Genomic DNA, 50,869 nt, shown 5'->3' on the forward strand with positions numbered 1-50,869 from the left:
GCTGAACTCGCCGCCCCCTTCGAGCGGTACGTGTTCCAGCTGGGTGCGGGCGAGGCCGGCCTGGATCTCGGCGTACCCGGGCATGCCCGGCTCGGTCAGCCACTCCTGCCAGCGCCGTCCGCCGGGCCCTGTGCCCCAGGCGAACAGCTTGCGGCCGGGCAGGCCGTCCGTGGACGTCTGGACGAGGCCGCGCCCGTCGACGTCGAGCGCGGCGATCCACTTGCGCTCGCCGTCCGGCACGTCGTAGAACCAGTCGGCCGCGTACGCGCCGCCGAGCGGCTCGGGCGGCGCGGGGACGCGGCGCAGGCTCCGCTCGTAGCCGTAGTGCCAGGCCTCCTCGGCCGGCACGAGCACCCGGGTCCCCCGCGCCTGCTCGACGGCGGTGTTCGACCACCAGTAGACGGGCACGGGAGCGTCGTGCGGGTTGCGGATCCGCACGCCCGCGTAGAGGAAGTCCGCGTCGGCCGGCAGCCACAGATCGACCTGGAACGGCACGTCACGCAGCCGCTCCCACTCCCACAACCGCAGCATCGGGCCGCCGTCGGGCGCGGTCACCACGGCCGCGTGCACGGGCAGGCAGGACAGCGCCGAGTGGCCCGTGGCGCCGATGTTCCACTCGATGCCGCCGGAGAACCAGGCACCGTTCAGGGCGAAGCTCGCGGGCTGGAACACCGGGTTCCTGTAGACCAGTTGGCGTCCCGTCTCCTTGTGCGTCAGCGAGTGGACCCGGCCGCCGAGCGACGGAAGGACCGTCGCGCGCAGCCGCTCGTTCTCGATCACGAGGGCGTCGAGGCGGGCCGGTGTGCGCCGCCTGCCGTAGCCGTCGAGTATCCGCGCCGGCAGCGGGGAGCGCAGCGGCGCGTGGCCCGCCTGGCGCGCCATGCGGGGCGGCAGCGTGCGCAGGGTGTCCTGGTCGACGGTGTGCGCCTCGTCGAGCGGGAGGAGCGGCGGCAGTGGGTTCTCCGGTCCCACGGGGGCGGCGGGCAGGGTCAGCACGGCGCGTCGGACGGCAGTGGCCACGGCAACCTCACTTCGTATCCGTAAGCGGTCGAGCGATCGGGACGAGCCCCCATCGAACCGCGCGCACGCGCCGCTGACCAGGGTGCCTGCCCACGGCACCGGCGCCCGGAAAACCCCGCGCGCGCCCCGCCGCCCCGGCCGTAGGGTGCACGGGACCTGTGACGATCGGCGAAGGGACGCACCACCCATGAGCACCCAGCACACCTACCGGGTCATCGTGCGGGGCGCCTGGCGCGGCCTGACGGACACCGACCGGGCGCGGCTGCTCGCCGACGTGGAAGGACACGGGCTCGCGGGGCTGCGGTTCACGCCGGAGGGCTCGCTCGCCTACGACCGGACGCTGAACCACTTCAGCTACCGCTACGAGATCGTCGCGGACGCGGACGACGGCGAGGAGATGGCCGCTCTGCTCGCCGAGGAGCGCGCCGCGCGCGCCCTGGCCGCGCTGGGGTACGACCACGGGGAACTGCGCTCCACCGCCACGGACATGGACACGATGAAGATCAACCGGCCGTCGCGGCGCTGACGGCCGCTAGGACGTGCCGGCCGGCACCATGTCGGAGGTGATCGCCCAGCGCTCGTGGTCGCGCCACGCGCCGTCGATGAAGAGGAAGTCGGGCGAGAACCCTTCGAGGCGGAACCCGGCGCGCCGCACGAGCGCGATGGACGCCGTGTTGGTCGGCTGGATGCACGCTTCGAGTCGGTGCAGCCCCAGCGGGCCGAACACCTGCCCCATCACCAGCCCGAGACCCTCGCTCATCAGGCCGCGCCCCGCCGCGTGCGCGAAGACCCCGTAGCCGAGCGCGCCGCCGCGCATCGCTCCCATGACGATGTTGTTGACGTTGATGAACCCGGCGATCCTGCCGTCGAACGTTGCGCAGACGAGGAAGCCGTGGCGGTCCCGGTCGTCGGCGAGCCGGGCCGCGTATGCGGCGTAGGCGTCGGGCTGGTCCGGCGGGAAGAGCCAGGGCCTGTGCAGGTGCCGGCTCTCGCGGGCGGACGCGGTGAACTCGTCGGCGTCCTCGCCGCGGAAGGGCCTGATGAAGGTGCGCTCGCCGGTGGCGAGTGCGGTGGCGGCGGCACGCGTGTCGGGCATCGCGCCATCGTAGACCCGAGCTGACGTGCGGGAACAGGGAGTTTCCTCAGTCGAGGCGGATGTGCCTGACGCCCGTCCACGCCCTGCGTGCGCCGCCGAGCAGCGGCCCGTCGGTGTTGGGCCGCAGGCGCAGCCCCGCGGCGTCGGCGATGCGGTCGGCGACCGACTGCACGGGCACGTGGTCGGTCCACACGTGCTCGCGGAACTCCTCGCCGCCCAGCGCTTCGAGGCAGCGGTCGAGCTGCCCCACCGCCCAGCTCTCCCGCGTCAGCGAGCCCTCCTTGCCGGTGATGTACTGCATCACCTGGCCGAGGCCGCGCTCCCGCAGCCGGCGCAGCACCGTCTCGCGCCTGGCCAGCAGCGCGAAGTGGCGTACGTCGTGGCCCGCGTCGCGCAGCCCGCCGACGATCTGTCTGAAATAGGCGGGCTCCACCAGCGTCATCGGCGCGATCACCGTGCCGGGGTACTTCGCCAGCGTCACGTCGAGCACCTCGTGCACGCCCGCACGCCAGGCCTCCAGGTCCTGGAAGTCTCCCCGCAGTTCGGCGGGCATCATCCGCTGCAGCCCGAACCCGACGTGCTCCGGATCACAGACGACGCTCCCGGGCAGCCGGCGCTGGATTTCGTAGGCCGTCTGCGTCTTGCCGCCGCCGAAGGGACCGTTGATCCAGAGAAGCATGGGAACGACCCTACGGCAGTGGACGCGGGGCGCGCCCCGCGTCCACCGCGCGCGAACGGGGCGCGCGCCGCGGCTCAGGTCAGCGCGGGCACCTCCAGGGTCAGGGTGGCGGTGTCCGCGTCCAGCACGGCCGGCACCCCGAACGGCACGGTCAGGGCGGTGTCGCCGTGCCCGAACCCCATCTCCTCGACGATCGGCACGCCGAGTCCGCCGAGCCGGTCGAGGAAGACGTCACGCACCTCCTCGTAGGGTCCGCACTCCTGCCAGGAGCCGAGGCCGATCCCCGCGACGCCGTCCAGCCACCCGGCGCGCAGCAGCTGGGTGAGGATGCGGTCGAGGCGGTACGGCTCCTCGCCGGTGTCCTCGATCATCAGCAGCCCGCCCGCGGCCGAGGGGCGCGCGTGCGGCGTCGAGAGGTCGGCCGCGAGGAGGCTGACGCAGCCGCCGAGGGTGATGCCCCTGGCCCGGCCGGGCACCAGGGCACGCGCCGTGGGCAGGCCGAGCGTCAGCACGGACTCGGGCTCGAACAGCGTCGCCCGCAGGTGCTCCTGGCTCTCCGCGTCCTTGAGGAAGACGGCGGCGGAGGTCATCTGCCCGTGCAGGGTGGCGACGCCGAGCCGGGTGGCGAACGCCTCGTGCAGCACGGTGATGTCGCTGAACCCCACGAGCGCCTTGGGTGTGGCGGCACGCATGGCGTCCCAGTCGAGCAGGTCGACCATGCGCTGGGCGCCGTAGCCGCCGCGTGCGCACAGCACAGCGGCCACATCGGGGTCGCACCAGGCGGCCGTCAGGTCACGTGCCCGGTCCGCGTCCTGGCCGGCGAGGTAGCCGAAGCGCGGGTGCCGGTCCAGCACGTGGGGCGCGACGACGGGGTCGAGGTCCCAGCCGCGCAGGATGTCGAGGCCTGCCTGGAGGCGGTCCTCGGGTACGGGGCCGCTGGGTGCGACGACGGCGACCCGGTCGCCCGGCACGAGGCGCCTCGGCCGTATCAAGGGGGCGAGTGCGCTCACGTGGTCAGCTCCAGCCGGGGCACGTCGTCGCGCTCGAAGCCGAACGTCTGCGCGTAGAGCGACAGTTCCGCTTCGAGGCAGCGGACCATCGTGTCCTTCCTGCGGAAGCCGTGTCCCTCGCCCTCGAAGGAGAGGTACGCGTGCGGGATGCTGCGTCCCGCGACGGCGGCGAGGAACCTGTCGCACTGCGCGGGCGGGCAGATCACGTCGTCGAGCCCCTGGAGCAGCAGGAACGGTGCCTTGATGGCGTCGACGAGGTTGATCGGGGAGCGCTCGGCGTAGCGTCCGGGGACCTCGGCGAGCGGCCCGATCAGCGATTCCAGGTACTGGGACTCGAAGTCGTGGGTCTCGTCCTTCGCCCACCCCGCGAGGTCCAGGATCGGGTAGCTGATGGCGCCGCAGGCCCACACGTCGCGCGCGAGGGGCGATGTCAGGGACGCGGCGGTCGTCCAGCCGCCCGCGCTGCCGCCGCGCACGGCAAGCCTCGCCCGGTCCGCCGAGCCCTCCGCGGCCAGCGCGAGGGCGACCGCCGCGCAGTCCTCGACGTCCACGACGCCCCACTGCTCGCGCAGCCGGTTGCGGTAGGCGCGCCCATAGCCGGTGGATCCGCCGTAGTTGACCTCGGCGACGCCGATGCCGCGCGAGGTGAAGTAGGCGATCTCCAGGTCGAGCACGAGGGGTGTGCGGCTGGTGGGGCCGCCGTGCACCCAGACGACGTACGGCGGCAGCTCGCCCTCGGGCCCTGTGTAGTCCGGGTGGTGCGGCGCGTGGACGTGCGCGTGGATCTCCCGCCCTCCGGGGCCTGTGAAGACGCGCTCCTCGCCGGGCGAGAGGTACGCCGGGTCGACGGCGTCGCTGTGGGCGGAGCCGATCACGCGTGCGTCCAGGGATGAGGTGTCGACCTCGACGATCTCGGCCGAGGTGCGGGCGCTCGCCGCGAGCCCGACGACGGTGTCGCCGTGCACCGCCAGCGTGGACGACCACTCGGTCCAGGGGCCCGGCACGTCGGTCAGGGTGCCGGCCTCGGGGTCGAGCACGCCGAGCGCGTTGGTGCCCGTGCCGTGGACGACGGCGATCCTGCCGCCGGTGAGCGGCGCGAACCACTGCATGCCGATGCGCCACAGGGCGCCGCCGAACTCCTCGTGCCGCGCGGGCAGCAGCGCGGTGGAGCGGGCGCGCGCGTCGGCGAGTCCGTCCGCGGGTACGCGGCGCAGCTCCCACCAGCCGCCGGGGTCGGACGCGTACAGCAGCGAGCCGTCCTCGGCCCAGGCGACCTGGCAGACGGCCTCGTCGGGGCCGCCGAGCACGGTGGCGGCGCCGGTGAAGGGGCCGGTGAACGGGCCGCCCTCGGCGGGTACGTCGGCGAGGACGACCTCGGTGCCGTCCCACGGCATGCGCGGGTGGTCCCAGGCGATCCACGCGGCGCGCCGCCCGTCGGGCGAGAGCTGGGGTCCCGTGACGAAGCGATGGCGCCCGTCGGACAGTTCGCGCACCGCGCCCCGGTCCTCGGCGGCCGAGCCGTCGAGCGGCACGGCGACGACGGCGCGGCGCACGTCGGTCGGTGCGGGACCGGTGAACTCCTCCATCACGCACCAGACCTCGCCGCGCTCCGGCAGGACCCTCAGGTCCGCGAAGCGCAGCCCGCCGCCGACGGACGAGAGCGGGGTGAGCGGGCGCGGCTGCCCGTCGCCGTCCGGCTCGTAGGCGTAGAGGCGCTGGTCGGCGAAGTGGGCGAAGACGACGAGCGGGCCGCCGGAGGCGCGCGGCGTGCCCGCCCAGGGCAGGCCGCCGTACTCGATGACGCGGCTGCGCACGTTCCACGGGGCGGGCAGTACCGATTCCTCGGTGCCGTCGGCGTGCCTGCGCACGAGGGCGCGCCTGCCGCCCTCGGCCGGGCGCGGCGCGGTCCACCAGACCTCGTCGCCGACGGTGCCGAGGTACTCGGGCCTGCCGTCGTGGGAGGCGGCGAGCGCCGCGTCGATCGGGGACGGCCAGGTGCCGTACTGCGATGCGGTGGCCATGTGCGGCTCCTTCACGCGGTCTTGAGGTAGTGGTCGAGGACGCGGACGCCGAAGTGCAGCGCGGAGACCGGCACGCGTTCGTCCACGCCGTGGAAGAGCGCGTCGTGGTCGAAGCCCTTGGGGAGCTTGAGCGGGGCGAAGCCGTAGCCGGTGATGCCGAGGCGGGAGAACTGCTTGGCGTCGGTGCCGCCCGACATGCAGTACGGCACGGTGTGGCCCTCGGGGGCGAACCGCTCGACGGCGGCGCGCAGCTTGGCGAACGTCGGCGAGTCGACGGGCGCCTGCAGGGCGACCTCGCGGTGGGCGAACTCCCAGTCCACGTCGGGACCGGTGAGCCGGTCCATGGTGGCGATGAACTCCTCGTCGCCGCCCGGCACGGTGCGGCCGTCGACCATGGCGGTCGCGTGCCCGGGGATCACGTTGACCTTGTAACCGGCGTCCAGCATGGTCGGGTTGGCGCTGTTGCGCACGGTCGCCTCGACGAGTTCCCTGGCCGGGCCGATCCGGTCGAGCAGCGCGTCGATGTCGAAGCCGTCGGTGCCGAATCCGGCCTCGACGCCCTGGAGCGCGGCGAGTTCCTCGATGGCCGCGCGTACGGTGGGGGTGATGCGCAACGGCCACCGGTGATCGCCGATCCTGGCGACGGCCGCCGCAAGGCGGCTGACCGCGTTGGCGTCGTTGGCCTTGGAGCCGTGGCCCGCCCTGCCGTGCGCGGTCAGGCGCAGCCAGGCGGTGCCGCGCTCGCCCGCCGCGATCGGGTACAGCTCGAGGCCGCCCGCGTGGTGGGTGTACGCGCCCGATTCACTGATGCCCTCGGTGCAGCCCTCGAAGAGCTCGGGGTGGTGGTCGGCGAGGAAGCCGGAGCCGTCCTCGGCGCTGGCCTCCTCGTCGGCGGTGAACGCGACGACGATGTCGCGGCGCGGCCTGATCCCGTGGCGGGCCCAGGCGCGGACCACCGTGAGGATCATCGCGTCCATGTTCTTCATGTCGACGGCGCCGCGGCCCCACACCACGCCGTCGCGCACCTCGCCGGAGAACGGGTGCACGCTCCAGTCGGCGGGCTCGGCGGGCACGACGTCGAGGTGGCCGTGGACGAGCAGCGCGTCCGCCGACGGGTCGGTGCCGGCGATCCGCGCGACCACGTTGCCGCGGCCCTTGGTGCGCTCCAGCACGACCGGTTCGAGTCCGGCCTCGGCGAGGTGGGCCGCGGCGTACTCGGCCGCGGGGCGCTCCTGGCAGTCGCCGCCGCCGCGGTTGGTGGTGTCGATGCGGATGAGCTCGGAGGTGAACGCGGTCACCTCGTCGAGCGCCTTGCTGTCGATGGGGTCGACTTCGGGGGTGTCGGTCTCAGCCATACTGCTCCTCCACGGCGGACGAGGCGATCGTGGTGACGGCCTTGAAGGTGCGGATCGCCTCGTACATCGTCGGTGACGTGTACGAGACGCGCCGCTCGCCGCTCGGGGCGACGCCCGGCACGACGGTCGAGGCGTCGGCCAGGTGGGCGGCGTCGAACTCCAGCTCCACCGTGAACGGGCCGCCGTCGACGGGCTCGTGGCGGTGGGCGAGCGCGGTGGCCTCCTTGGCCGCGGACCTGATGTCCGCCGCGGTGCGCTCGGGCGTGCGGCAGACGGCGGCGTAGCGCGACACGTGGTCCTTGACGGCGACCTTGCGGGCTCCGGGCGCGTAGCCGTCGGCGTCGACGCACGTCAGGTCGTCGCCGGTGACGAGCACGACGGGGACGCCGTACTCGGCGACGACGTGCGCGTTGAGCAGGCCCTCGCTGGCCCTCGTGCCGTTCAGCCACACTCCGGTGATGGAGTTGGCGAGGTAGGTGTGGGCGAGGACGCCCTCCGTGCCGGCGGCCGTGTGGTAGCCGACGAAGGCGATGGCGTCGACGTCGCCGTGCTGGACGCCCTCCACCATGGACAGGGACTTGTGGCGGCCCGTCAGCATCTGGGCGCGGCTGTCGAGCCGTTCCAGCAGGAGGTTGCGCATGGACCAGTGGGCCTCGTTGATGAGGACCTCGTCGGCGCCGCCGTCGTAGAAGCCGAGCACCGCGGCGTTCACGTCGGAGGTGAACAGCGCCCGGCAGCGCTCCCACTGCGGTGTCCCGGGCAGGACGTCCGCCGGCCAGGTCACACCGGTGGCGCCCTCCATGTCGGCACTGATGAGGATCTTCAAGAACCGCCCCATTCTCCCAGGCCAGTGGGGCCGTCACCCACCGACGTCGTTGTCGAACGCGTCAAGTAGAACACTCGCGCGCCCGCACGGCGCACACCGGCCCCGCACGGCGGTGTGCGCCGTGCGGGGCCGGTGCGTGGCTCGTGGGATCGGAGGTCTATGCCTCGGTCCAGCCGTGGTCGGCGGCGAGCTTCCCGAGGTGGCGCCTGATCGCCACGATCTGCTCCGCGGTGATCCCGGGGGCGGCGGCGAGCAGGGCCTCCGTGACCTCCTCGGTGAACTCGCGGGGCGACAGGACGTCGCAGAGTCCTTCGTCCATCGCCGAGCGCGGCGCCTGGCGGGCGGGGACGCCGGTGGACATGCCGTCCTCCAGCACGCTGACGCGGGCGGCCTTGAGGCCCTTGTCGCCGTTCTCGATGTCGAACTCGACGCTCACGCCGGGGCCGACCAGGGACTTGTCCACGACGAGGTCGTTCACGTGCAGGAAGACGTCGTCACCGCCGCCGCTGGGCGCCACGAAGCCGTAGCCGCGGACCGTGTCGAAACGGATGACCTTGCCCGTTGCCACCATGCACCCCATCACGTAACCCCTGCCATGCGGCCCGCGCGCGGATCACCGCACGCCCGCCACCCGGCGTCACGCTACCGCACCCTGTGTCAGGGAAGAAGGCACCCGGTGTGCCGGTCCCGCCGGGGGCGGGGGCGCCGCTCCCCGGCGGTTCGTGTCACCTGTGGCTGCCGGCGCGACGGCGCAGGCCCACCGCTGTCGCCGCTGCCACCACCAGGGCGGCGCCGATGCCGGCCGCGGTCCACGGCAGCGCGCCCGCGCCGTCGCCCGTGGACATCCGCATCGCCGCGTCCTGCGCCCGCAGGCCGGTGATGTGCGTCTTGACGGGCCGCACCTCCTGCAGCGGGCCGACGGAGCGCACCGAGCCGTCGCTGTTCAGCAGCGTCTGCCGGTTGTTGGGGTGGCGGAAGTCGAACATGGACAGCAGGCTGCCCGCGCGCCGGTCGAACGAGTGGTCACCGATGTCGCGCGTGCCCCAGTTCCGCTCGATGAAGCGGATGATCGACGCCTGTTCGGTCCTCGTGTGGTCGATGTGGTCGACCTTGCTGTACGGCGAGATCACGAGCAGCGGCTGGCGGGCGCCGGGCCCGCAGCGGTCCTGGTACCCGCCGGCGGCGGCCGGGCCCGACTGGCACATCGGGCTGTCCGTCGCCTTGCCGGTGGACGAGACCGTGGAGTCCTTGGAGCCGTTCGTCACGGGCGCGGTGACGTGGTCGTACCAGCCGTCGGAGTCGTCGTAGGCGATCACGACCGCGGTGTCCTTCCACTGCGGCGAGCGCTGGATCCTGTTGATCTGGTCGACGAGGAAGTGCTGCTCGTCGATCGGGTCGGAGTAGCCGGCGTGGCCGTCCTGGTAGGCGGGCGCCTTGAGGAAGCTCACGGCGGGCAGCCGTCCCGCTCCGAGTGCCGCGTCGAAGTCCGTCAGGTCGTAGTTGTGGTTCGCGCGGCCCGCGTGGCCGATCTCAGCTACGCTGCGCGGCGCGAGGTGGTGCGGGTTGGCCGTGGAGCCGTAGTACTGGAACGGGTCGTGGTGCGGGCTGTAGTCGACGACGGACGCGCCGCCCACGTTGGCGTGGGTGTCGCCTGCGCACTTGGCGTAGTGGCCGTCCTGGCCGTCCCACGGGGTGCTCGGCCTGAAGCCGCCCTGGAACCAGCCCCAGCTGATGCCCTTCTCGTTCAGCCGGTCGCCGATGTTCTTGCCCGTCAGCATCGCCAGCGAGCTCTTGCTGGTGTGGTCGCTGTCGGAGCAGTCGTCGAAGGCGGGGTCCGGGTCGTTGATGAGGGTGCCGACGCCGTGCGCGTCGGGCGAGGCGACCGCGGCGGGGTCCGGCTTCGCGGTGCGCTCGGGATGCTCGGTCGACGAGGTGGGGTCGGTGGAGACCACGCCGTGCGTCTGCCCCGAGACGAGCTCGATCGCGCCGGGCGTGGAGGGGCCGTACGCGGAGCCGAACGAGTTGTCGCTCAGCGAGTAGTGCTGCGCGTAGTTCCACAGGGCGGTGACGGTGTTGCCGTCGTAGTAGTCCATCACGACGCCGGGCTCGTAGAACAGGTTGCCGGAGCAGCGGCCGGATTCGGTGTTCTGCACGAACTTGTCGGCCTTGCCGCCGTCGTAGGCGTACTGCTCGCGGTCGTAGTCGTGGCGCTGGTCGCAGGTGACGGCCTGGTCGGGGCCGAGCCGCTTGGGCGCGTACTGGTTGGGGTTGTGGCGGAGCAGGTGCGCCGTGCGCAGGTTGTCGACGGACTTCGGGGTGTGGCGGGAGGCCTTGAAGGGCGTGCCGTCCTCGCCCGTCGCGTACGGGTACGTCGCGAAGTAGTGGTCGAAGGAGATGTTCTCGTCGAAGAGGACGACCAGGTGCTTCACCGGCGTGGCGGTGCGTGCGCCGTGCCCGTGCCCGTGCCCGTTCGTGTCCGCGTGCGCGGGGCCCGCCGCCCCCAGCACGGCGAGCGCGGCCACCCCCGCCCACGCGCACCATCGACGGGGGCGCGCTGTCCTGCCTGTACGGCCCATTCCGATGACCCTCCGATCGTTGCGGGTGACGCGCGGACACCATGCTGGTGAACGCGGGCAGTCTGGCGGATGTACGGCGTCTTATCCAGACGCCGTACCGGGTTCGGCGTTCCTTCCCTCCCGGCGCGCACGGCCGCTGCCCGGCGGAAACCGCCGCCTGCCTGCGGTTGACATGTCCAGTTACGGTTGAGGGGTTGGGGCAGCATCACGCATCCCGTCCGCCTCTGGAGTGTCGACATGCCGATCTCGCGCCGCGCTCTGCTCTCGTCGCTCCCCGCGGGTGCCCTGCTCGCGGCGGCGAGCCCCGGCGAGGCCCGGGCGCTGACCACGGCCGCGGGTGGCGGGGCCGCGGGCGACGCGGCGGCGGGCGATCCGGCCGCCGTGCTCGCCAGTACCGTCGCGCTGCTCGCGGGGACCGCCGAGAGCAACGCGCGCCCCGAGGCCGCGAAGAAGCTGGCCGCAGTCGAGGCCACGGCGCGCGGCCGGATCGCCGCGCTGGACGCGGCCGGGACGGGCGAGCTGTTCCACGGGCTGCCGCTCGGCACCAGCGACACCGCCCTGACCAAGTCCTTCCAGTACCTCTGCGAGATCGCCCTCGCCACCCGGCTGCCCGGCCCCGCGGGCACGGGGCTGCGCGGGGACACCGCGGTGCAGCACCGGGTGATCGACGGGCTGGCGCGCCTGTACGACGACTACTACGGCGACCAGTCGAAGGGCTACTACGGCAACTGGTACAACTGGGAGATCGGCATCTCGGCCCAGGTCAGCCGCACCCTGGTGCTGCTTGAGCGCCAGCTCGCCGGCTACCGGCCCGGCCTCACCGCGTCCTGTGTCGCCGCCATGGACGGCTACCTGCGCCACGGCAAGGACGGCGACGTCGACCTCGACTCGCGCTTCCACACCGGCGCGAACCTCGCGGACATCACCACCGACCGCATCCTCCAGGGCGCCGTGCTCGGCGACTCCGCGCGCATCTCCAAGGCCGTCGGCGACCAGTTGACGGTGCTCGCCACCATCGACCCGTACCATCTGAGCCACCAGGTGACGGACGGCTTCTACGCGGACGGCTCCTACCTCCAGCACGCCTCCGTCGCCTACACCGGCTCGTACGGCAGGGACCTGCTCTCCAGGATCGCCGACACCGTCGCGATCCTGGACGGCTCCGGGTACACCGACACCGGCGCCGTCACGGGCGTCGCACGGGGATGGCTGGCGCACTCGTTCGCCCCGGTGATCTTCGAGGGCTGGATGATGGAGATCGTCAAGGGCCGAGGCGTCTCCCGCACCACGTCCGGCTACGCGGACACGGCCGCCGTCGTGGAGGCCGCCGTGGGGCTGAGCGCCTCCGCCACGGGCGCCGACGCGACGGCGCTCAAGGGGTACGTGCGCTTCCTGCACGAGGCCTCGCCGGTGGCCGTCGACCCGGCCTCGTTCGCGTCGCCGCTCACCGTCGTGCGCCACGCGGACATCCTCGCCGACTCCTCCGTTCCCGCGGCGGACCTGGCGGCCGGCTCCGTCAACGCCGCGTTCTGCGCGATGGACAGGACGGTGCACCGGCGCCCCGGGTTCGCGTTCGCCCTCGCGCGCTCCTCGTCGCGGGTGAGCGCGTACGAGTACATGAGCGGCGAGAACCTGATGCCCTGGTTCCAGGGCGACGGGGCCCACTACCTCTACCTCACGGGGCAGGACCAGTCGCGCTTCTTCGGCGCGGACCACTTCACGGCCGTCTCGCCCTACCGGCTGGCCGGCGTCACCGCGCCCGTCGAGACGCGGCGTACGGTACCCGAGCTGTACGGCACGCAGTGGTACGACAACCCGGCGGCCGGGTTCACGTCGTCGTCCGAGGCGCAGAACACGTACGTGTACTTCCCGCGCACCACGGCGCTCTGGTCGGGCGGCGCGAGCCTCGACGGCTACGGCGCGGCCGGGCTCGTCCAGGGGCAGCACGCGGACTACGCGGCGAAGCGGGCGGGGGAACTGCCGGGCGACTTCGTCGCCTACCGGGGCGCGGAGGCCACCAAGTCCTGGTTCATGCTGGACGAGGAGATCGTGGTGCTCGTCGCGGGGGCGGGCGACCGGGCGGGACGCGCGGTGTCCACCACGCTGGACACCAGGATCGCGGACCCGGACTCCGACGTCACCCTCACCGCGCGCCGCCGCGACCACAGGCCCTTCTCGCCGGGCGGCCGGCCCGCGCCCCTGGAGTGGCTGCGGTACGCGGACGACTCGGCGAACGCGGCCGTCGGCTACGTCTTCCTCGACGGCCCCTCCCCCACCGCGGGCCTCGAGACGGTCACGCACAGCAGGCGCCTCGTGCGGGCGGCCAACCCCGACACGCCCGTCACCAAGCAGGTGTTCTCGCTCGTCTACGAGCAGCCGGCGGGCGCGCCCTTCCTGACGGCCGCGCACGTGCTCGTGCCGCACGCCACCGAGCGCGCCCTGGCCGCGTACCGCGCGCGCCGCGAGGTGACCGTCCTGGCCAACACCGCGCGCGTGCAGGCGATCGAGCACCGCGGCCTCGGTCTCACGGCGGTGAACGTATTCGCCTCGGGCACCCACCGCGCCGCGGGCGTCAGCGTCGAAGGGCCCGCCTCCGTGCTCGTGCGCAGGACGCGCCGGGGCGGCGGCGTCACCGTCGCGCTGGCCGACCCCACGACGCGGCGCGACCGGGTGGAGGTCGTCCTGCGGGGCCGCACGCTCGGCGCGGTCACGGCGGACGACGGGGTTCGGGTGTCGCGCGTTCCCGGCGGCACGCGCGTGGTGGCCGACACGCGGCAGGCCTACGGCAGGAGCCTCACAGCGACGCTGCGTTAGCGGCGCACGCGCGCCCCACATGGCCCGCCTGGCGCGGCACCTGGCGCACCGGCGTAAGCGGAACCTGGTGGTGGGTGAACTCAAGGACCGGGTAGCCGAGTTCCAGCACGCGTGCGGTGATGCGCGCGGCATCGGACCGGCTCATCGCCGGCATGATGCCCGGGAGCCTCTCGGCGAGCCCGCGCCCGTCGGGGAAGCGGGTGTGGCGGGCGAAGCCCGGCATGACGCGCGGTCCCGACGGCGTCACGGGCGATCCGCCGCGTGTCAGCCCGCGGCCGTCGGCGGCGAGTACGAGGTGGCCGCGGGCGGCGCCCAGCGGGTACGTCCACCACAGGATGTCCGTCCTGGCGCCGTCGGGCGCGTGGACGGTCGCGCGCCCCGCCGCCGGGTGGGCGGCGGCCGGCCGGTGGCCGGGGGCGAGGCCGCCGGAGACCGGCATCAGGTCGCCGCCGTACCGGCCCACGGCCTCTCGCGCGGAGTGGCCGAAAAGCTGCCGTGCCCCCGTCGACCAGTGCGACACGAGGCCGTGCCGGTCCACGACGGCCACGCCGAGCGGTATCCGCCCGGCCGCGGCGATCCGGTGCGGCAGAGCCGGCGGAAAACCACTGTCCATGGGGAGAGGACTCCTTCCGTGCCGCCGTCGTCCGCGGCCCTGCCCACCACGGTACGGCCCTGACCGGGCCCGCCGTGGGGCAATCGGGGAAGAGGTGTTCGGCCTCTGACCAGCCACCGGCTTGACTGAATTTCAGTCAAGTCCTCGCCGGGCCGCCTCAGTCCTCGTGCCCCAACTGGAGGTCGCGCTCCGTGCGTCCGCCGCCCGCGACCTGGAGCACGGTGGCGACCGGCGGGTAGCCCGCGGCGATCACCGTGTACTCGCCCGAGGACAGGTCGACGAAGCGGAACGTCCCGTCGGGCCCCGTGGTCAGCGTGTCGACGACATTGCCCGCCGCGTCGAGCAGGGTGACGCGCGCGTCCTCGACGGCGCGTCCGCCCGAGGCCCGCACCGTTCCGCGCAGCACCGCGCCGCCCGCGAGTTCGACGTCCTGCCGGGTCTCGCGGGACGACTGCACGCTCACCGGCAGGGCGGCGGGCCTGAAGGCGGGCGCGCTCGCGGCGAGGGTGTACTCGCCGGCGACGAGCTCGCCGATCACGTACATCCCCTCGCGGCCGCTGCGGGTGGACGCCACGACCTCGCCGCGCACGTCGGTGAGGGTGACGGCCGCGTCCCGTACGGGGGTGCCGTCCGCCGTGACCACGGCGCCCGCGAGCCGCCCGGCCCCGCCGAGCACCACGTCCAGGTCGACAGGCCGGTCCCCGACGGTCACGGTGACCGCCTGCGGCTGGTGCCCGCCGGCCGCCGCGATCATCACGTACGAGCCGGCGCCCGGCACGGTCAGCGCGTAGCGGCCCTCCTCGTTGCTCGCGCCCCGGCCGATCTGCTGACCTTGCACGTCGATGAGGGTGAGCGCGGCGCGCGGCACCACCGTCCCGTCGTAGTGCTGGACGGTGCCGCAGACCGCGACCCCGCCGCCGTGGGCGGGCGCGGACACGGTGGGCGCGGGAGCGGCGTACATCGGGGCCTGCTGCCCGGACGCGGCGTTGCGCGCGGCGGGGATGTCGGTGGGCTCGACGGTGGGGGCGTTGTGGGACACCAGCGGTTTCTCCTTGAGGAAGAAGGCGATCAACAGGCCGAGGACGAGCACCGGCACGAGGTAGAGGAAGATCCGCGGCATGGCGTCCGCGTACGCCTCGACGTACGCGTCGCGCAGCGCGCGCGGCAGCGCGTGGACCGCCTGCGGCGTGATCGACTCGGCGTTCGGCAGGCCGCCTCCGGCGGGAAGCCGGTGGGCGAGCGCGCCCGTGAGGCGGTTCGCGAACAGGGTGCCGAAGACGGCCGCGCCGACGCTGCCGCCGATCTGGCGGAAGTAGTTGTTGGCGCTGGTGGCGGTGCCCAGGTCGGCGGGGCGCACGGAGTTCTGCACGGCGAGCACCAGCACCGGCATCACGAGACCGATGCCGACGCCGAGCACCGCCTGCGCGGCGCCGGTGGCGAGGTGCGAGGTGTGGGCGTCCAGGCGGGAGAGCAGCCACATGCCGACGGCGGAGACCGCGCTGCCGAGCACCGGGTAGACGCGGTAGCGCCCGGTGCGGCTGATCAGCTGCCCCGAGACGACGGAGGCGATGACGACGCCGCCCATCATCGGCAGCATCAGCAGGCCGGAGCCTGTGGCGCTGACGCCGTCGACCATCTGCAGGAAGGTGGGCAGGTAGCTGGCCGCGCCGAACAGCGCGACGCCGATGACCGCGCCGACCAGCCCCGAGACGTTGAAGACGGCGTCCCGGAACAGCCTGAGCGGGATGATGGGTTCGGCGGCGAACCGCTCGACGACGAGGAAGAGCACGGCCGCTCCGAGCGCGCCCGCCGCCAGGCCGAGGATGACGCGCGAGCCCCAGGCGTACTCGGTGCCGCCCCAGCTGGTGAGCAGCACGACGCAGGTGGACGCGGCGGTCAGCAGCAGCGCGCCGAGCACGTCGAGCCTGGCCTTGGTGGTGCGCCTGGGCAGCTTCAGTACGAGCATGACGACGGCGAAGGTGACGAGCCCGAAGGGGACGTTGAACCAGAAGCACCAGCGCCAGGTGGCGTGGTCGGTGAAGAACCCGCCGAGCAGCGGCCCCGCGACGGACGCGAGACCGAACGCGCCGCCGATCAGGCCCATGTACCGGCCGCGTTCGCGGGGCGGCACGATGTCGCCGATGATCGCCTGCACGCCGATCATCAGGCCGCCCGCGCCGACGCCCTGCAGGGCGCGGAACGCGATCAGCTCGTTCATCGAACGCGACCAGCCGCAGAGGGCGGAGCCGATCACGAAGACGATGATCGCGAACAGGAAGACGCCCTTGCGGCCGAACAGGTCGCCGAGCTTGCCGTAGACGGGGAGCCCGACCGTGGACGTCAGGAGGTAGGCGGTGATCGCCCAGGACATCCGGTCGAGGCCGTGCAGGTCGCCGACGATCTTCGGCAGCGCGGTCGCCACGATCATCTGGTCGAGCGCGGCGAGCAGCAGCGCGAGCATCAGGCCGACGAAGACGAGCCGTACCCGGCGCGGGTCGAGCGCGGTGCCGTCCCGGGCCTGTTCGCCGGCCTGTGCCGGCGCCGGTTCGGGCGGCGCGGCCGCGGCGGCGGCCTGCGCTCCAGCGGTCTCGGCCGCGGGCCCGTGACCGTGCCCGGCGTCGTCCGCCGCTTCCTTCACCAGAGTGGTCGTGCCGCCCACGTACTGCTCCCCTCGTCACACCTGCGCGGCGTCATTCTTCGCATTGCGCGCCAAGTGGGAGCAAGCGAATGAAGTGACCCCGAAACGGGAGACGAGGGGGGCGCGTTGGACGTTCAGGCGTGCGCCGGGGCGCCCATCAGGGGCTTTCCGCGCGGCGCGCGCCGAGGGGGTGTCACGAGATTCCGACGGTAAATCCACCCGTATCGGTGACTCGGGCGACTACCGCGCTGACCGGGGCGTGCTCAGGCGGAGGCGCCGCCCGAGGTCTTGCTCTCGGTGACCTGGGCCAGCTTGGCCAGGACCTGGTCGTGGATCGCGGCGAGGCCCTTGGGCGCGAAGGTGCGCTCGAAGAAGCCGCCGACGCCGCTCGCGCCGTCCCAGACCGTGGTGACGACGGCCTTCGAGCGGCCCTCGCCCGCGGGGGTGACCACCCAGGTGGTGACCATGGAGGAGTTGCGGTCCTTCTCGACGAGCTGCCCGTCGGACGGCTCGGTCACCTCGAGCAGGCAGTCGCGCACCCGCTTCTTGGTGGCCTGGAGCTTCCAGTGCACCAGCGTTCCGTCGCCGTCGCCGCCCTCGCGCACCTGGTACTCGCTGAAGTTCTCGGGCAGCAGCGTGGGCCGCGTGTCCTTGTAGTCGGCCAGCGCGTCGAACACGTCGTCCGCCTTCGCCGCGATGACCCGCTCCGTCGTGGCTTCGACCTGCGCCATGGCTGTTCCTCCAGCAATCGGTTCCTGGGTGGGACGCCGCCAAGCCAACCACCCCCGCATCCGCGACCCAAATCGGGGTCCCGTCCGCCGCGCGCACGATCAAGGGAACATTTGTTCTATTCTCGTTCCAGCACTACCGAGGAGGGACCTCATGCGCTGGGACCATCTGGCCGACGGGCACACGGCGGACGCCTCCGGCTCCACCACGGGCGGGCCGGGCGCGCCTGCCCCGCTCTTCGCCACGAGCGCGGTCACGACGAGGACGTTCGACACCCCCGAGTTCAGGGGGATCACGTTCCACGAGGTCAGAGCCAGGTCGATCCTGAACCGGGTGCCGGGGGCGTCCCGGATGCCGTTCGACTGGACGGTGAACCCGTACCGCGGCTGCTCGCACGCGTGCGTCTACTGCTTCGCCCGCAAGACCCACAGCTATCTGGACCTCGACACGGGCGAGGGCTTCGACTCCCAGATCGTGGTGAAGGTCAACGCGCCGGAGCTGCTGCGCAGGGACCTCGCGTCGCCGCGCTGGCAGGGCGAGCATGTCGCGATGGGCACGAACGTCGACTGCTACCAGCGCGCCGAGGGCCGCTACGGCCTGATGCCCGGCATCATCTCGGCGCTGCGTGAGAGAGCCAACCCGTTCTCCATCCTGACCAAGGGCACGCTGATCCTCCGCGACCTCGACCTGCTGAGGGACGCCGCGCGCGTGTGCGACGTCGGCGTGTCCGTCTCGGTCGGCTTCACCGACGCTGAGCTGTGGCGGGCCGTGGAGCCCGGCGCGCCCGCGCCCGAGCGCAGGCTCGACGTGGTGCGGTCGATGGCCGGGATCGGCGTGGACTGCGGGGTGCTGATGGCGCCCGTACTGCCGTTCCTCAGCGACAGCGAGGACCAACTGCGGGCGACGGTACGGGCGATCGCGGCGGCCGGCGCTTCCTCGGTCACCCCACTGACGCTGCACCTGCGGCCTGGCGGGTCACGCGAGTGGTTCATGGCGTGGCTGCGCGGCCGCCACCCCGAGCTGGTGGACCGCTACGAGCGGCTGTACGCGGGCGGCGCGTACGCGCCGAAGTGGTACCAGCGCCGCATCACGAGGGCCGTGCACGAGCTGGCCGACGCCTACGGGATAGGGCCGCGCGGCCGCTCCACGCGCGGCGCGCCCGCGGCCGCCGGGCGCGCCGATGGCGCGGTGCCCGCACCGGAGCAGGAGCCCGAGCCGGAGCAGCTGACCCTGCTGTGAGGCGCGCCCGCCCGCGCGACGGCGCGGAAATCCCGTGGAGGGCCGACGGCCTCGTCGGTGAGGATGGCCCGATGAGCCGTCTCACACATCTCACCGCACCGGAGGGCGTCGCGCCCGGCAGCGGTTACAGCCACGTCGTCATGGGTTCAGGCACCTTCGTCGCCGTGTCGGGCCAGTGCGCCTTCGACGAGCGGGGCCGCGTCGTCGGGGAGGGCGATCCGGCCGCTCAGGCGCGGCAGGTGTTCGAGAACCTGCGCCGCTGCCTGGCCGCCGCGGGCGCCGGTTTCTCCGATGTCGTCAAGCTGACCTTCTTCGTGACGGACGTCGCGCACCTGCCCGCCGTCCGGGCGGCGCGCGACGCGGTGATCGACCCGGCACGGCCGCCGGCGAGCTCCGCCGTGCAGGTGGCGGCACTGATACGGCCCGAACTGCTGGTCGAGATCGAAGCGTTTGCCGTGGTCGCCGGGGGCGGCGGGGGCGGCCGGTGAGCGTGCGCGCCGTCTGCGTACGCGCGATGGCGCTCGGGGACTGCGCGGCGGTGGCCGCGGTGCGTGTGGAGGGCTGGCGGTTCGCCTACGAGGGGCTGATGCCGCGCGCGTTCCTGGACGCGATGAGCGTCGAGGCGGACACCGCCGTGCGCCGCAGGCAGTTCCTCGCGGCCGGTGACCGGGTCGTCAACCTCGTCGCGGAGCGCGAGGGCGAGGTGGTCGGCTGGGGCTGCTGGGGGCCGCCGAGGGACGAGGACGCCCCGGCGGGCACGGCGGAGCTGTACGCGCTGTACGTGCGGCCCGGCCATGTGGCGAGCGGGGTGGGGCGCGCCCTGATGGCCGAGGTGGTGTCCGGGGCCGCGGGCGCGGGCCGTTCGCGCATGTGGCTGTGGGTGGCGGCCGGCAACGCGCGGGCGCGCCGCTTCTACGGGCTGGCGGGGTTCGCGGCCGACGGCGCCGGGAGTGCGGAGGAGTACGCGGGCGTGCCGGTGCCCGAGGTGCGTTATGCGAGGGAGCTGAGCGCGCGGCCCGCGGCCGCCGAGAGCCGCGGATGACCGAGCGCGGCGCGCAGTACGGGCACGGCGCGGCGGTCGCCCAGCGCGCCGAGGCCCTCCACGCAGGCGAGCGCGACGCGCCAGTGCGGCTCGCCCGGCGTCAGCAGTCCGTCGAGGGTGGTGATCAGCGCGGGCACGGACTCGGGGGCGCGCAGCCGCGTCAGCAGGCGCACGGGGTGCAGGGCGTAGGCGGTGCGCAGCGGGTTGGTGGCGAGCGCGGCGGCCGCGCGCGGGGTGCGCGGGTCGCCGAGGAGCGCGAGGGCGTGGGATGCGGCGACGCAGCGCTCGGGGTCGCGGTGGTTGAGCAGCAGGACCAGCGCCTCGAAGGCGCGTGTGTCCCGGGCGCAGCCGAGCCGGAAGGCGGCGATCTCGCGCGCCCAGAGCGGCTGCCCGGGCGCGACGAGGACGGCGGCGAGTTTCTGGGCGTCGCCAGTGCGCAGCAGATCGTCGCAGGTGGACGAGTTCCCTGACTCGTCGCGTACCCGGTTCGCGAGGTCCAGGAAGTCGGCGTCCGAAGCGTCCGAAGCGTCCGCGGCATCCGTGCCGTCCAAGGCGTTCATGTGCCGTGAGCGTATCCGCGGCCGCCGGGTGGCGCAGGGCACACGGGAAAGTCCGGCCCTGGGGTCTGGCGCGCTCGTTACCGGTCGGTTAATCTCAAACGAGCGGGCGGCCGGTGACGCAGCCGCCCCGGGCGCCGTCGGTTCGGCGCCCACCCGCGCCGGTGACTGCCGGCGCACGGCGGCGCCTCCGTCCCGGCAACCGGGCGGCGCGCGCTTCCTCTTGGCACCTCATGCCTCTTTTTGGCACCTCATGCCTCTTTCGCGACGCGGCCACGGGACAGGGTCCGTCGGCATCCTCCGGCGCGCCGCGGGCGTGCCGGGCAGCCGCTTCCCCTGGAGTCCCTGATGGACATCTCCACCATCGCCGTTGTCGGCCTCGGCACCATGGGCACGGGCCTCGCCGAGGCCCTGACCCTGGCGGGCCGCGAGGTCGTCGGCGTCGACACCGACCCCGAGGCCGCCGCGCGCGCCTCGGCAGCCCTCGAAGCGTCCACGGCGCGTGCCGTGAGCCGCGGCGACCTGACGGAGCACCAGCGGCGCACCGCGGTCGCCAGGTTGCGCACCTTCACCGATGTGCGCGCCGCAGCCGACGCCGACCTCGTCGTGGAGGTGGTGCCGGAGTCGTACGAGGACAAGTGCCGGGTCCTGCGCGCCCTCGACGACGTGGTGCGGCCCGAGGTGGTCCTCGCCACCGGCACCAACGCGCTGTCGGTGACCCGCCTGGCGTCCGGCACCCGGCATCCGGAGCGGGTGGTGGGGATGCACTTCTTCCACCCGGCGCCGGTGATGCGTCTCGTGGAGGTGGTCCGCACGGTCTTCACCTCGCGCGCCGCCCTGGACGCCGTCACCGGCCTCGCGCGCGACCTGGGCAAGGAGCCGATCGCGGCCGGCGACAGGCCGGGGTTCGTCGCCGACGGGCTGCTGTTCTGCTACCTCAACCAGGCCGCGGCGATGTACGAGTCCGGCTACGCGTCCCGCGACGACATCGACGCGGCGATGCGGCTGGGGTGCGGCCTGCCGATGGGGCCGCTCGCGCTGCTCGACCTGATCGGCGTCGACACCGCCCGTACGGTGCTCGACGCCATGTACGAGGCGTCGGGCGACCGCCTGCACGCGCCCGCACCGATCCTCGGCCAGCTGTCCGAGGCCGGGCTGACCGGGCGCAAGGCGGGCCGCGGCTTCTACGCGTACGGCGCCGGCGGCGGGCGCGGCGGGTCTGACGGCTCGGCGCCGGATGCCTCGGGGGCCGCCGCCCCGGGAGCCGCCGCCCCGGCGGGCGTGCGCACGGTCGGCATAGCCGGTTCGGGAACGATGGCGGCCGGCATCGCCGAGGTCTTCGCGAAGTCCGGGCACGACGTCGTGCTCGCGGGGCGCACGGCCGTGAAGGCCGCGGCCGCCAGGGAGCGTATCGCCAAGTCGTTTCGCCGGTCTGTCGACAAGAAGAGAATGACGGACGACGAGGCGGCCGCCGCGCTCGCCCGGATCGCGCCCGCCGGTGCGCCGGACGCCCTCGCCGGGGCCGACCTGGTGCTTGAGGCGGTGGCAGAGGACCTGCCGGTGAAGCGGGAACTGTTCAGGACGCTGGACGGCGTCTGCCGCGAGGGCGCGGTGCTCGCCACCACGACGTCCTCGCTCCCGGTGATCGCGTGCGCCAGGGCGACCGCCAGGCCGCAGGACGTGGCCGGGATGCACTTCTTCAACCCCGCGCCCGCGATGCGGCTCGTCGAGGTGGTCCGCACCGTCCTGACCGGTGACGCGGCGCACGCGACGGTCCGCGCGGCGGCCCTCGCGGCGGGCAAGCACCCGGTGGACTGCGGCGACCGCGCGGGCTTCATCGTCAACGCCCTGCTGTTCCCGTACCTGAACAACGCGGTGAAGATGGTGCAGGACCACTACGCGACCGCCGACGACATCGACATCGCCATGCGGCTGGGCGCCGGGTACCCGATGGGGCCTTTCGAACTGCTCGACGTCGTGGGGCTCGATGTCTCGCTCGCCATCGAGCGCGTGCTGCACCGGGAGTTCCGCGATCCGGGCCTCGCGCCGGCACCGCTGCTCGAACACCTGGTCGCGGCCGGATGCCTGGGCCGCAAGACGGGCCGCGGGTTCCGGGCGTACGCACACCGGTGAGGGGTCGACGGCACACAGTGCCACCTTCTTGGAGTAGGTTCGCCCTATGTCGCAGTCGGCCAAACCCTCACGTACGAGCACAAGATCCGACGCCCCCGTGAGCGCCGCGTCCACCAAAGCGGCGGCGCAGCGCCTGAAGATGCGCCGGGAGCTCGCGTCGGCGGCGATGGAGCTTTTCGCCACCAAGGGGTACGAGGCGACGACGGTCGACGAGATCGCCGCAGCCGCGGGGGTCGCGAGGAGGACGTTCTTCCGCCACTTCCGCTCCAAGGAGGAGGCGATCTTCCCCGACCACGACGACACGCTCGTGCGCGCCGAGGCCGTGCTCACCGCGGCCCCGCCGCACGAGCACCCGCTCGACACCGTGTGCCGCGGCATCAAGGAGGTCATGCGGATGTACGCGGCCTCCCCCGCGCTGTCCGTGGAGCGCTACCGCCTCACCCGCGAGGTGCCGGCGCTGCGGGAGCGGGAGATCGCCTCGGTGGCGCGCTACGAGCGGCTGTTCACGCGCTACCTGCTGGGCCACTTCGACGAGCGCGAGCACGCGGGCGGCAGCGACGACCCGCTGCTCGCCGAGGTGGCGGCGTCCGCGGTCGTCACGGCGCACAACCACGTGCTGCGCCGGTGGCTGCGCGCGGGCGGCAAGGGCGACGTGGAGGCGCAGCTGGACCACGCCTTCGGGATCGTGCGGTCCGCGTTCGGCTGGGGGTTCGCGGCCGGCGCGCCCATCAGTTCGGAAAGGCCCGCGGCGACGGCCCGTGCCGGCGATGACGTCCTGGTCGCGGTGGCACGGACCGACGCTCCGCTGAACGAGGTCATGCGCACGATCCAGCAGGCGCTCAAGGAGGCCTGAGCCCTCACCAGCGCCACACGCCCCGACCGGCACGCCGTGCCTCACCGCCCTCTCCCGCCGCGCGCGGGGAGGGCGGTGGTGTGTCCAGCGGCGATCTCCGGTGGGGTGCCCACCTGCGCGATGATCGATCATGTGGCACCCAGTGCCGCAAATTCCGCAAGTAAGCCTTGCCACGCGGCACCGCGTGCCATACCTTGAAGTGGTCCGGCCTGTCCCCGCGGGTGACGCCCCACCGCGTCGCCGGACGCCTGCGTCACAGGCACCTCACCGCGCCCGAACGGCGCACGCCCCACCCGCCGAACCGACGGCACCCTCCACACCCGACAGCTCAGCCAGGCCCACCCGGAGGTTCCCGTGAAGGACATCCTGGACGCCATACAGTCCGCCGACGCCACATCAGCGGACTTCGCCGCGCTCCCCCTGCCCGACTCCTACCGTGCCGTCACCGTCCGCAAGGACGAGTCCGCGATGTTCGAGGGCCTCGCCACGCGCGACAAGGACCCACGCAAGTCGCTGCACGTCGACGACGTGCCCGTGCCCGAACTCGGCCCCGGCGAGGCCATCGTCGCCGTGATGGCCAGCTCCGTGAACTACAACTCGGTGTGGACCTCGATCTTCGAGCCGCTTCCGACGTTCGGCTTCCTCGAGCGCTACGGCAGGCTCAGCCCGCTCGCCGCGCGCCACGACCTGCCGTACCACGTGATCGGCTCCGACCTCGCGGGCGTCGTGCTGCGCACCGGTCCCGGTGTGAACGCCTGGCGGCCGGGCGACCGGGTCGTCGCACACTGCCTGTCCGTCGAGTTGGAGAGCTCCGACGGTCACAACGACACCATGCTCGACCCCGAGCAGCGCATCTGGGGCTTCGAGACCAACTTCGGCGGCCTCGCCGAGCTCGCGCTGGTGAAGTCCAACCAGCTCATGCCCAAGCCCGACCATCTGAGCTGGGAGGAGGCCGCGGCGCCCGGGCTCGTGAACTCCACCGCGTACCGGCAGCTGGTGTCACGCAACGGCGCGGGGATGAAGCAGGGCGACAACGTGCTCATCTGGGGGGCGAGCGGCGGACTCGGCTCCTACGCCACGCAGTTCGCCCTCGCGGGCGGCGCCAACCCGATCTGCGTCGTCTCCAGCCCGCAGAAGGCCGAGCTGTGCCGCCGCATGGGCGCCGAGGCCGTCATCGACCGCACCGCTGACGGCTACCGGTTCTGGCGCGACGAAGCCCACCAGGACCCGCGCGAGTGGAAGCGGTTCGGGGCCCGCATCCGCGAACTGACGGGCGGTGAGGACGTCGACATCGTCTTCGAGCACCCAGGACGGGAGACCTTCGGCGCCAGTGTGTTCGTGACACGCAAGGGCGGCACGATCGTCACCTGCGCATCCACCTCGGGCTACACGCACGAGTACGACAACCGCTACCTGTGGATGTCGCTCAAGCGCATCGTCGGCTCCCACTTCGCCAACTACCGCGAGGCGTGGGAGGCCAACCGCCTGGTGGCCAAGGGCAAGATCCATCCCACGCTGTCCAAGGTGTACGCGCTAGACGACACCGGCCAGGCCGCGTACGACGTGCACCGCAACCTGCACCAGGGCAAGGTCGGTGTGCTCGCGCTCGCCCCGCGCGAGGGCCTCGGTGTGCGCGACGAGGAGACCAGGGCCCGGCACATCGACGCGATCAACCTCTTCCGCCCGCAGCCGGCGGCGGTGGCCGCGTGAGCGCGCCGGCCAGGGACCGGCCCTGGCTGATGCGCACCTACGCGGGCCACTCCACGGCCGAGGCGACCAACGCGCTCTACCTGCGGGGGCTCGCGCGAGGCCAGACGGGCCTTTCCGTCGCGTTCGACCTGCCCACGCAGACCGGCTACGACCCCGACCATCCGCTGGCGCGCGGCGAGGTGGGCCGTGTCGGTGTGCCCGTGTCCCATCTGGGCGACATGCGGCGGCTGTTCGACTCCATCCCGCTGGAGCGCACCAACACGTCGATGACGATCAACGCCACCGCGTTGTGGATGTTCGCGCTGTACCAGGTGGTGGCCGAGGAGCAGGGCGCGTCGCCCGGAGCGCTGCGTGGCACCACGCAGAACGACATCGTCAAGGAGTACCTGTCGCGGGGCACGTATGTGTTCCCGCCGGGGCCGAGCCTGCGGCTGACCACCGACCTGATCGCGTACACCGTCCGCCACGCGCCCCGCTGGAACCCCGTCAACATCTGCAGTTACCACCTGCAGGAGGCGGGCGCGACGCCCGTCCAGGAGATCGCGTACGCGCTGTCGACGGCGGTCGCCGTCCTGGACGCGGTACGGGCCGGTGGGCAGGTGTCCGAGGAGGACTTCGGGGAGGTGGTGGGACGCGTCTCGTTCTTCGTGAACGCGGGCGTGCGCTTCGTCGAGGAGATGTGCAAGATGCGGGCCTTCACCCGGCTGTGGGACCGCATCACGCGCGAGCGGTACGGGATCGAGGACCCGGGGCGGCGGCGCTTCCGCTACGGGGTGCAGGTCAACTCGCTGGGCCTGACGGAGGCGCAGCCGGAGAACAACGTGCAGCGCATCGTGCTGGAGATGCTGGCCGTGACGCTGTCGAAGGGCGCGCGGGCGCGGGCGGTGCAGTTGCCCGCGTGGAACGAGGCGCTCGGGCTGCCGCGCCCGTGGGACCAGCAGTGGTCGCTGCGCGTGCAGCAGGTGCTCGCGGACGAGAGCGATCTGCTGGAGTACCCGGACCTGTTCGACGGCTCGCCCGTCGTCGAGGCGAAGGTCGCGGAGCTGGCCGAAGGCGCGTGCGCCGAGATGGAGCGGATCGAGGAGCGCGGCGGGCTGCTGGCCGCGGTCGAGTCCGGCTACCTCAAGGCCCGGCTGGTCGCCTCGCACGCGCGGCGGCGCGCCGCCGTCGAGTCTGGCGAGGCGAAGGTCGTCGGGGTGAACTGCCACGAGGCGACGGAGCCGAGCCCGCTGACGGCGGACCTGGACACGGCCGTCCTGACGGTGGACCCGGCGACGGAGGCCGGGGTGGTGTCGGCGCTCGCCGCCTGGCGGGCGGGGCGTGACGAGCCCCGCGCGCGGGAGGCGCTCGCCCGCCTCGCGCGGGCCGCGGAAGGAAGCGGCAACCTGATGGACGTGAGCCTCGAATGCGCGCGCGCCGGGGTGACGACCGGCGAGTGGGCGGGCGCGCTGCGCGCCGTGTTCGGCGAGTTCCGCGCGCCCACCGGCGTGGCCGGCGCGCCCGTCGCCGAGGCGGCGCCGGAGGGTTCGCCGCTCGCCGCCGTCCGCGCGAAGGTGGCCGAGACCGCGGCCGGTCTCGGCGTGGGGCGGCTGCGTCTCCTGGTGGGCAAACCGGGGCTCGACGGCCACTCCAACGGCGCCGAGCAGATCGCGGTGCGCGCGCGTGACGCCGGGTTCGAGGTGGTGTACCAGGGCATCAGGCTCACGCCCGAGCAGATCGTGGCGGCGGCGCTCGCGGAGGACGTGCACTGCGTCGGCCTGTCCATCCTGTCCGGTTCGCACACCGCGCTCGTCCCCGACGTGCTGAGGCGGCTGCGGGACGCCGGCGGAGGCGACATCCCCGTGGTGGTCGGCGGCATCATCCCCGCCGCCGACGCGGCCGCCCTGCGCGCGGCCGGCGTGGCCGCCGTGTTCACCCCGAAGGACTTCGGCATCACCGAGATCATCGGCCGTATCGTCGACGAGATACGCCGTGCCGCCAAGCTCGACCCCCAGGAGGTCCCCGCATGACCAGCCCCGCATCGCCCGCGCCCGTGGACCGGCCGCGCCCGCGCCGCTCCTGCCTCGCCGTGCCGGGCTCCAGCCCCCGGTTCCTGGAGAAGGCGCAGGGCCTCCCGGCCGACCAGGTCTTCCTCGACCTGGAGGACGCGGTGGCGCCGCTCGCCAAGGAGGGCGCGCGCCACAGCATCGTCGACGCGCTCAACAAGGGCGATTGGACGGGCAAGACGCGCGTGGTACGGGTCAACGACTGGACGACGAGCTGGACGTACCGCGACGTCATCACGGTCGTCGAGGGCGCGGGCCAGAACCTGGACTGCGTGATGCTGCCGAAGGTGCAGGACGCCGAGCAGGTGCGCACGCTCGATCTGCTGCTGACGCAGATCGAGCGGACCATGGGCTTCGAGGTCGGCCGCATCGGCATCGAGGCGCAGATCGAGAACGCGCGCGGCCTGGTGAACGTCGACGCGATCGCCGCCTCGTCGCCGCGCCTGGAGACCATCGTGTTCGGGCCCGCCGACTTCATGGCGTCCATCAACATGAGGACGCTCGTGGTGGGCGAGCAGCCGCCCGGGTACGACGCCGACGCGTACCACTACATCCTGATGCGCATCCTGATGGCGGCACGCACCCACGACCTGCAGGCCATCGACGGTCCCTACCTGCAGATCCGCGACGTGGACGGGTTCCGGCGGGTCGCGGGGCGCGCGGCGGCGCTCGGCTACGACGGCAAGTGGGTGCTGCACCCGGGCCAGATCGACGCGGCGAACGAGGTGTTCGCGCCGTCGCAGGAGGACTACGACCACGCCGAGCTGATCCTCGACGCGTACGAGTACCACACGTCGGAGGCCGGCGGTAAGAAGGGTTCGGCGATGCTCGGCGACGAGATGATCGACGAGGCGAGCCGGAAGATGGCGCTGGTCGTGTCCGGCAAGGGGCGCGCGGCGGGCATGCGGCGCACCACGTCCTTCGAGATCCCGGAGGGGTGAGCGCGATGCGTTTCGGCCGGACGTTCGAGGAGTTCGAGGTCGGCGCGGTCTACAGGCACTGGCCGGGCAAGACCGTCACGGAGTACGACGACCACCTCTTCTGCCTGCTCACGATGAACCACCACCCGCTGCACCTGGACGCACACTACGCGGCGGGGACGACGGACTTCGGCCGCAATGTGGTGGTGGGCAACTACGTCTACTCGCTGCTGCTCGGCATGTCGGTGGCCGACGTGTCGGGCAAGGCCATCGCGAACCTGGAGGTCGAGTCGCTGCGGCACGTGGCACCGACCTTCCACGGCGACACGCTCTACGGCGAGACGACGGTGCTCGGCAAGACACCGTCGCGCTCGAAGGACGACCGCGGTGTGGTGCACGTGGAGACCAGGGGCCACAACCAGGACGGCACGCTGGTGTGCGTCTTCCGCCGCAAGGTGCTCGTGCCGACCGAGAGCCACGTGCGGGAGCGCGGCGGGGAGCAGCCCGGCCGTCCCGAGCCGCGAGAGGGGACTGAGCGATGAGTCGACTTGCCGAGACGGCCGGCCTCACCGAGGTGCAGCGGGAGATCGTTTCCACGGTGAGGGACTTCGTCGACAAGGAGATCCTGCCGGTCGCCACGGAGCTGGAGCACCGCGACGAGTACCCGTACGGGATCGTCGACGGCCTGAAGGAGCTCGGCCTGTTCGGGCTGATGATCCCGGAGGAGTACGGCGGCCTCGGGGAGTCACTGCTGACGTACGCGCTGTGCGTGGAGGAGATCGCGCGCGGCTGGATGTCCGTGTCGGGCATCGTCAACACGCACTTCATCGTGGCGTACATGCTGGGCAAGTACGGGACGCGGGAGCAGAAGGAGGCCTTCCTGCCGCGGATGGCGGCGGGCGAGGTGCGGGGCGCCTTCTCGATGTCGGAGCCGGGGCTCGGCTCCGACGTGTCCGCGATCACCTCGAAGGGGGTGCGCGACGGGGCCGCGGGCGGGTACGCACTGACGGGCCAGAAGATGTGGCTCACGAACGGTGGCACGTCGTCCCTGGTGGCGGTGTTGTGCAGGACGGACGAGGGGCACCCGGCGGACGCGCCGCCGCACCGCTCGATGACGACGTTCCTGGTGGAGAAGGAGCCCGGGTTCGGCGAGGTGCGTCCGGGCCTCACCATCCCCGGCAAAATCGACAAAATGGGCTACAAGGGCGTCGACACCACCGAGTTGATCATGGACGGCCTGCGGGTGCCCGCCGACCGCGTGCTGGGCGGCACGACCGGGCGTGGCTTCTACCAGATGATGGACGGCGTCGAGGTCGGCCGCGTCAACGTGGCCGCGCGCGGCTGCGGCGTCGCGCGGCGCGCCTTCGAGCTGGGCATCTCGTACGCGCAGCAGCGCCACACCTTCGGCCGGGCGATCGCGGGTCACCAGGCGATCCAGTTCAAGCTGGCGGAGATGGCCACCAAGGTCGAGGCGGCCCACGCCATGATGGTCAACGCCGCGCGCAAGAAGGACTCCGGGGAGCGCAATGACCTGGAGGCGGGCATGGCGAAGTACCTGGCCTCCGAGTACTGCAAGGAAGTGGTCGAGGACGCCTTCCGCATCCACGGCGGCTACGGCTTCTCCAAGGAGTACGAGATCGAGCGGCTCTACCGGGAGGCGCCGATGCTGCTGATCGGCGAGGGCACGGCGGAGATCCAGAAAATGATCATCGGCCGCCGGCTGCTCGAGGAGTACCGGGTGCAGGGGTGAGCCGGGTCCCTGTACGGCGTACGAGCCCCCGCCAGGCGCCGTACTGGGGCCTTCCGGTGCCGTACGGGAGACCGTCCGGCGGGCCTTCCGGCGCGCCGCGGCACGCGGAGCGTGCAGCCGCGTGGAAGCGCCGGTCGCCGCCCGCGGGAACGCTCCGGGCCCGGCGTGCGTCCAATGCCGGAAGGCCCGTTGGGACTCGCGCGAACGCGCGGGAACGGCCCCGCCGGCGCCCGACTGCGCTGCTGGCTTGCTCAGTTGTGGTTCGCTACCGATAGCATCGGCGGAAGGCCGCCGTCCCCCTGTTGCCAGCGCGGCATCATCCGCTACGAAGGTCATCCATGCCCCACAGCCCATCCGGCCCAACCTCAGCCCCCCGCGGACGCGTCCGCCTCGCCCGGGGATCGTCGCCGTGGCTGCTGCCGACCGTCGCCACCGCGGCGCTCGGTCTGGCACGCGCCCGCCGTTCGAGAGGTGCCGCCGCCGTAGCAGTGCCCGCCACCGCGCTCGCCGCGGGCATGCTGTGGTTCTTCCGCGACCCCGAGCGCGAGATCGCGCAGGGCCGCCTGATCGCCCCCGCCGACGGAGTGGTGCAGAGCATCATGCCGTGGAAGGACGGGCGCACCCGGGTCGCCATCTTCATGAGCCCGCTGAACGTGCACGTCAACCGGGCGCCGCTGGCCGGCACCGTGACGTCGGTCGAACACGTCCCGGGCGGCTACGTGCCCGCCTTCAACAAGGAGAGCGAGAGCAACGAGCGCGTCATCTGGCACTTCGACACCGAGCTCGGCGACATCGAGATGGTGCAGATCGCGGGCGCGGTGGCACGGCGTATCGTTCCCTACCTGCCCGCGGGCACCAAGGTGGAGCAGGGCGAACGCATCGGGCTGATCCGCTTCGGCTCCCGCGTGGACCTCTACCTCCCCGGCGATGTCGACGTGGCGGTCGAGGTGGGCCAGAAGACGACTGCGGGGGTGACTCGAATTGACCGTGATTGATCCCGAGACGCAGACCGGCTGGGTGACCGACGCCGAGGAGGGCGAAGAGACGGACGACATGCCGCTGTCGCTCCGGCTGTCGATAGCCGACGCGCTCACCCTCGGCAACGCGACCTGCGGTTTCATGGCGGTGTACTTCACCACCACCGGCATCCTGATCCCGCACCTCACCGGCAGCGACGAGAGCGGCGGGATGGCCCGCCACTCGGCGGCCACGGCCGTGATCCTCATGCTGTGCGCGGCGGTGTTCGACCTGTTCGACGGGCTGGTGGCGCGCAAGCTGCGCAGCTCGCCCATGGGCGCGGAGCTGGACAACCTCTCCGACCTGATCAGCTTCGGGCTGGCACCCGCGTACTTCGTGCTGGTCTACGGGCTGGTCGAGAGCGACGCGCACCAGCGCTTCTCCGTGGTGGCCGCGGTGGTGGTGCTGCTGGCCGTGGTGCTCAGGCTGGCGCGGTTCTCCTGCGTGACGGTCCGCGACGGCATGTTCCAGGGCATGCCGAGCCCGTTCGGCGCGCTGACGGTGGTCTCGATCGTGCTGCTCGAGCTGCCGTTCGTCCCCACGCTGCTGGCGATCGTCGGCGTGGCCTGGCTGATGGTGAGCCGGGTCGAGTACCCGAAGCCGCGGGGCATCCTGGCGGTGGCGATGCTGAGCTGGATCGTCCTGGCGATGGCCCTGCTCGCCGCGTGGGCGTTCGACGCCCCGGGCGGCCAGCTGCTGCTGGGGACCGGCTGCGCGCTGCAGGTGGTGACGGGCGCGGTGATCCCCCTGTTCGCGACGGCGCGCCGGGTGAACACGTTCCGCGGCAACCGCCGCGAGGCACGGGCGGCGCAGCTGCCGTAAACCACCCCGAACGGCCGAAGGGGCCCGGGAGCCGATGCGGCTCCCGGGCCCCTTCGCAGGTCAGGACGATCTTCCCGGGCCGCGTGCCGCTCGGGGAGCGTCGGCGCGATTCACCCGGACGGCCCCCTCCCGGTGGGTAGCGGGGACGGGGCCGCTGCACGGTGGACGGCATGTGGCCTCACAGGCTCAGGTACGGCATCCCGGTGCTGCCGCTGGCCCTGCTGATGGCGTGTGGCGCTTCCGGCCACACGGCGGGGCAGGAGCAGCAGCAGCCGCACCGGGCCCCTGCGGCGGCGCCGGAGCCGGCGATCGTCAGCCGGCAGTCGTGGCACGCCGACGAGCACGACGTGCGCGAGAAGCCCGTCTACACGGGGCCCGTCGAGGTGGTGTTCGTCCACCACACGGACAACGCCAACGACTACGACTGCAAACGCGACGTCCCCGCCATGCTGCGGGCCATCGAGGAGCAGCACATCGACGGCCAGGGCTGGGACGATCTCGGCTACAACTTCCTCGTCGACCGCTGCGGCACCATCTATGAGGGCCGCGCCGGCGGCGTGGGCAGGCCGGTGCGCGGCGCGCACACGGAGGGCTTCAACACCCACAGCGTCGGCATAGCCGCGATAGGCCACTTCGAGAAGGGACAGCCCGTGCCGCGGGCGATGCTGGAGGCGATCGCCGAGATCGCGGCCTGGAAGCTGCCGCCTGACGTCGACCCGCGCGGGCGGGTGAGGCTGGTCTCCCACAACGACGCCAGCCGGTACCCCAAGGGCACGGCGGTGGAGATGAACGTCATCTCGGGGCACCGGGACGCCTACGAGACGGACTGCCCGGGCGACGCCCTGTACGGCAAGCTGCCCTGGCTGCGCCGCCGGGCGGCGCAGCTGCGGCACGCCGCGGCGAAGCCGCCGCCGCTCCACCACGGCGACGGCTGAGCGCCCTCGCACGCCCCGCGCCGGGCCCCAGCGCGGCCCAGCCCGGCTCAGCGCAGGAAGTCGGCCGCCAGCGCCTGTGCGGCCCGTTCCAGCAGCGGGCCCGCCTCGGCCATGCACCGCGCCGGATCCGGCTCCAGCGCGGTCAGCGGATAGGCCCGCAGGATACCCGCGCCCCTGAGCGCGGCGGGATCGAGCGCGAGGCGGCCGCACACCGCCACCACGTCGACGCCGCGGGCGCGTGCCGCGGCCGCCACACCGACCGGGGCCTTGCCGTGCAGCGTCTGCTCGTCGAGCGACCCCTCCCCCGTGACGACCAGGCCCGCGCGCGCCAGCGCCCGGTCAAAGCCCAGCACGTCGAGCATGACCTCGATGCCCGACCTGAACACGGCGCCGAGTCCGACCAGCGCGCCGTAGCCGATCCCGCCCGCCGCACCCGCGCCCGGCGCGAGCGCGGCAGCGGCGGCACGCGAGCCGATCCCGGCCTCCAGCACCTCCGCGTACCGGGACAGCGCCGCGTCGAGCGCGGCCACGTCGGCCGGGGTCGCGCCCTTCTGCGGCCCGTAGACCGCGGCCGCGCCCTTCGGTCCGGTCAGCGGATTGTCGACATCGCTGGCGAGCACGATCTCGGTGGCGGCGAGGCGCGGGTCGAGCCCGGTCAGGTCTGCCGAGGCGAGAGCGGCGAGCCCTCCGCCGCCCGGGCCGACCGGCTCGCCACGCGCGTCGAGGAACCGCGCGCCGAGCGCCGCGAGCATCCCGGCGCCGCCGTCGGTCGTCGCGCTGCCGCCGACGCCGAGGACGATGTCCCGCGCCCCGGCGTCGAGCGCCGCGCGCAGCACCTCGCCCGTGCCGTACGTCGTCGCCGTCAGCGGCGCGAACACGCCGGGCGGCAGGTGCTGAAGACCGGAGGCCTCCGCCATCTCGACGACGGCGGTGCCGTCGCGCAGCGCGAACGCCGCGGTCAGCGGCTCGCCGAGCGGCCCGGTCGCCGCCACCTCGCGCCGCTCGAAGCCGCCGGCCACCGCGGCGGCGACCGTGCCGTCGCCGCCGTCGGCGACCGGCACCGCCTCGATCCGGGCGTCCGGGACGGCCCGGCGGATCCCGGCCGTCACGCGCTCGGCCACCTCGACGGCCGTCAAAGACCCCTTGAACTTGTCCGCGGCCACCAGCACGCTCCCGCGCACCCGTGCGTCGCCGCGGCCCCCACTCACTGCTCCGTCCGTCACTGTCATCCCTTTGCTGTCGAACAGGCAGTCGCGCCGCGTCGACCCTATCCGCAGGTCCCCCGCCCTGCCCAGGCCTCCCCGGCGGGTCAGGTCGTAGGCTGCGTGGATGACCCGCAGCGACGACTACGCCACGTACATCGCCGGCCTGCCCCGGATCCTCGCCGGTGCGGGCATGTTGTTCAGGGATGTCGCGGGCCGGGTGCTCGCGGTCGAGCCCAACTACCGCGAGGGCTGGGCCCTGCCGGGCGGGACCGTCGAGTCGGACGACGGCGAGAGCCCGCGCCAGGCGGCACGCCGGGAGACGCTGGAGGAGATCGGCCTGGACATCGCGCCCGGGCGGCTGCTGACCGTGGACTGGGTGCGCGGCCCCGGCCGCCCGCCGATCGCCGCCTACCTCTACGACGGCGGTGTGCTCAGCGCGGGGCAGCTCGCGGCGATCGTGCTGCAGGAGGCCGAGCTGGTGTCGTGGCGGCTGGTGGAGCGCCCCGAGATCCCCGCGCACTTCCCCGGGCCGCTGGGTGACCGCGTGCTCGCGGCGCTCGACGCGGTGGAATCGGGCGCGGGGACGGTCGAGCTGGAGAGCGGCCGCCCGGTCGGCTGAGGGATCTCCGACAGGCTCTCTTCGACAGAACGAAGACCATCTCCGTCAGAACAGGGTGCCCTCCGGGGACGTCGCGTTCGCCGACTCGAGCGCCAGCAGACGCTGCTTGTTGGCGAGGCCGCCGCCGTAGCCCGTGAGGCTGCCGCTCGCACCGATCACGCGGTGGCAGGGCACCACGATGCTGACGGGGTTCTTGCCGTTCGCCAGGCCGACGGCGCGGGAGGCGCCGGGCCTGCCGATGGCCTGGGCGAGCTCCCCGTACGAACGCGTCTCGCCGTAGGGGATGCGCCGGAGCTCCCGCCACACGAGGCGCTGGAACTCCGTGCCCGCCATGTGCAGCGGCAGGTCGAACTCCCGCAGCTCGCCGCGGAAGTAGGCGTCGAGCTGCGCGATCACGTCGGGGAACGGGTCGTCCGAGCGGGTGCCGAAGGTCTCCGGCGCGGGCATGTGGCGGTGGTCGGTCATGAAGACGCCGCTCAGGGCGGAGTCGACGGCCACCAGGGTCAGGGGCCCGAGCGGGCTGTCCATCAGGGTGTGCTGGCGTCGCATGGGTCGAGTCTCCGGTCTGTGGTGCACATCTGTGGTTCGTGGGGGGAGCTATGCGGGGAGGCGGTTGATCGGGTGGTCGTCGGTCGCCCACAGGTACTGCGTGGCGTAGGCGCGCCACGGCCGCCAGGCCGCCGCCCGGGCCGTCAGCGCGGCCGGGGTGGCCGGGAGGCCGAGGTGCGCGGCGGCCTTGCGCATGCCGAGGTCGGTGGGGAGGAAGGCGTCGGGGTCGCCGAGCGCGCGCATGGCGATCGCCTCCACGGTCCAGGGGCCGAAGCCGGGGAGGGCGGACAGCCGCGCCCGTGCCTCGTCCCAGTCGCTCTCGGGGCCGAGGTTGAGGGTCTCGCAGGCCAGCGCCTCGACGAGGCCGAGGAGGGTGCGGCGCCGGCTGCGGGGGAACGCGAGCGACTCGGGGTCGAGCACCGCGAGCGCCCGCGGGGCCGGGAAGAGGTGCGTGAGCCCGCCTTCGGGGTCGTCCACCGGCGTGCCGTACGCGGTGACGAGACGGGCCGCGTGCGTACGGGCCGCCGCCGTGGAGACCTGCTGGCCGAGCACGGCGCGTACGGCGAACTCCGCCGCGTCCACCGTGCGCGGTACCCGCCGGCCCGGCGCCTTGCGCACCAGCGGTTCGAGCTCGGGATCGGCGGAGAGCTGGGTGTCCACGGCGACGGGGTCGGCGTCCAGGTCGAGCAGCCTGCGGCAGCCGCTGATGGCGACGGTGAGGTCACGCGGGTCGGTGAGCGAGAGCCGGCACGCGACATGGCCCGGCCGCGGCGAGAGTGACACGATGCCGTGCCCGTACGGCAGCGACAGCGTGCGCCGGTAGGCCCCGTCGCGCCACTCCTCCACGCCGGGCACGGCCGTGGCCGCGAGGTGCCCGAACAGGTTGTCCGGGTTGAGCGGCTCGCGGAACGGCAGCCGGAGCGCGATGACGCCGGGCACGGGCGGCGCCGCGCCGCGCCCGCCGCTCGCGGCGCTCCTCCGGCGCAGCTCGCTCGGCGCGAGGGCGAAGACCTCCTGGACCGTGTCGTTGAAGGAGCGCACGGAGGCGAAGCCCGCCGCGAAGGCGATCTCGGCCATCGGCAGCCGCGTCGTCTCGATGAGCAGCCTGGCGGTCTGGGCGCGCTGGGCGCGTGCGAGCGCCAGCGGTCCCGCACCGAGCTCGGCGCGCAGCTGGCGCTCGATCTGGCGCGACGAGTAGCCGAGCCGCGAGGCGAGCCCCGGCACGCCCTCGCGGTCCACGACGCCGTCCTGGATGAGCCGCATCGCGCGGGCCACGCTGTCGGCGCGGGCGTTCCACGCGGGCGAGCCCGGGCTCGCGTCCGGCCTGCACCGCTTGCAGGCGCGGAACCCGGCCTGCTGGCACGCGGCGGCGCTCGGCCAGAACTGCATGTTCTCCGTCTTCGGGGGCACGACGGGGCAGCTGGGCCTGCAGTAGATTCCCGTGGTGAGTACCGCGGTGAAGAACCAGCCGTCGAACCGCGCGTCCTTCGACCGGACGGCCCGGATGCAGCGTTCCCTGTCGGTGTGCATGACCCCAGCATGCGGGACGGGAGGGGCCGAAGCTCGCAGAAAAACGACATCAAGCCGGCCCGGTCCCGTGCCCGCGGTCATGGTGGTGGCGTGATCGGCCCCACATTCCGCGCGCGGCCCGCGCGGTAGCATCCACGCGTGACGAGTACCCGCGCAACTGCTGCCCGCGCCACGCGGATTGCCGCCTCATGAGCGCCGCGGCCGACGGTGGCCGGCTGCTCGCCATCAGCGACCTGCACGCGGCGCACGCCGCCAACGCGGAGATCATCGACGGGCTGCGGCCTACGTCCGATCAGGACTGGCTGCTCGTCGCGGGCGACGTCGGCGAGATCAGCACGGACATCGAGCGCACCCTCGCCCTGCTCGCCGGACGGTTCGCCACCGTGGTCTGGGTCCCGGGCAACCACGAGTTGTGGACGCATCCGTCCGATCCGCTGACACTGCGCGGCGACCACCGCTACCGGCACCTCGTGTCGCTGTGCCGGGGGCTCGGGATCGTCACGCCCGAGGACCCCTACCCGGTGTGGCGCGGCGCGGGCGGCCCCGTCACCGTCGCGCCGCTGTTCCTGCTGTACGACTACACGTTCCACGCCCCCGGCACGTCGAGCAAGGAGGAGTCGCTGCGCACGGCGCACGAGGCGGGCGTGGTGTGCACGGACGAGTACCTGCTGCATCCGGACCCGTACGAGAGCCGCGACGCGTGGTGCCGTGCGAGGGTCGAGACGACGCGGGCGCGGCTCGACGCGTGCGACCCGTCGCTGCCGACGGTGCTGGTCAGCCACTGGCCGCTGGTGCGCGAACCGACGGATGTCATGTACCACCCCGAGTTTGCCCAGTGGTGCGGCACGGTGGCGACGGCCGACTGGCACGTCAGGTACCGGGCCGCGGCGGCCGTCTACGGGCACCTGCACATCCCGCGCACCACGTCGTACGACGGCGTGCCGTTCGTCGAGGTCTCCGTCGGCTATCCGCGCGAGTGGTCAGGGCGTCCCGGCGGGGCGCCCGGACTGCGCCGGATCCTGCCCGCTCCCGCGGGGGCGGTGCGGTGATCGCGGAGCTGCTGCCGCGGTCGGTGACCGCGTACGACACGTTCGCCGACGCGTCTGGCGACGTGCTGTTCCCCGAGGAGGAGGCCGTCGTGGCGCGCGCCGTCGACAAGCGGCGCCGCGAGTTCGCGACCGTCAGGGAGCTGGCCAGGACGGCGATGGCGGAGCTCGGCATCGCGCCCGCTCCCCTGCTCCCGGACCGGCGGGGCGCGCCGCGCTGGCCCGAGGGGATCGTCGGCAGCATGACGCACTGCGACGGCTACCGTGCCGTGGCGGTGGCCCGCGCCAGGGAGGTCTACGCGATAGGGGTGGACGCGGAGCCGAACGATCCGCTGCCGGACGGCGTGCTCGATGTCGTGACGGTGCCCGCCGAGCGTGCTGTGCTGGCGGAGCTGGCCGCGTCGCACCCGCGGGTGGCGTGGGACCGGCTGGTGTTCAGCGCCAAGGAGTCCATCTTCAAGGCGTGGTACCCGAGGACGCGCCACGAGCTCGACTTCACCGAGGCCGAGGTGGTGCCCGTGCCGGAGGGCGAGGCGGCCGGCACGTTCACCTTCACACTGGCTCCGGGGCCCGACGCGCCGGACACCCGGTGGCTGACGGTGGCGCGCGGGCGCTGGACGGTCGGCGACGGCATCGTGGTCACGGCCCTGTCGTTGCCGGCGGCGAACCTGCCCGCGCAGCGGCGCGGCTGAACCTCCGCGGCGCCGCCGCGCGGGGGCACGTCCGGCGTGCACGTCGACGACGTCGAGGACGTCGACGAGACGGCCCAGCTTGCCGCGGGCGCGGGCGCCGTCGCGGCGGGGTACCTCCACCCAGGCCACGGCGGGCCCGTGCGGTGGCACGTCGTACGACAGGTGGCGCACGTCCATGGCGCCCAGGGCCGAGGCGATGCGCCCGAGCGCGCCGTGGCCGGCGCTCACGGTGACCCGGAGGGTGCACGCGGCACGCGGTGCCGTGCCGTCCTGTCCTGAGGCGTTCGTCGTCATGGCGGTGTCCTGTCCTTCTCGCGCGTGCCGATGGGCCGCGTCGGCGGTGGTGGCCTGGTGGCCGGGGTGTACGCGGCGGCCCGGAAACCGGGGAAAGAAAAAGACCCCTCGCGGGTGCGAGAGGTCTGCGTGCGGGCGGTGGGCCGCGCGAGGGGGAGGTTCACTTCCCGGTCGGCCCGGTGCCGGCACGCTGCCGCTGATAATGAGCCGACGCCGCATGGCGGCGATTGTGGCACCACCGGGGCATCCTTGGGACGCTCGTCTCACCTGGCGGACCACGGCGCGGCCTGGGAGCGCTGGGCGGCCAGGTCGTCCCAGGCGCCGTCGTGCTCGGCCCAGCGGTGCGGCGGCGAAAGGAAGCCGCACCTGCTCGCGGCGCTTCCCCAGGTGCTCTGACGAGCGCAGGCCGTCCGGCGGGAGACCGCGGCTACCGCCTCCTGCGCAGCTCCCGCCAGACCGCCTTGGCCGCGTTGTGCCCGCTCATCCCGTGCACCCCTGGCCCCGGCGGTGTCGCGGACGAGCAGAGGAAGACCGCCGGGTGGGGCGTCGTGTACGGCGAGAGCGTCAGCTTCGGGCGCAGCAGCAGCTGGAGCCCCTGGGCCGCGCCGCAGGCGATGTCGCCGCCGACGTAGTTCGCGTTGTGCCGGGCGAGTTCCGGCGGGCCCGCCGTCGCCCTGGCGAGCACCAGATCGCGGAAGCCGGGGGCGAAACGGTCGAGTTGGCGCTCGACCGCGTCCGTGAGGTCACCCGTCCAGCCGTGCGGGACATGCCCGTACGCCCAGAAGACGTGCTTGCCCTCCGGCGCCCTCGACGGGTCCACCACGCTCGGCTGGGCCGTGATCAGGAAGGGCACCTCGGGAGCGGTGGATCCGTAGGCCTGCTTCAGGGCCGTGCCGATCTCGGCGCTCGTGGGGCCGATCTGCACGGTGCCGGCGCGGCGTGCGGCCTCGGCCGTCCACGGCATGGGCCCGTCGAGCGCGTAGTCGAGCTTGAAGACGCCCGGCCCGTACCGGTACCCGTCGTAGAAGCGGCCGAGTCCCGCGATCCGGGCGAGCGCCGTCGGCGAGGTGTCGAACACGTAGGCGCGGGCCGGCGGGAGGTCGTCGAGGCGCTTGACCTCGAAATCGGTGTGGACGCTCCCGCCGCAGGCCCGCAGGTATCCGGCGAGCGCGTCGGAGATCGCCTGGGACCCGCCGCGCGCCACCGGCCAGCCGCCCGCGTGCGCGGCGAGCGCGAACATCAGGCCGATCCCCGCCGTGGCGATGCCGCCGAGCGGCGAGATGACGTGCGCGGCCAGCCCGGCGAACAGCGCCTTGGCCCTCTCGTCGCGGAACCGGCGCACCAGCCAGTTGTACGGGGGCAGACCGGCGAGCCCGAACCGGGCGAGCGTCACGATGTCACGCGGCAGCCCTCGCGGCGGCAGCGAGAGGAAGTCGGCCGCGAGCGTGTCCCACCGGCCGAGGAACGGCGCTACCAGCCGCCGGTAGGCGCCCGCGTCGTGCGCGCCGAGGGACGCGGCCGTCTCGGCGACGGACCGGGCGAGCACCGCGGCCGAGCCGTCGTCGAAGGGGTGTGCCATCGGCAGTTCCGCGTGCAGCCATTCGAGGCCGTGGCGTGCCAGCGGCATCCCGCTGAACGCGGGCGATCCGGCGCCCAGCGGATGGACGGCCGAGCACGGGTCGTGCCGGAAGCCGGGCAGCGTCAGCTCCTCGGTGCGGGCGCCGCCACCGATGCTCCCCTCGGCCTCGAAGACGGCAACGGCCATACCGCGCCTCGCCAGTTCCGCCGCGGCGGTCAGCCCGTTGGGGCCCGCACCCACGACGACGGCATCGAGCATCGACGGCACCTCGGACTCCTTCGTCAGCCGACGGCAAGGGACCAAGGATAGGCCGCCCCCGCGGTCAGCCGCCCAGCAGGATCCGTCGCACGTGCCTGGCCGTCGCCTCGGTGCGCGCCGCGGTGAACGGCAGCGCGTTGCCGCCGGTGATGCGGTAGGGGACACCGCTGAGGGTGAGGTGCGCGCCGCCGGCCTCCGTCACGAGCAGCAGCCCGGCCGCATGGTCCCAGGCGTACTCCCAGTTGTACGCGACGGCGTCCAACTCGCCGGTGGCGAGGGCCAGGTAGTCGAGGCCCGCGGAACCGCTGCCGCGCAGCTCGGCGCCGGAGCCGGCGAGTCCCGACAGGGCGCGCTTCTGCTCCTCGGAGGTGTGGTCGGGGTGCGACATCGCGACGCGCAGCCGCCGGCCGGGCCCGGGCGGCCCGGGCCGCAGCACCTCGCCGTCCAGCCGTGCGCCGCGGCCGCGCAGGGCGACGGCCATCCGGCCGGTGGCCGGCGCGTACGTCCAGGAGGCGAGGACCTCCCCGTAGCGCGCGAGGGCGACGAGCGTGCAGAAGCCCGGCTCGCCGGCCACGAAGACGCGGGTGCCGTCGACGGGGTCCACGATCCACACCGGCGCGTCGCCGTCGAGCGCCTCGTACACCGCGGGGTCCGCGTGCACGGACTCCTCGCCGACCACGGCGGAGCCGGGCAGCAGCGCGGTGAGCGAGCTCGCCAGGTGTGCCTCGGCCCCGCGGTCGGCGACCGTGACGAGGTCGTGCGGGCCGCTCTTCTGCGCGATGTCGGCCGCGGAGAGCTGCCGGTAGCGCGGCATGATCTCGGCCTCGGCCGCGGCCCTGATCGCCGCCTCGACCGCCGCGCTGTCCGGTACCCGGAAGGCGGGTGCGCCGGCCATGTCAGCGCCCCACGGCGTAGCCCTGCATGCCGCGCGGGTTCGCGGCGGCGGACAGCACCCCGGTGCGCGGGTCGCGGGCGACGGCGCACAGCCTCCCCTCGGACCACGCGTCCCCGACGGTCACCAGGTGCCCCCTGCGGCGCAGTTCGGCGACGACGTCCGGGTCGGTGCGGCCCTCGACGGTGAGGCTGCCGGGCACCATGGCCCTGGGGTAGAAGGAGCCGGGGAAGCTGTCGGTGTGCCAGTTCGGGGCGTCGACGGCGCCCTGGAGGTCGTATCCGCCGCGTACCCGGTCGCGGAGGGCGAGCGCCAGGAAGAAGTGGACCTGCCACTGGTCCTGCTGGTCGCCTCCGGGCGTGCCGAACGCGATGGCCGGCACGCCGTCCCGCAGCGCGAGAGACGGGCTGAGCGTGGTGCGCGGGCGGCGGCCGGGCGTGAGCGAGTTGGGCAGGCCCTCCTCGATCCACATCATCTGCAGGCGGGTGCCCAGCGGGAAGCCGAGTTCCGGGATGACGGGGTTGGACTGCAGCCAGCCGCCGCTGGGCGTCGCGGAGACCATGTTGCCCCAGCGGTCGACGACGTCGATGTGGCAGGTGTCGCCGCGCGTGCCGCCGTCCTTCGCGACGGTGGGCTCTCCGGCGCCGGCCATGGGCGGCGGCAGGTGCCCGGCGTCTCCGGCGGCGATGGCCGTGGCGTGTGCGCTGAGCCGGGGCTCCTCCCCGTCAGGCGCGCCCGGCCGCAGCTCGTGCGAGGCACGGTCGCCGACGAGGGCGCGGCGCGCCGCGTTGTACGGCTCGGAGAGCAGGGTGGCCAGCGGCACGGGGGCGGCGTCGCCGTACCACGCCTCACGGTCGGCCATGGCGAGCTTGGTGCCCTCGACGAGGCGGTGGACGTAATCGGCCGAGCCGTAGGCGGGCAGGTCGGCGGCGCGCGACGGCAGCAGGGCGAGCTGCTGGAGGAAGGCGGGGCCCTGGCTCCACGGCCCGGCCTTGCAGAGCGTCCAGCCGTCCCACTCGTAGGTGGCGGGCTCCTCGTAGCTCGCGGACCAGCCGGCCAGGTCGGCGGCGGTGAGGGTACCGGCGTGGCGTTCCCCGCTGGTGTCCATGGTGGGGCGGGCGGCCTGGGCGACGACGGCCTCGGCGATGAAGCCCTCGCGCCATATCCTCCGGGCGGCCTCGATCTGCGCGGTCCTGTCGTCGCCGCCCTCGGCCTCCGCCTCGGCGATCAGGCGCCGCCAGGTGGCGGCGAGCGCCGGGTTGCGCCACAGCTCGCCCGGGCGTGGCGCCCTGCCGCCCGGCAGGTAGAGGTCGGCGGACGACGTCCACTCCGTCTCGAACAGCTCGCGCACGGTCTCCACGGTGTCACCCACCCGCTCGACGGGCGCGTGGCCGTCCTCGGCGTACCCGATGGCGTACCGCAGGACCTCGGCCGGTGTCCTCGTGCCGTGGTCGCGCAGGAGCGTCATCCAGGCGTCGAAGGCACCCGGGACGGCGGAGGCGAGCGGCCCGGTGCCGGGCACGAGGTCGAGGCCGAGGGAGCGGTAGTGGGCGACGGTGGCGCCCGCGGGCGCCACGCCCTGGCCGCACAGCACCCGCACGGGGCCGTCCGCGGGGGCGAGGATGATCGGCGCCTCCCCCGCGGGCCCGTTGAGGTGCGGCTCCACGACGTGCAGGACGAAGGCCCCCGCGACGGCCGCGTCGTAGGCGTTGCCGCCGTCCTCCAGCACGGCCATGGCACTCTGGGAGGCGAGCCAGTGGGTCGAGGCCACCATGCCGAAGGTGCCTTGCAGGGTCGGCCTGGTCGTGAACATCAGCTGTGCCACCTCGCCTCTCTCGGTACGGGCGGCCCCGTGCGGTAGGCGCGCCGCCCATGGACGGGCCGGGCGCGCTCGTGACATGGCCGCGGCACCCCTGGACCCCCGGGCAGACTACCCAGCACCGGCGGCTCCCGACGGAGGACGTCCACGCCTCGGGCCGCCGATGGCGTGCGGTTACGCGGACGGGCGCGGCCGTCACACCGCCCGGTCACACCGCGTGTACGGACGGTCGGCACACCGTGTTCGAATCGGAACGACGGCGCGCGGGAGGGTGGCCGCCGGATGCGTTTCGTTTTGTTTGCGTACCTTTCGGTCACATATTTGTTGTGTTCGACGGCCGCGCCTCCCCGGCACCGCAGCCCCTCGACGGGCCCGCGGGGACGGCCCCTGCGTCCGGGCGCCACACTTCGCCGCCTACATGTGGCGAGACCGTGTCCGAATCGAGAGGTTGCTGGCCCACATTCATGGGCAGCAGTCAGCAGATCACGCATCGTTTCAGGGGCGAACCAGCACAACCGCCCACGAAGCACACCAAGCAGTCGTGAGCCACCTCGACACGGAAATCGCTGTCAAGGCTTGATCCACTCTCGCCACGGTGTGCTAAGGATGGGGAGCCGCATGCGGGGCATGGATTCGAAGGACAGATGCAATGACCACGATTGAAAATCCCCCGGGGGGGAGTGCGGAACAACCGCGCCTCCGCCGGGACATGGGGCGCGTCAGCCTGCTGTTCGCCGGTGTCGGATCGATCATCGGTTCCGGCTGGCTCTTCGGCGCGTTGAACGCCGCGAAACTCGCGGGACCGTCGTCCGTCTTCTCTTGGGCGATCGCCGCCGTGATGATCATTCTCATCGGGCTCTGCTTCGCGGAGTTGGGCACGATGTTCCCGGTGTCGGGCGGTGTGGTGCGCTTCCCGCACCTGTCGTTCGGCTCGTTCGCCAGCTTCACCATGGGCTGGATCACCTGGATCGCCGCCGCCACCGTGGCACCGATCGAGGTGGAGGGAGCGCTCCAATACGGCACGAAGTGGGCGCACTTCACTGACGCCCACGCGGATTCCGGGACGCACACGCTCACCGGCCTCGGCTACGGGGTCGCCGTCGTCGCCATGGCGTTCTTCGTCGCGCTGAACTACTTCGGTATCCGGTGGTTCGCGCGGGTGAACAATGTCCTGGTGTGGTGGAAGCTCGTGGTGATCGTCGCGGTGATCGTGGCGTTCTTCGTCACCGCGTTCCACGGGCACAACTTCAGCGCCAAGGAGTACGGCGGGTTCGCGCCGGGCGGTGCGAAGGGCATCTTCACCGCCATCTCGACGGCGGGCATCACGTTCTCGTTCCTCGGCTTCCGCCAGGGTGTGGAACTCGCGGGCGAGACGGACAACCCGAAGCGGAACGTGCCGTTCGCCATCATCGGGTCCGTGGCGCTGACCGCTGTCATCTACGTGCTGCTCGAGCTGGCCTTCATCGGCGCCGTGCCGGGGCACGACCTGAGCTCGTCGCACGGCTGGCTCAGCCTGTCGTTCACCAACGACTTCGGTCCGCTCGCCGCCATCTCCAGTGCGATCGGCCTGGGTTGGCTGGCCTACGTACTGTACGTGGACGCCGTCATCTCCCCGGCCGACACCGGTCTCATCTACACGACGGTCACCGGCCGCATCTCGTACGCGATGGCGCGCAACAAGAACGCGCCGGAGGGGCTCGCCAAGACCACCCGTCGTGGCGCCCCGCTCGTCAGCCTCATCGTCACGTTCGTCGTGGGCCTGATCGTGTTCCTGCCGTTCCCGAGCTGGCAGCAACTGGTCGGGTTCATCACGTCCGCGACGGTGCTCTCGTTCGGCTCAGGACCGATCGTGCTGGCGGCGATGCGCCGTCAGATCCCGGACCAGCCGCGGCCGTTCAAGGTGCCCGGTGGCGACATCATCCCGTTCCTGGCGCTGTACTCGGCCAACCTGATCGTGTACTGGGCCGGCTGGAACACCAACTGGAAGCTGTTCGTCACGATCTGCATCGGCTTCGTCTTCCTGGCCGCCTTCCAGATCTTCGACAAGGGGCGCGCCCCGAAGCTGGACTGGAAGGCCGGCGTGACGTGGGTGGTTCCGTGGCTGGTGGGTCTGGCCATCATCAGCTGGGTGGGCGACTACGACGGCGGCCTGGGCTACATCGGCCTCGGCTGGGGCTTCGTGGTCAACCTGGCGCTCGCCGCGATCGTCTACTTCCTGGCGCTGCGGGTGCCGCTGCCGCAGGCGCGCGTCCTCCAGCACATCGAGGAGGCCCGCGAGGAGGCCCGTGTGGAGGCCGAGGAGCTGGGCGCGGCCCACTGATCGGCGGGTAACACCGACACGCCTGTGCGCGGCGCCCTCCGGGGCGCCGCGCACAGGCGTCTGCGTACCCGCCCACCTGCGAATCTCAGGCTCCTCACAGGGTGGGCCAAGCAATCTCTCACGCCGTGCCGCCACGGTGGCACCATGACGACCACCTCCCCCCAGGACCGGCACCGGCTGCTGCGGCCCGACGGCTCCCCCGTGCGCGTACTCGTCGTGGACGACGAGGCGTCGATCACCGAGCTGCTCTCCATGGCGCTGCGCTACGAGGGCTGGGACGTGCGCACCGCCGCCGACACGGCGTCGGCCGTGCGCACCGCACGCGAGTTCCGGCCCGACGCGGTCGTGCTCGACGTGATGCTGCCGGACGAGGACGGCCTCGCGGCGCTCGACCGGATCAGGGACCACCTGCCCGAGGTGCCCGTCCTGTTCCTCACGGCGCGCGACGCCGTCGAGGACCGCATCGCCGGGCTCAGCGCGGGCGGCGACGACTACGTCACGAAGCCGTTCAGCCTGGAGGAGCTCGTGGTGCGGGTGCGCGGGCTGCTGCGCAGGTCGGGGGCGGTGGCAGGGCGTGAGGAGCGGCTGCTCGTCGTCGGTGGCCTGGTGCTCGACGAGGACAGTCACGAGGTACGCAGGGACGGGGACGCAGTCGAGCTCACCGCCACGGAGTTCGAGCTGCTGCGCTACCTGATGCGCAACCCGCGCCGCGTGCTGTCCAAGGCGCAGATCCTCGACCGCGTGTGGTCGTACGACTTCGGCGGCAAGGCCAATGTCGTCGAGCTGTACATCTCCTACCTGCGCAGGAAGATCGACGCGGGCCGCGCGCCGATGATCCACACACGGCGCGGCGCGGGCTACGTGCTCAAGGCGGCCGACGCGGCCGTGTCCGAGGCCGGGCCTGGGGACGGGCCTGGGGACGGGCCTGGGCCCGAGGCCGGCGGGCGCGCGGGTACGCCGTGAAGCGGCGCCCGCGGCCCGCCCGCCGCCGGCTCGGCCGGGGGTCGCTGCGCACCCGCCTCGTGGTGTCGGCGGTGGCGCTGATCGCCGTGGTGGCCGCCGTGATCGGCGCGGTGACGACCATCGCGTTCCGCTCGTACCTGTACGACCAGCTGGACGCGCAGGTGCTCGCGGTGGCCACACGCGCCTCGGGACCGCCACCGCACGCCGTCCAGGGCGCGGGGGGCCTGCCGCCCGGCGCGCCGGCGGTCAGGGACCCGCTGCTGGCCGTGACCGGCGGCGGTGCCCCCGTCGGCACGGTGGGCGCCGAGGTGTCGGCCGACGGCTCGCTCGGCCGTGCGGTGCGCAGCACCGAGCACGGCGGCGCGAACCGGTTCGGGCAGGTCACCGAGGCGACGTTGAACGCGGCGCAGACCTCGGCGCTCGCCACCGTGGCGCGTGACGGCTCACCGCACACCGTGGCGCTGCCGGGCCTCGGCGACTACCGCGTGCGGCACACCGACGGCGCCAACGGCGACTTCCTCGTCGGGCTGCCGCTGGCGGAGCTGCACGACAGCCTCGACACCCTCGTCCTGGTGGAGGTCTGCGTCACCGCGGCGGGACTCGTGGCCGCGGGCCTGACGGGCAACGCCCTCATCGGCGTGGCGCTGCGGCCGCTGCGCAGGGTCGCGGGCACGGCCAGGCGGGTGTCGGAACTCCCCCTGCACAGCGGCGAGGTGTCGCTGCTCGAGCGCGTGCCGGACGCGCAGGCCGATCCGGGCACCGAGGTGGGTCAGGTCGGCGCCGCGCTCAACAGGATGCTGGGGCACGTCGGTTCGGCGCTCGCCGCGCGCCAGGAGAGCGAGACGCGGGTGCGGCGGTTCGTCGCCGACGCCGGCCACGAACTGCGCACGCCGCTCGCGTCGATCCGCGGCTACGCCGAACTCACGCGGCGCGGCCGGGAGGAGACGGGGCCCGACACCCGGCACGCGCTGCGCAGGATCGATTCGGAGGCGACGCGCATGGCGGGACTCGTCGACGACCTGCTGCTGCTGGCACGCCTCGACCAGGGCAGGCCGCTGGAGAGCACGGACGTCGACCTCGTACCGCTGGTGGTGGACGCCGTCGGGGACGCGCGCGCCGCGGGCCCCGGGCACCGCTGGGCGCTCGAACTGCCGTCGCCCGACGAGGGCGCCGCCGGCTCGACGACGGTGCCCGGCGACGCGTCCCGGCTGCACCAGGTGCTGGTGAACCTGTTCGCCAACGCCCGCACGCACACGCCGCGCGGGACGACCGTCGTCGCGCGGGTGTCGCCGGGCGCGGCGCCGGGCGCGCCGGTGCGCGTCGAGATCGAGGACGACGGCCCCGGCATACCGGCCGAGTTGCTGCCGCGCGTCTTCGAGCGCTTCGCGCGCGGTGACGCGTCCAGGTCGCGCGCCGCCGGGTCCACGGGGCTCGGTCTCGCGATCGTACGGGCCGTGGTCACCACGCACGGCGGCACCGTGGGGGTCGCCAGCAGGCCGGGGCGTACGGTCTTCACGCTGACCCTGCCCGGAGCCGGCACGGAGACGACGGCCGCGCGTGCGCCGTTTCCGCGCTCATAGCCCCACCACAGCCTCAGCACACTGCCGGGACAGCGCGCCCCGCGAGCGTATGGGCCATGCGCACCGAAACCCCAGGGGACGCGCTTCCCGCACGCGAGCACCTGCCGGCGAGAGCCGCGGGCGCTCCCGTGCTCGATGTGACGATCCCCGTGTACAACGAGGAGCAGGACCTCGCGCCCTGCGTCCGCAGGCTCCACGACCACCTGACACGCACGTTCCCCTACGCCTTCCGCATCACCATCGCCGACAACGCGTCCACGGACGCCACCCCGGCGGTGGCGGCCGGCCTGGACGCCGGCCTTCCCGAAGTGAGGTCCCTGCGCCTGGAGGAGAAGGGCCGGGGCCGCGCCCTGCGCGCCGTGTGGTCCCGCTCGGACGCGCCGGTGCTCGCCTACATGGACGTCGACCTGTCCACGGACCTCAACGCGCTCCTGCCGCTGGTCGCGCCGCTCATATCGGGCCACTCGGACCTGGCCATCGGCTCCCGGCTCGCCCGCTCGTCGCGGGTCGTGCGCGGCCCGAAGCGGGAGTTCGTCTCGCGGGCGTACAACGTGATCCTCAAGTCGTCCCTGTCCGCGCGGTTCAGTGACGCGCAGTGCGGGTTCAAGGCGGTCAGGCGGGACGTCGCGGAGCGGCTGCTGCCGATGGTCGAGGACACCGGCTGGTTCTTCGACACCGAGATGCTCGTGCTGGCGGAGCGCGCGGGGCTGCGCATCCACGAGGTGCCCGTCGACTGGGTCGACGATCCCGACAGCCGGGTGCACATCGTCCGCACGGCCGCGGAGGACCTCAAGGGGGTCTGGCGGCTCGGCAGGGCGCTCGCCGTGGGCGCCCTGCCGCTCGACCGGCTGGCCCGGCCCTTCGGCGACGACCCGCGCGACCGCGGCCCCGCGGAGGTACCGCGCGGTCTGGTCAGGCAGGTGGCCGGGTTCTGCGTGGTGGGCGTCGTCTCCACGCTCTTCTACCTGCTGCTGTACTCCCTCTTCAGGCCGGGCCTCGGCGCCCAGGGCGCCAACGCGGCGGCGCTGCTGGTGTCCGCCGTCGCCAACACGGCTGCCAACCGCAGGCTCACCTTCGGCGTGCGGGGCAGGCGGCGCGCGGTGCGCCACCAGTTGCAGGGGCTCGTGGTGTTCGCGGTCGGGCTCGCCCTGACGAGCGGATCGCTCGCGGCGCTCGACACGGCGACCGGCTCGGCCTCGCACACGACGGAGCTCGCGGTCCTGATCGCCGCGAACCTCGCCGCGACGGTGCTGCGGTTCCTGCTTCTGCGGGCCTGGGTCTTCCCCGAGCGCCGGATCCCCGCCCCGGCGGCCGCGCCCCTCACCGCGCCCGATTCCCGCACCGATCCCCCCACCGATCGCGCCGATCCCGGCGATCCCGGCGATCCCACCGACATGACCGGCATGAACGACGAACGGACCACTCGATGACCACGACCTCACAGGCGGCCGTGACCGGCGGCGCGGGCGCCACGGCGCACGGCCGCCCCGGCGGCCCGGCCGCGGCGCTCACCCGGCTGTGGCGGGGCCGCGCGGCCGACGCGCCCTGGGTGCGGCCCGCGCTCCTCGCGCTGCTGCTCCTGACCGCGGTGCTGGAGCTGTGGAACCTCGGCGCCTCCGGCTACGCCAACTCCTTCTACTCGGCGGCCGCCCAGGCGGGCAGCAGCAGCTGGAAGGCGTTCCTGTTCGGCTCGTCGGACGCCGGCAACTCCATCACCGTCGACAAGCCGCCCGCCGCGCTGTGGCCGATGGCGCTGTCCGTGCGGCTGTTCGGCCTCGGGTCGTGGCAGATCCTGGTCCCGCAGGCGCTGATGGGCGTGGGGACGGTGGCGGTGCTCTACGCGGCGGTGCGGCGCAGGTTCGACGCCGTCGCGGGGCTGCTGGCCGGTGCGGCGCTCGCGCTGACGCCCGTCGCGTCGATGATGTTCCGCTTCAACAACCCGGACGCGCTGCTCGCCCTGCTGATGACCTCGACGGTGTACTGCGTGCTCCGCGCGCTTGAGGGCGCGCGGACCAAGTGGCTCGTGTGGGCCGGGGTGCTGCTCGGCCTCGGCTTCCTCACCAAGACGCTCCAGGCGTTCCTGATCGTGCCGCCGCTGACACTGGTGTACGCCGTGTGCGCCCCGGGCCGGACGGCGAGGCGGGTCGGGCAGCTGCTGGCGGCGGGCGCCGCCATGGTGGTCGCGGGCGGCTGGTGGGTGGCGCTCGTCCAGCTGTGGCCCGCGGCGTCACGCCCGTACATCGGCGGTTCGCAGGACAACTCGTTCCTCGAACTGACCTTCGGCTACAACGGGTTCGGCCGGATCACCGGTGACGAGACCGGAAGCGTCGGCGGCCTGGGCGGCGACGCTCCCGGTGGTGGCGGTGGGCCCGGCGGTGGTGCGGGGTTCGGCGGCGGTGGCACGGTCGGCATCGGCCGGGTCTTCGGCGACGCGCTCGGCGGCCAGGTGTCCTGGCTGGTGCCCGCGGCACTGCTGCTGCTCGTGGCGGGCCTCCTGATGACACGCCGGGCTCCGCGCACCGACACCGTACGGTCCGCCTTCCTCGTCTGGGGCGGCTCGCTGCTCGCGACGGCGGCGGTCTTCAGCTTCATGGCGGGGATCTTCCACCAGTACTACACGGTGGCGCTCGCGCCCTACATCGCCGCGCTCGTGGGCATGGGCGCGTCGCTGCTGTGGCGTGAGCGCGGCCGGCCCTTCGCCGCCGCGGCGCTGTGCGTGGTGGTGCTGGCGACGGCGGTCTGGTCGTACGTGCTGCTCGGCCGCACGCCCGGCTACCTGCCCTGGCTGCGCTGGGTCGTCCTGGCGTGCGGTGTGCTGACGGCGGCCTGCACACCGCTGTCGCGTCGCTCACGCGGCGGCGTCGCGGTGGCCGCTCTCGCCGTGGTGGCGGCGCTCGCGGGCCCGTTCGCCTACACGATGACGACGGTGACGACCCCGCACACCGGCTCGATCATCGCCGCGGGCCCTTCCTCGGCGGGCGGCATGCCCGGCTTCGGCGGTGGGATGCCGCGCGGCGGGCAGGCCGGTGGTGAGCGTCCCACGGCAGCGGGCGGTCCCGGTGGCGGACGGTTCCCCGGCGGCGCGGGTGCGGCGGGCACGGCGGGCGGAAAGGGCGCCGCGGG

Annotated in this window: 44 protein-coding genes; 25 read left to right on the forward strand and 19 right to left on the reverse strand. The window is 73.3% G+C overall.

The window, feature by feature from the left end; genetic code table 11:
- Positions 1 to 1,020: DUF5107 domain-containing protein (locus tag JFN87_RS11505; protein ID WP_209339890.1), on the reverse strand; the 1,020-nt coding region annotated here is incomplete at its 3' end.
- Positions 1,021 to 1,207: 187 nt separating this feature from the next.
- Here JFN87_RS11505 and JFN87_RS11510 point away from each other — a divergent pair.
- Complete coding sequence (locus JFN87_RS11510) at positions 1,208 to 1,546, forward strand: DUF6204 family protein (protein WP_209339891.1); 339 nt, start codon at positions 1,208 to 1,210, stop codon at positions 1,544 to 1,546.
- A 6-nt stretch (positions 1,547 to 1,552) separates the two neighbouring features.
- On the opposite strand, the gene JFN87_RS11515 is transcribed toward JFN87_RS11510, so the two are convergent.
- From JFN87_RS11515 to JFN87_RS11550, 8 genes are all read right to left on the reverse strand, one after another.
- On the reverse strand, positions 1,553 to 2,116 hold the full coding sequence (locus tag JFN87_RS11515; protein WP_209339892.1) for a GNAT family N-acetyltransferase: 564 nt from the start codon (positions 2,114 to 2,116) through the stop codon (positions 1,553 to 1,555).
- A gap of 46 nt (positions 2,117 to 2,162) precedes the next feature.
- Positions 2,163 to 2,795, reverse strand: coding sequence for an AAA family ATPase (locus JFN87_RS11520; RefSeq protein ID WP_209339893.1), 633 nt, complete (start codon positions 2,793 to 2,795; stop codon positions 2,163 to 2,165).
- Between the two features lie 74 nt (positions 2,796 to 2,869).
- Positions 2,870 to 3,805: a S66 peptidase family protein gene (locus JFN87_RS11525; protein ID WP_209339894.1), complete on the reverse strand. Its 936-nt coding sequence runs from the start codon at positions 3,803 to 3,805 to the stop codon at positions 2,870 to 2,872.
- The gene (locus JFN87_RS11530) at positions 3,802 to 5,826 is read right to left on the reverse strand and encodes a prolyl oligopeptidase family serine peptidase (protein WP_209339895.1); all 2,025 of its coding nucleotides are present in this window, start codon (positions 5,824 to 5,826) and stop codon (positions 3,802 to 3,804) included. The genes JFN87_RS11525 and JFN87_RS11530 overlap by 4 nt, the downstream gene beginning before the upstream one ends.
- An 11-nt stretch (positions 5,827 to 5,837) precedes the next feature.
- On the reverse strand, positions 5,838 to 7,181 hold the full coding sequence (locus JFN87_RS11535; protein ID WP_209339896.1) for a M20/M25/M40 family metallo-hydrolase: 1,344 nt from the start codon (positions 7,179 to 7,181) through the stop codon (positions 5,838 to 5,840).
- Positions 7,174 to 8,007: a M55 family metallopeptidase gene (locus tag JFN87_RS11540; protein ID WP_209339928.1), complete on the reverse strand. Its 834-nt coding sequence runs from the start codon at positions 8,005 to 8,007 to the stop codon at positions 7,174 to 7,176. The genes JFN87_RS11535 and JFN87_RS11540 overlap by 8 nt, the downstream gene beginning before the upstream one ends.
- Positions 8,008 to 8,164: 157 nt before the next feature.
- Positions 8,165 to 8,578, reverse strand: a complete 414-nt coding sequence (locus JFN87_RS11545) for a cold-shock protein (RefSeq protein ID WP_209339897.1) — start codon at positions 8,576 to 8,578, stop codon at positions 8,165 to 8,167.
- A 154-nt stretch (positions 8,579 to 8,732) separates the two neighbouring features.
- Positions 8,733 to 10,583, reverse strand: coding sequence for a phospholipase C (locus JFN87_RS11550; RefSeq protein WP_209339898.1), 1,851 nt, complete (start codon positions 10,581 to 10,583; stop codon positions 8,733 to 8,735).
- A 237-nt stretch (positions 10,584 to 10,820) separates the two neighbouring features.
- On the opposite strand from JFN87_RS11550, the gene JFN87_RS11555 reads away from it, so the two are divergent.
- Positions 10,821 to 13,397, forward strand: coding sequence for a polysaccharide lyase family 8 super-sandwich domain-containing protein (locus JFN87_RS11555; RefSeq protein ID WP_209339899.1), 2,577 nt, complete (start codon positions 10,821 to 10,823; stop codon positions 13,395 to 13,397).
- Here the strand turns inward: JFN87_RS11555 and JFN87_RS11560 are convergent.
- The 3 genes from JFN87_RS11560 to JFN87_RS11570 all read right to left on the reverse strand — a co-directional run bounded on the left by JFN87_RS11560 (position 13,378) and on the right by JFN87_RS11570 (position 17,379).
- Positions 13,378 to 14,010, reverse strand: a complete 633-nt coding sequence (locus tag JFN87_RS11560) for a nitrogen regulation protein NR(II) (protein ID WP_209339900.1) — start codon at positions 14,008 to 14,010, stop codon at positions 13,378 to 13,380. The genes JFN87_RS11555 and JFN87_RS11560 overlap by 20 nt on opposite strands.
- Positions 14,011 to 14,167: 157 nt before the next feature.
- Complete coding sequence (locus JFN87_RS11565; protein WP_307865407.1) at positions 14,168 to 16,669, reverse strand: MFS transporter; 2,502 nt, start codon at positions 16,667 to 16,669, stop codon at positions 14,168 to 14,170.
- 242 nt (positions 16,670 to 16,911) lie between these two features.
- Positions 16,912 to 17,379 carry an SRPBCC family protein gene (locus JFN87_RS11570; protein WP_209339901.1) on the reverse strand — a complete coding sequence of 156 codons (468 nt, stop codon included), beginning with the start codon at positions 17,377 to 17,379 and terminating at the stop codon, positions 16,912 to 16,914.
- Positions 17,380 to 17,530: 151 nt separating this feature from the next.
- Between JFN87_RS11570 and JFN87_RS11575 the strand changes: the two genes are divergently transcribed.
- From JFN87_RS11575 to JFN87_RS11585, 3 genes are all read left to right on the forward strand, one after another.
- Positions 17,531 to 18,616 carry an Rv2578c family radical SAM protein gene (locus tag JFN87_RS11575; protein WP_209339902.1) on the forward strand — a complete coding sequence of 362 codons (1,086 nt, stop codon included), beginning with the start codon at positions 17,531 to 17,533 and terminating at the stop codon, positions 18,614 to 18,616.
- Positions 18,617 to 18,687: 71 nt separating this feature from the next.
- Positions 18,688 to 19,104 carry a RidA family protein gene (locus JFN87_RS11580; protein ID WP_209339903.1) on the forward strand — a complete coding sequence of 139 codons (417 nt, stop codon included), beginning with the start codon at positions 18,688 to 18,690 and terminating at the stop codon, positions 19,102 to 19,104.
- Positions 19,101 to 19,658, forward strand: coding sequence for a GNAT family N-acetyltransferase (locus JFN87_RS11585; RefSeq protein ID WP_307865408.1), 558 nt, complete (start codon positions 19,101 to 19,103; stop codon positions 19,656 to 19,658). The genes JFN87_RS11580 and JFN87_RS11585 overlap by 4 nt, the downstream gene beginning before the upstream one ends.
- Here the strand turns inward: JFN87_RS11585 and JFN87_RS11590 are convergent.
- Positions 19,607 to 20,218 carry a HEAT repeat domain-containing protein gene (locus tag JFN87_RS11590; RefSeq protein ID WP_209339904.1) on the reverse strand — a complete coding sequence of 204 codons (612 nt, stop codon included), beginning with the start codon at positions 20,216 to 20,218 and terminating at the stop codon, positions 19,607 to 19,609. The genes JFN87_RS11585 and JFN87_RS11590 overlap by 52 nt on opposite strands.
- 345 nt (positions 20,219 to 20,563) lie before the next feature.
- Here JFN87_RS11590 and JFN87_RS11595 point away from each other — a divergent pair, with 345 nt between their 5' ends.
- The 10 genes from JFN87_RS11595 (at position 20,564) to JFN87_RS11640 (ending at position 32,400) form a co-directional block, all read left to right on the forward strand.
- Positions 20,564 to 22,348, forward strand: coding sequence for a 3-hydroxyacyl-CoA dehydrogenase family protein (locus tag JFN87_RS11595; RefSeq protein WP_209339905.1), 1,785 nt, complete (start codon positions 20,564 to 20,566; stop codon positions 22,346 to 22,348).
- 46 nt (positions 22,349 to 22,394) lie between these two features.
- Positions 22,395 to 23,201, forward strand: a complete 807-nt coding sequence (locus JFN87_RS11600; protein WP_209339906.1) for a TetR family transcriptional regulator — start codon at positions 22,395 to 22,397, stop codon at positions 23,199 to 23,201.
- A gap of 354 nt (positions 23,202 to 23,555) precedes the next feature.
- Positions 23,556 to 24,911 (forward strand): crotonyl-CoA carboxylase/reductase, encoded by a 1,356-nt coding sequence (ccrA, locus tag JFN87_RS11605; RefSeq protein ID WP_209339907.1) that lies wholly within the window; start codon positions 23,556 to 23,558, stop codon positions 24,909 to 24,911.
- Complete coding sequence (locus JFN87_RS11610) at positions 24,908 to 26,920, forward strand: ethylmalonyl-CoA mutase (RefSeq protein ID WP_209339908.1); 2,013 nt, start codon at positions 24,908 to 24,910, stop codon at positions 26,918 to 26,920. The genes ccrA and JFN87_RS11610 overlap by 4 nt, the downstream gene beginning before the upstream one ends.
- On the forward strand, positions 26,917 to 27,897 hold the full coding sequence (locus JFN87_RS11615) for an HpcH/HpaI aldolase/citrate lyase family protein (RefSeq protein ID WP_209339909.1): 981 nt from the start codon (positions 26,917 to 26,919) through the stop codon (positions 27,895 to 27,897). The genes JFN87_RS11610 and JFN87_RS11615 overlap by 4 nt, the downstream gene beginning before the upstream one ends.
- 5 nt (positions 27,898 to 27,902) lie before the next feature.
- Complete coding sequence (locus JFN87_RS11620) at positions 27,903 to 28,418, forward strand: MaoC family dehydratase (protein WP_209339931.1); 516 nt, start codon at positions 27,903 to 27,905, stop codon at positions 28,416 to 28,418.
- Positions 28,415 to 29,626, forward strand: coding sequence for an acyl-CoA dehydrogenase family protein (locus tag JFN87_RS11625; RefSeq protein ID WP_209339910.1), 1,212 nt, complete (start codon positions 28,415 to 28,417; stop codon positions 29,624 to 29,626). Before JFN87_RS11620 ends, JFN87_RS11625 begins: the two co-directional genes overlap by 4 nt.
- Positions 29,627 to 29,964: 338 nt before the next feature.
- Positions 29,965 to 30,621 (forward strand): phosphatidylserine decarboxylase, encoded by a 657-nt coding sequence (locus JFN87_RS11630; RefSeq protein WP_209339911.1) that lies wholly within the window; start codon positions 29,965 to 29,967, stop codon positions 30,619 to 30,621.
- Positions 30,608 to 31,465: a CDP-diacylglycerol--serine O-phosphatidyltransferase gene (pssA, locus tag JFN87_RS11635; RefSeq protein ID WP_209339912.1), complete on the forward strand. Its 858-nt coding sequence runs from the start codon at positions 30,608 to 30,610 to the stop codon at positions 31,463 to 31,465. The genes JFN87_RS11630 and pssA overlap by 14 nt, the downstream gene beginning before the upstream one ends.
- A gap of 170 nt (positions 31,466 to 31,635) precedes the next feature.
- Positions 31,636 to 32,400, forward strand: a complete 765-nt coding sequence (locus tag JFN87_RS11640) for an N-acetylmuramoyl-L-alanine amidase (protein WP_209339913.1) — start codon at positions 31,636 to 31,638, stop codon at positions 32,398 to 32,400.
- Between the two features lie 47 nt (positions 32,401 to 32,447).
- Here JFN87_RS11640 and JFN87_RS11645 read toward each other — a convergent pair whose 3' ends face one another.
- On the reverse strand, positions 32,448 to 33,569 hold the full coding sequence (locus JFN87_RS11645) for a glycerate kinase (protein WP_372449218.1): 1,122 nt from the start codon (positions 33,567 to 33,569) through the stop codon (positions 32,448 to 32,450).
- A 160-nt stretch (positions 33,570 to 33,729) separates the two neighbouring features.
- Here JFN87_RS11645 and JFN87_RS11650 point away from each other — a divergent pair, with 160 nt between their 5' ends.
- The gene (locus JFN87_RS11650) at positions 33,730 to 34,224 is read left to right on the forward strand and encodes an NUDIX domain-containing protein (protein ID WP_209339915.1); all 495 of its coding nucleotides are present in this window, start codon (positions 33,730 to 33,732) and stop codon (positions 34,222 to 34,224) included.
- Between the two features lie 45 nt (positions 34,225 to 34,269).
- Here JFN87_RS11650 and JFN87_RS11655 read toward each other — a convergent pair whose 3' ends face one another.
- Together JFN87_RS11655 and JFN87_RS11660 are read right to left on the reverse strand one after the other, a co-directional pair.
- Positions 34,270 to 34,773 (reverse strand): methylated-DNA--[protein]-cysteine S-methyltransferase, encoded by a 504-nt coding sequence (locus JFN87_RS11655; protein WP_209339916.1) that lies wholly within the window; start codon positions 34,771 to 34,773, stop codon positions 34,270 to 34,272.
- A gap of 48 nt (positions 34,774 to 34,821) precedes the next feature.
- Complete coding sequence (locus tag JFN87_RS11660) at positions 34,822 to 36,303, reverse strand: AlkA N-terminal domain-containing protein (RefSeq protein ID WP_209339917.1); 1,482 nt, start codon at positions 36,301 to 36,303, stop codon at positions 34,822 to 34,824.
- Between the two features lie 188 nt (positions 36,304 to 36,491).
- Between JFN87_RS11660 and JFN87_RS11665 the strand changes: the two genes are divergently transcribed.
- From JFN87_RS11665 to JFN87_RS11680, 4 genes are all read left to right on the forward strand, one after another.
- Complete coding sequence (locus tag JFN87_RS11665; RefSeq protein ID WP_209339918.1) at positions 36,492 to 37,352, forward strand: metallophosphoesterase family protein; 861 nt, start codon at positions 36,492 to 36,494, stop codon at positions 37,350 to 37,352.
- Positions 37,349 to 38,041 (forward strand): 4'-phosphopantetheinyl transferase family protein, encoded by a 693-nt coding sequence (locus JFN87_RS11670; RefSeq protein ID WP_209339919.1) that lies wholly within the window; start codon positions 37,349 to 37,351, stop codon positions 38,039 to 38,041. Before JFN87_RS11665 ends, JFN87_RS11670 begins: the two co-directional genes overlap by 4 nt.
- A 36-nt stretch (positions 38,042 to 38,077) precedes the next feature.
- Entirely contained in the window at positions 38,078 to 38,320 is a 243-nt protein-coding gene (locus JFN87_RS11675; protein WP_209339920.1) for a hypothetical protein, read from the forward strand.
- 264 nt (positions 38,321 to 38,584) lie between these two features.
- A complete protein-coding gene (locus tag JFN87_RS11680; RefSeq protein WP_209339921.1) occupies positions 38,585 to 38,731 on the forward strand; it encodes a hypothetical protein in 147 nt (48 codons plus the stop codon).
- Positions 38,732 to 38,762: 31 nt separating this feature from the next.
- On the opposite strand, the gene JFN87_RS11685 is transcribed toward JFN87_RS11680, so the two are convergent.
- From JFN87_RS11685 to JFN87_RS11695, 3 genes are read right to left on the reverse strand one after another with little or no spacing between them, the layout of a single operon-like run.
- Positions 38,763 to 40,181 carry a phytoene desaturase family protein gene (locus JFN87_RS11685; RefSeq protein WP_209339922.1) on the reverse strand — a complete coding sequence of 473 codons (1,419 nt, stop codon included), beginning with the start codon at positions 40,179 to 40,181 and terminating at the stop codon, positions 38,763 to 38,765.
- 55 nt (positions 40,182 to 40,236) lie between these two features.
- Positions 40,237 to 41,067, reverse strand: coding sequence for an inositol monophosphatase family protein (locus tag JFN87_RS11690; RefSeq protein ID WP_209339923.1), 831 nt, complete (start codon positions 41,065 to 41,067; stop codon positions 40,237 to 40,239).
- Position 41,068: 1 nt separating this feature from the next.
- On the reverse strand, positions 41,069 to 42,877 hold the full coding sequence (locus JFN87_RS11695) for a gamma-glutamyltransferase family protein (protein ID WP_209339924.1): 1,809 nt from the start codon (positions 42,875 to 42,877) through the stop codon (positions 41,069 to 41,071).
- Between the two features lie 655 nt (positions 42,878 to 43,532).
- Between JFN87_RS11695 and JFN87_RS11700 the strand changes: the two genes are divergently transcribed.
- From JFN87_RS11700 to JFN87_RS11720, 5 genes are all read left to right on the forward strand, one after another.
- A complete protein-coding gene (locus tag JFN87_RS11700; RefSeq protein WP_245179239.1) occupies positions 43,533 to 45,203 on the forward strand; it encodes an APC family permease in 1,671 nt (556 codons plus the stop codon).
- Between the two features lie 144 nt (positions 45,204 to 45,347).
- A complete protein-coding gene (locus JFN87_RS11705; RefSeq protein WP_282961587.1) occupies positions 45,348 to 46,166 on the forward strand; it encodes a response regulator transcription factor in 819 nt (272 codons plus the stop codon).
- The gene (locus JFN87_RS11710) at positions 46,163 to 47,746 is read left to right on the forward strand and encodes a HAMP domain-containing sensor histidine kinase (RefSeq protein ID WP_209339925.1); all 1,584 of its coding nucleotides are present in this window, start codon (positions 46,163 to 46,165) and stop codon (positions 47,744 to 47,746) included. The genes JFN87_RS11705 and JFN87_RS11710 overlap by 4 nt, the downstream gene beginning before the upstream one ends.
- Positions 47,747 to 47,802: 56 nt before the next feature.
- The gene (locus JFN87_RS11715) at positions 47,803 to 49,176 is read left to right on the forward strand and encodes a bifunctional glycosyltransferase family 2/GtrA family protein (RefSeq protein WP_209339926.1); all 1,374 of its coding nucleotides are present in this window, start codon (positions 47,803 to 47,805) and stop codon (positions 49,174 to 49,176) included.
- Positions 49,173 to 50,869: glycosyltransferase family 39 protein (locus tag JFN87_RS11720; RefSeq protein WP_209339927.1), on the forward strand; the 1,697-nt coding region annotated here is incomplete at its 3' end. The genes JFN87_RS11715 and JFN87_RS11720, both read left to right, overlap by 4 nt.

Source organism: Streptomyces montanisoli (genome assembly GCF_017813245.1).
GTDB lineage: Bacteria > Actinomycetota > Actinomycetes > Streptomycetales > Streptomycetaceae > Streptomyces > Streptomyces montanisoli.

What these genes read in the sequence shown, in the direction of transcription:
- JFN87_RS11510 (WP_209339891.1), top strand. Translation starts at nt 1,208, where the DNA reads ATGAGCACCCAGCACACCTACCGGGTCATCGTGCGGGGCGCCTGGCGC.
- JFN87_RS11515 (WP_209339892.1), bottom strand. Translation starts at nt 2,116, where the DNA reads ATGCCCGACACGCGTGCCGCCGCCACCGCACTCGCCACCGGCGAGCGC.
- JFN87_RS11520 (WP_209339893.1), bottom strand. Translation starts at nt 2,795, where the DNA reads ATGCTTCTCTGGATCAACGGTCCCTTCGGCGGCGGCAAGACGCAGACG.
- JFN87_RS11530 (WP_209339895.1), bottom strand. Translation starts at nt 5,826, where the DNA reads ATGGCCACCGCATCGCAGTACGGCACCTGGCCGTCCCCGATCGACGCG.
- JFN87_RS11535 (WP_209339896.1), bottom strand. Translation starts at nt 7,181, where the DNA reads ATGGCTGAGACCGACACCCCCGAAGTCGACCCCATCGACAGCAAGGCG.
- JFN87_RS11545 (WP_209339897.1), bottom strand. Translation starts at nt 8,578, where the DNA reads ATGGTGGCAACGGGCAAGGTCATCCGTTTCGACACGGTCCGCGGCTAC.
- JFN87_RS11550 (WP_209339898.1), bottom strand. Translation starts at nt 10,583, where the DNA reads ATGGGCCGTACAGGCAGGACAGCGCGCCCCCGTCGATGGTGCGCGTGG.
- JFN87_RS11555 (WP_209339899.1), top strand. Translation starts at nt 10,821, where the DNA reads ATGCCGATCTCGCGCCGCGCTCTGCTCTCGTCGCTCCCCGCGGGTGCC.
- JFN87_RS11560 (WP_209339900.1), bottom strand. Translation starts at nt 14,010, where the DNA reads ATGGACAGTGGTTTTCCGCCGGCTCTGCCGCACCGGATCGCCGCGGCC.
- JFN87_RS11570 (WP_209339901.1), bottom strand. Translation starts at nt 17,379, where the DNA reads ATGGCGCAGGTCGAAGCCACGACGGAGCGGGTCATCGCGGCGAAGGCG.
- JFN87_RS11575 (WP_209339902.1), top strand. Translation starts at nt 17,531, where the DNA reads ATGCGCTGGGACCATCTGGCCGACGGGCACACGGCGGACGCCTCCGGC.
- JFN87_RS11580 (WP_209339903.1), top strand. Translation starts at nt 18,688, where the DNA reads ATGAGCCGTCTCACACATCTCACCGCACCGGAGGGCGTCGCGCCCGGC.
- JFN87_RS11590 (WP_209339904.1), bottom strand. Translation starts at nt 20,218, where the DNA reads ATGAACGCCTTGGACGGCACGGATGCCGCGGACGCTTCGGACGCTTCG.
- JFN87_RS11595 (WP_209339905.1), top strand. Translation starts at nt 20,564, where the DNA reads ATGGACATCTCCACCATCGCCGTTGTCGGCCTCGGCACCATGGGCACG.
- JFN87_RS11600 (WP_209339906.1), top strand. Translation starts at nt 22,395, where the DNA reads ATGTCGCAGTCGGCCAAACCCTCACGTACGAGCACAAGATCCGACGCC.
- JFN87_RS11615 (WP_209339909.1), top strand. Translation starts at nt 26,917, where the DNA reads ATGACCAGCCCCGCATCGCCCGCGCCCGTGGACCGGCCGCGCCCGCGC.
- JFN87_RS11620 (WP_209339931.1), top strand. Translation starts at nt 27,903, where the DNA reads ATGCGTTTCGGCCGGACGTTCGAGGAGTTCGAGGTCGGCGCGGTCTAC.
- JFN87_RS11625 (WP_209339910.1), top strand. Translation starts at nt 28,415, where the DNA reads ATGAGTCGACTTGCCGAGACGGCCGGCCTCACCGAGGTGCAGCGGGAG.
- JFN87_RS11630 (WP_209339911.1), top strand. Translation starts at nt 29,965, where the DNA reads ATGCCCCACAGCCCATCCGGCCCAACCTCAGCCCCCCGCGGACGCGTC.
- JFN87_RS11640 (WP_209339913.1), top strand. Translation starts at nt 31,636, where the DNA reads ATGTGGCCTCACAGGCTCAGGTACGGCATCCCGGTGCTGCCGCTGGCC.
- JFN87_RS11650 (WP_209339915.1), top strand. Translation starts at nt 33,730, where the DNA reads ATGACCCGCAGCGACGACTACGCCACGTACATCGCCGGCCTGCCCCGG.
- JFN87_RS11655 (WP_209339916.1), bottom strand. Translation starts at nt 34,773, where the DNA reads ATGCGACGCCAGCACACCCTGATGGACAGCCCGCTCGGGCCCCTGACC.
- JFN87_RS11660 (WP_209339917.1), bottom strand. Translation starts at nt 36,303, where the DNA reads ATGCACACCGACAGGGAACGCTGCATCCGGGCCGTCCGGTCGAAGGAC.
- JFN87_RS11665 (WP_209339918.1), top strand. Translation starts at nt 36,492, where the DNA reads ATGAGCGCCGCGGCCGACGGTGGCCGGCTGCTCGCCATCAGCGACCTG.
- JFN87_RS11690 (WP_209339923.1), bottom strand. Translation starts at nt 41,067, where the DNA reads ATGGCCGGCGCACCCGCCTTCCGGGTACCGGACAGCGCGGCGGTCGAG.
- JFN87_RS11695 (WP_209339924.1), bottom strand. Translation starts at nt 42,877, where the DNA reads ATGTTCACGACCAGGCCGACCCTGCAAGGCACCTTCGGCATGGTGGCC.
- JFN87_RS11700 (WP_245179239.1), top strand. Translation starts at nt 43,533, where the DNA reads ATGACCACGATTGAAAATCCCCCGGGGGGGAGTGCGGAACAACCGCGC.
- JFN87_RS11705 (WP_282961587.1), top strand. Translation starts at nt 45,348, where the DNA reads ATGACGACCACCTCCCCCCAGGACCGGCACCGGCTGCTGCGGCCCGAC.
- JFN87_RS11715 (WP_209339926.1), top strand. Translation starts at nt 47,803, where the DNA reads ATGCGCACCGAAACCCCAGGGGACGCGCTTCCCGCACGCGAGCACCTG.